The organism is Pseudoalteromonas sp. RB2-MNA-CIBAN-0110, assembly GCF_040309305.1.
Taxonomy (GTDB): Bacteria; Pseudomonadota; Gammaproteobacteria; order Enterobacterales; family Alteromonadaceae; genus Pseudoalteromonas; species Pseudoalteromonas arctica.
The window spans coordinates 1-41,238 of record NZ_JBEOOQ010000045.1; the positions used below are offsets into that span (position 1 = coordinate 1).

Here is a 41,238-nt window from a genome sequence, read left to right on the forward strand (position 1 = left end):
CAAGTGCACAAAAAAAGCCAGGAGCAAAAGCTACTGGCCTTCAATTAAAACCGTCAACGTATTTTAGGACGGGACACATTGTCTGTGTAGAGTATTTAAAACAACTAAGGGAATTGGGTTATGACGGGTAAAACGCTAATTTTTAACTTTGACGGCACAGGAAACGAGCCCCGTGACGCAGAACAATTTAGCTCAGATCATTTTAAAGAAGACTCTAATATTACCAACATTCTAAAACTGCATTTACTGCTTGGCGGTAAATTAGAAGACTCCCCCATTACTCCTTTTGCTAACCAACTCAGTTTTTATTATCAAGGTATTGGTACTAAAGGCAGCCGCCTTAAACGTATTTTAAACCAAACTCTTGCACCTCGTGGTGACGACGTAGCCAGTATTTTAAATCAAGCATTAAGCGACTTTAAAGCTCACTACCTAATAGGCGATACCATACTGCTAACGGGCTTTAGCCGAGGCGCTGCGCTTGCCAGACGTTTTGCTAAATGTTTAGAGCCCTTAATAAGCAACAACGTGTATGTATGTGTGTTTGATACCGTCGCCTCTATTGGCTTGTCAAAAGTAAGTAAAGCCACACGTGGCGCAGAGCACGTTATTTTTGAAAACCACACCATTGCCAACAACATTACTCACGCGCTGCACTGCGTAGCCCTTGACGAAAAACGCCGCGCCTTTGAACCCACACTCATGAACCATCAAAACAATATTACCGAGCTATGGTTTGCAGGTGCGCATTCAGACATTGGCGGCGGTTACTACCGCGATGGCCTAGCCGATATTAGCTTGCGCTATGCACTTGAGTGGTTAATAGAACAACCGCTTAATATATCGTTACTCACTAGCCACGATATAGATTACGAAACCCTACTCCCCGATAGCAACTTAGTAGCACAAGATGACGTAACCGTAACGCCCGATCCGCTCGCATTAAGTCATCAACAAAATTACTTTTGGTTTAACCCGTTTTTTAAATTAGTAGATAGAGAGTGCTATGTATTAATTGATGACGAAGCCAGCAACCTTGAGCCCTTAGTGCACTTCAGCGTAGCCGAACGCATTAATAAGCTAACCAGTTACCGCCCAGAATCGCTTAAAAAACTGCATTACAAAATTAGCTACAACGACAACACCACGCTTAGCTTTATTGGTTTAAGCCAACATATAGAACTGGCTAATCAAAACATGAGTGTGCTGAGCATTAACCAAAGCCAAGATGTAATGGTATTTGCCTCTGAGCAATACAACGCAACCGGCCTCATGCTAGAGCAAGGTGCTACGTACCGCTTTACCCCATACCCAAATCAATATTGGTTTGACGATGGCATAAAGTGCACGCCATTAGGCTGGAACCGCGACAACGTACAACTTGGCGTAAAAGAAATCCCAATGGCCGTACTCGAACCATTTAGACGATTTCCTCGCGCACAATGGTTTTCACTCATTGGTGCTATTAATAAAAACGACGACCACCTTTTTGAAATAGCCAACGGCGCCGATATTAAAATAGATAAATCAGGCGAGTTTTGCCCATTCGCAAACGACCTAAGCCGCTTTTACGGCGCTAATGCAGGTAAAATAAAAGTGAAAGTAACGCGGCTGGGATAAGAGGTTGCACAGTATTTAAAATTGTAGGCGTGAGTTTATCTCGCGCTTTGGCTTTATAAAAACACCCGCGAGGTATAAAACCTCACCTACAACAATTAAACCACTGCACTGAACAAACCCGTAGGCGGGAGTTTACCTCGCGCTTTGCCCTCTAGTAATTCAGGCTCATAACTCCCAATCAACACTGCAAAGCCCGCCTAAACACCTGTAGGCGCAAAGCTTGCTCGCGCGAAAAGCGAAGCTTTTAAATGGTAGGTGCGATTTTACATCGCGCTTTCGCTTTATAAAAACACCCGCGAGGTATAAAACCTCACCTGTAACAATTTAAAACACCTATTCGCCTCACACAATGAGGCAAACAATATGTGTAATTGCCTCATTAGGCAATTTTGTAACGTGTACTACGCCCACCTGCGGCGGTTTTTGTTAAAAACCCAAGCGTTTGCAAGTCCGATAAATGGCGTGTTGCGGTTGCACGGCTAACCTTAGCCACCTTTTGATACTGACTCGCACTAATACCCTGTTCAAATTGGCCATCAAGTAACTTATTAAGCACTTTTACTTGCTGCTCACCTAACTTTGTTTGATCTTTACTTGCCCAGTAATTGGTTTTAAAAATTGTTTGCTCAATATTATTAAGCGTATGGTGTATCGCATTATTAAGCGTACGTAAAAACCACTTAACCCATTGGGTAATACAAAGATCTCCACGTTGAGTGGCTTCAAGCACCTCGTAATAGCTTTTTCTGTCTTCTAAAATAGCCACCGACATAGCGTAAAACCGAATTGACTCAGCATGTTCTTGCGCTAATGCCTGGTCGGTTATAAGCCGAGTAATACGCCCATTACCATCCTCAAGTGGATGTATTGTTACAAACCATAAGTGTGCGATAGCTGCCCGAATAAAAGGGTCTATTTGAGGATCGTTTTGCGTTTTGTTAAACCAGTTAAAAAATAGCGACAGCTCTTTATTTACTAACTCTTTTGGAGGCGCTGTAAAATGTAATACCGGTTTATCTAAACGCCCCGACACCACTTGCATTGGCTCGTCACCACGCAATTGCCCGCCCTCAATTTTAGTAAATAAGCTTTGCTCACCTGCAAATAATAAGCGATGCCAATTAAGCACTCGCTCTAAATTAAGCGGTGAGTCTGTGTTATTTATTGCATCAAGCATAATCTCTGCAAGATTATCGCTTTGCACTGTTGTTGGGTAAGGTTGCTCATTAATATTGAGCTTTTTAGCAAGAGAAGAACGAACCGAAAATGCATTAAGCTTTTCACCCTCAATCGCACTGGAGTGAATAATATTTGCAAGTAAGGTATCAAGGGCTTGCTGCTTTTGTTGAGCACTTTGCACGCCCATACGCCCTACTAATAAACCTTGATTATATGAAAGATCCCTTAGCAAAGGAGCAAGCGCTGCAGCATCCCACGTAAAGTTTGGCCAGTTTTGCTGTTGCCATATCCACATAGTCTTTAGTCCTAAAGGTAATTAGCTTCAGTCTATGTTATTTATTTGCCTCATGCAATGAGGCGAATAGAAGAGTTAATTGCCTCATTACTTTTAAGCGTTAAACAGAACAATAATTCATTTTTCAATGGTAAAAACAATCCATTTATAAGCGAGGTATAAAACCTCACCTACATCATTGCAAACACCACTCTCAACAAAAGCGTAGATGCAATTTTATATCGCGCTTTGGCTTTTAAATAAGGACAAGTTAAGCACCTGTAGGCGCCCAGCTTGCTCGCGCGAAAAGCGTAGCTTTTAAATTGTAAGCCGGAATTTATCTCACGCTTTTAATTTTAATTTGCAAATATCGCGTTGATGCTGACAACCAAAATATGAATTACTTACTCAAAATGCATGTATTTATTTTCTGAAATTTAAATAAATGCATCCATATTTGGTAGTTGTATTATTTGCTCACTCAGCTTATTTGCAGCTTTATTAATTATTTTTATGCACAAATCAATGTGTGCTAATTCAGCAGTGGACAAGTTATTTTTAACAGCAGAAACTTTAGCCGTATCAATTGCGGCTAATACAGAGTCAACGGTTTGACTCATAAGTAGTTGCATCCGTGGTAGTGAAATAGCAAATTCATCAGCAAAATCAGCTAACATGTAAGCTGTAATCTCATTAGTAAAATTGCCTGCACTTTGCGAATTATGCTCACCCACTGACATAGCATAACACCTTGATATTTTGGGCTGTAGATAGCCCATATCACGGTCAATGCTTCCCTGCTCAATAATAGCCTCTATATTTACCAAGTCGTAAAACGGCGTAAGCTCTAAACCATTTTTACCAACAAAAAAACTAATGTTTTTGCCATGAGCATCGTAATTACGTACTAAAATATTAAATGTCATCCAACGAATAAGCTGAGCCTCATACGCTTGTACATTCGTTGTTTTAACATTAAAGAGTTTTGCAAAAGAAACGCCATCTCGAATATAAATACCATCCCCATCATCACCATGCTGACGCTCATATTTATAAGAAGGAGGTAAATTAGTGGCTTGGCAACCATCAATAATATGACGACGTAATACACGGTTTTGATCTTGTGTAACGCGCCTATCAAAGCGATCTATTACAAATACTCTTATATCTGCGTAAGTGCGCAACTCAACATGGGGAACATTGAGCCCCGACTCTTTTGCCAAAAGCATGGTAAAAAGTTCATTTACTGCAATGAAAGGCGCGGTACCTGTTTCAAATTTAAAAATTTTATTAGAACATAGCTCCCCTTCACCAAATCCTAATTTACTATCGATTTCGAGTAGGTTTAGTTTGTCTTGAACGCTAGCAACAGAGAGCCGAGTTCGGCCATCCCAATGAGTAATTGGCTCTCCAACTTGTACAAAGCGTTTAAGTTTTTGGCTTAGCTCGTCACTAGGGTCTGTTGTTCTTTCAAGGTTAAATTTGCAGCAGCCTGTTTGGTATTTAGGCAAGGCAGAGCCTATGCAGTGTGGTATTCCCCATAAATGGGCGATAACGTAGCATTAATGCCAAACAGGCGCTGCCCAAAGGGTTCTTCCTAGGAGCTATTTACTCTTTGTTGCTCGGTTTTTACTTAGCCCACTAGGTTGCAAATCTCGCGCCGCGATTAAATAGCTCCTAGTTTGGACAAATTTTAATCCGCAAAGATCAACAGACCCTAGTTACTTCACGAAAAGATGTTTGCTTTAAAGTACTGTTACTTGCTCTAAACGACAAAGCGCCTGACGTTTCCTCGCCAATTACTTTAATCAAACCAAACGTATTATTTTTAGAGATAGTAGTACTACTTATAATCTCATCAAGACCTTTGCCCTCGGGTAATAAGTTTTGTAAATAATTACGCACATCACGCGAGTCAAAATCACCATTGAGCGGTAAGTGTGGTGAAATAGCAAAACCCTTATTAATCCACTCAGGCTCATAGGTAAATGTAATTTCATTTTCAGAGCCTATATCAAGGGCTATCGCACCTATCTTCTGCGTATGCCCAATAAATACATCTAAGCTATTTTTTTTAATACCACTGCTCATCGCTCACCTCATCCTTGTTATTGTGGTGCGACTCGTCATCACTGACAAGGCTAAACGACAACCCCAAGTATTCCATCACTTTGAGTACATTAAAAAACTGCACATTAACATCACCTTTTTCTATTTTTATCAGCGTAGGCTTCGAAATATTAAGAGCTTGCGATACATTAACCAGCGTAAGCTTCATGCCTGTTCGCTTTGAAGTAATCGCTTTAGCGAGTCGCACCGACGAAAACGGCTTTGATAAATCAGGCATCTCAGTGCGTTTAACAACTCTTCCAAGTGTTTTTTTTGCTGGTAATTCACTCATTAAAGGTCAACTATAGTTTACTTATACAATTTATTTTAGAGTAGCCTACCCAAAAGTCAAATATAACTTACTTTTAAGTTTGAACGTATATTTACTGCCTATAAGTAAACCTTACTTTACTTATAGGCAGTAAAATAAAACACAACCCCATAAGTAAAGCATAAGTTACTTATGGAAAGTTAATGACATTTTGAGCTTAATAGACAAGCTAAACACCTGTAGGCGCCCAGCTTGCTCGCGCGAAAAGCGAAGCTTTTAAACTTTTACCTTATTTAAAATATATGCGCTTTCAAAAGTTTTTTTAACCTCTGAGAATATTCACGATTAAGATTAGGAAATTGCTTATACATCATCGTTTTTAATTGCTTTTCAGATAGCTTATTACAGAGAAATTCTTGCTCAGCAAGCATTATATTCTTAAGTAACGATCGCCCTGCTTGAGTATCCATTAAAAAGTAAATTGCAGCCCAACTGCTTGCATACAACTTACTGGTATCACCTTTTTTCCACGAGTCATCCAAACCCACTAACGAATCAATCGAAAATACACTTTTAGTAATATTGTTATTTTTCGTCCATGAACTATTCGGCTCAACAATAGCTGTTTGCATATTATTTTTAGTAAACTCAAAGTATTCAGCAAATCCCTCATTAAACCATCTCGGGGTGTAGCCTAAGACCGCTTTATTAATGGCGTGCACTGCTTCATGTACCGCAGTTCGCATTGCACTGTGTGCATTATCATAATGAATAAAAGCAGAATTACTCGCGTGAAAATACATACCCGCAGTGTTTGTAGAGTCACCACCGCGTTGCTTAATTGCGGCCTCATAAGTACCGCGCGTAGGCAATACCGTTAAATTAAGCTTTACCTTTTTAAGTGCATGCACGCCAATAATCTGCCCGTATACTTTAAATACAGTATTGAGTTTTATGCGTAACTCTTGGTTAAATGACGAAGGTAAATTAGGCGTATTTAAAGTTAGGTCAAAGTAATCTAACGGTTCAATAAAACCTGTATCGTAAGTTGCTACTGCAAAATCCGGTTTTTTATCACTAAAATGCGGCACACCGTCACTGTCTGTCCATGTAAATATATCGCCATTGCGTTTATATTTAACCTTACCCAACGACACATCCACGCAGCGAGTATTGTTAGCTTGCGATAAATGATTATCGGCAGGTACTGATACATTTTGTAAAGTTGCCGAGCTTACATTTTTGAGCTGTTTAGTTGCTAACGGTTCAGTAGCTACCTGCGACGATAAACTACTATAAATTCGTTTAACCTCGCCTATAGGATCGTGATAATTAAATACCCGCCCAGTAAAATGATTAGCAATGAGCGCCGATGCAATTAGTAGCACAAAAAATACAAACACCACACGTAATTTTGTTTTGAACATATTTATGGGCGCCCTTGCCACTGTGCTTCAAACAACTCTTTTTGCTTACCCCGATACTCGCTACACCATACAAAGTCGGCCGACTCCATCCCTTTCTTACGGCAACGTTTAGGCAATTTATAAAATTTTGACCAAGCATCAAGCTTAGCGGCATCTTTATAGCTATCGCTATGCAAAGACATGTTTGATACTTTATGATTGAGTAACCAATTGCTATTAGGCGTACGAGTTGGGGTAGAAGAAGTAGCCTGATAAGCGCTGCCACTCTTTTTAGGCTTACTGCAGTGATTAGCAAGTAAAGTAAATAGCGCTTTATCGCGCGCAGTTAAACGCTCACCTTCTTTATTACTGTAGCCACTTCTAAATTGAGACCAAATAGCTTCGCGCTGCTTTTTAATGCTATCGCATTGGGCTTGTGTGTAAGCCTCACCAGCTTGAGGAAAAGTTGTAAATACGCTAATAAATACCAGTAAAATCCATTTAATCATTATTCATTCCCTGAATTAAAGCTTTAAAATAGTGTACCTATAAATGTGAAAAAACACATCAACATTACTAATCCAAAAAGCAAATATTAAAGCTATGGGTGGGAGTGCACCTTGTGTCTTGGTTTTTATAAAGCACCCGCGAGGTATAAAACCTCACCTACAATAATTAAACCACCGCACTCAACAAAAGCGTAGGTGCGATTTTACATCGCGCTTTCTCTTTAGTAACTAGCTCATTACCCCAATCAACGCTACAAAGCCCGCCTAAACACCTGTAGGCGCCCAGTTTGCTCGCGCGAAAAGCGAAGCTTTTAAAATAATTTACTTATATCGCGTTGGCGATGGCAACCAAAGGGCGGATACCGCCGACCGCCCCTTGGAACCCCACGGCGCCCCTCAATTTCACTTATCTTTAAACAAATAATTAATATGAACGTAAACGCGATGAAAGCACATCCATGTGCAAGCATCGCTTTCCTCGAATCCATGCGAGGTAATTACTCATTAATTATGTGTTTGCAGGTGAAGTTGAAGGGGATAATTTCTTAACATCGTCCTTTAATTGCCCTATCGGCTAATACTTAACTCACACGTTTGTACTTAATTACTAGTAACTTAGTCGATTAATACTTGTAGCTGTACCGCATTTAAGTAAACTAACCACTCGCAAATAGGGAGTGGTTTTAATGCAGCAAATTGGTATTTACGAGCAGTTAATTACGCAAGTAATTGAGCAAAACTTAAATCGTGATCAATTTTATGTGGGCGAGCGTCAGCTTGAAACGGCCGAAGCCGCAACATGGCTTTCACGCTTTTTAAGTAAACTTGTAACGCATGCAATCGATGCCATTCCCAACTCGAACGAGCGCCTACAAGAACAAATTAGCCTAGCTAATAGCCTTGTACTTTGGCTTAAAGATCATATTCGTGATGACGAGCTAATAAACGAAAACCTTATCGACAGCCAAGGCCGAATACTTACCGCGCTGTTTAATACCCAAAACCCTATTGCGGCCAACCTTAAAGATTATTCAAGCGATATATTTCCACTCACAGGGCTCACACAAAGCGAGTTATTTAGCGGTGCTAATGCAGGTATATCGCTCGAAACCGAGCTAAAGCGCGAGATTAAATCGTCCGACACTATTTACTGGCTTGTCTCATTTATAAAATGGACGGGGCTGCGCATTTTTAAAAATGAGCTTGAAGCGTTTACCAAAAGCGGTAATAAACTCAAAGTTATTACAACTTCGTACATGGGCGCAACGGATGCTAAAGCCGTTGAGTTTTTAGCAAACCTACCAAATACCGAAGTAAAGCTAAGTTATAATAATCAGCAAGAACGCCTACACGCAAAGTCATATTTATTTATGCGCAATACAGGTTTTCATACAGGGTATATTGGCTCGTCTAACTTATCGCATTCGGCGCTTACCAGCGGCCTTGAATGGAACTTAAAAATTACCGCGCAAGAAATCCCGCACATAATAGCTAAAACCAAAAGCACCTTTGAAACCTACTGGGAATCAAAAGACTTCGAGCTATTTACAAGCGCTGTTGAGTGTAAAGAAAAGCTCATTAATTCACTTAACGAGCAACGCGGTGTAGGGCAATCAAGCAGCCAGTTTTATTTTGATATAACACCAAAAACGCATCAGCTCGCTATTTTAGAAAAGCTAAGTGCTGAGCGCAGCGTACATAATCGTTTTAAAAACTTAGTAGTTGCTGCAACCGGCACAGGTAAAACAATAATATCGGCGTTCGACTTTAAAACCGTTTACGATAAAAACCCAAATGCACACTTTTTATTTGTGGCCCACCGTGAAGAAATACTAAAACAAGCGCAAAGCGCTTACCGTGGTGTGCTTAAAAATAACGACTTTGGTGAGCTGTGGGTAGGTAACTACAAACCACAGCGCTACAATCAATTATTTGCGTCAATCCAAACATTAAACAGCCAAATTAAATCGCTCAATTTAACCAGTGATTACTACGACTACATAGTGATAGACGAAGTACATCACGTAAGCGCTGCCAGTTATCGCACTATTTTAAGTTACTTTACGCCCACAATATTACTTGGCTTAACCGCTACACCAGAGCGACAAGATGGCGCAAATATACTCGATGATTTTTGCGGAGTAATAGCCGCTGAAATTCGCTTACCAGAGGCAATAAATCAACGCCATTTATGCCCGTTTCAATACTTTGGATTGGATGACGATACCGACCTAAGCCAAATAACATGGCGAGGCGGCCGTTACGATATAAGCGAGCTAAGTAACCTTTATACAGGGGAGAACAGCCGCGCTAACAAAATTATATCGAGCCTTGCTGATATAGTTACCAATGTTCACGCTATTAAAGCACTCGCGTTTTGCGTAAGCCAAAAACACGCAGAATTTATGGCTAAAAAGTTTAACTTAGCGGGTATAAACGCCGATGTACTCACCAGCAAAAACACTAATGAGCGCGCGACCAAACAGCAAGCACTACGCCAAGGCGAAATACAAATACTTTGCGTGGTTGATATTTTTAACGAAGGTGTCGATATCCCAGAGGTCGATACTCTACTGTTTTTACGCCCAACTGAAAGCCTAACGCTGTTTTTGCAGCAACTAGGCCGTGGTTTGCGCCTGCCCGACAACAGCCAAAAGCAATGCTGTACCGTGCTCGACTTTGTAGGTAATGCCCGCCCAGAGTACGACTTTGCCAGTAAGTTCCGCGCGCTTATTGGTAAAAGTAATCAGCCAATAAAAACCGAGATTGAAAACAACTTCCCGCATTTACCACTAGGTTGCCGTATAGAGCTACAAAAACGCACACAACAAACAATATTAAAAAATATTCAGCAAGCTATAAACTCTAAACGCCGTTTACAGCAGCTTATAAATAGCTATCCACAACATACTAATGACGCGCTTACGCTAAGCAATTTTTTACGTATAAACCCACAAGTCACGCTTGAAGATATATACAAACCAAAAGATAAAAAACTCGGCGGCTGGCACTGGCTTAAAGACGATGAAATACCCGCAGAGCAAGCCGACATTTACGCCGCGTATTACCGCGCAATCAACACCCAATTACTCGGCTGCGACTCAATCAGTTACTTATGCTTTTTACGTGATTTATGTAATAACAACTTTAGCTTTACCCCAACAGCGCAAAACCAACAGTACGCGCTTATGGCGCATTACAACTTTTGGGATAACACAGGCACAAGTTTAGGATATAAATCACTTGAACAAAGCTTACAAGTACTTAAACACAAAGAGCTACAGCACGAACTTGCACAAGTAATTACGCTATTAATAAACCGTATTCACCAGCAAGAAAGCGATTTAGCGTGCCTACCTAATCACGCCATAAAATTACACAGTCGCTACACACGCCAACAAATACTCGCAGCATTTGGGGCGCACTCGTTTGATAAAAAATCGACCGCCCGCGAAGGCGTTCTAGAATTTAAAAATCAAAACCTAGAGCTGTTATTTGTAACGCTCAACAAGTGCGAAAAAACATACTCACCCACCACGCTGTATCACGACTACGCAATCAGCCCTACTTTGTTCCATTGGCAAACGCAAAACAGCGCCCGCCCAGAACACGGCCGTGGCCTTAGTTATATTCAGCACCAAAAAACAGGCAAAACCATCCTGTTATTTGTGCGCGAACAAGGCAAAGATGAAAACGGCAGAACTATGGGATTTGTAAACTACGGCGAGGTTAAATACCAACACCACAACGGTAGCCAGCCAATGAATATAACGTGGGAGTTAACCAACCCCATGCCAAGTGAAATGTGGCATGAGGCTGGGAAGTTAGCGGTTGGATGATAAATAAAGCAGACAAAAAATGACTGCTATATTTTAAGTATAAACATCACTCAATATCGGTTAAAAGTTTTGGGGTACCAAATTGCTTTAGCGAGCCACCTGCCTGCTCAATAACTTTCAACCAAAACAATTTAAGTGAATTAAGGTCTGCTTGAGAAGAATATGCTCGCCCACCGTTTGCGTAGCCGCCACCTATAACAAATACATCTACTTGAGCTAGCGCAGTTGGAGAAACAACTGCTGAATACTTTGCAAATTCATCATCCGCATTAATGGCTCTAATACTGCCTGAAGCATAAAAACTAGAAATATCAGAATTTTCCAACATATCAGATACAAGAATCATTATTCTACGTTGAGTATTATTTTTAATATAAATAGCTGAAGATACATCCAGTATTGATCCCACAAGCTCAGTTTTAGGATAACTTTGATCGCTATCGTGGAATGAAGCTTTCAGTTTTTCATGAACCAGAACAATAGCTTTATTGCTTTGCATCTCCATACATTTATCAAATTTCCCTAATTTTATACGGTTCATTGCATTGCGCTGTTCCTCCTTGAGAGGCTGGTCAAATTCTCCTTCAAATGCAATGTCGGTATAGTGACCTTGTGCATTTGCTGAAAAGGAAACTATTCGAATGCGATCACCAGGACCTAAAAGTTGCTGCACTTGTTTATGGACACTTTTTTTAAGATTTGTATCTAAATTCACTGTCTGATCGACTAAAACAACAACATCTCTAATTGAGGTAGCTGGTTTTAATTCAGTCATATCAGCGTAAGTATAACAAGAAATAATGTCATCTCTATCCGTCTCAGCAAAGGCTAAAGAGCTAGTCATTACTGCTAGCAACATCAATTGCTTAATCATAATTTACCTTCTGCTTTTAATTTTTCAAGAACACGAGCTCTCTGCTCTTCTGGAGTTTCTTGTTTCTTAGCCTGTGCTTCGGCAAGAATCTGCTTTTCTAGTTCTTCATCACTTAACGATTGCTCTTTTGTTTCGGTAAGAATCTGGCTCTCAATCTCTTCATCTGTAGGTTGTTCAATCCGAGAATTAGAGCTCACAGCTTTAAATTCATCCGCCGTAACTTGGCTAGCAGACTTAGAAATAATATCTGAGTGCTCACGCTCTCTCTCAAGCATAGTTTGTGTTTGTCGATTTCGACTTGATAAAGACTGTTCTGACTCTTGCTCTACATACCTAAGGAAAGTTCGGTCAGATGCCTTCTTAAGTAAATCTGATACACTGCTATTCATAGTGCTATCTATAAGCACTTTGGCCATACGAGATTGCAAGTCTCCAAGTGTTTTTTGAGCACGTTGTGATATTCTCTTGCTCTTTGCATCCATTGCAGCTTCATATTGATTTTTTGTGTTGAACTTGTGTGTATTCTTCCAAGCCGACTTTGAATGTTTGCCTACAAAACCAAACTTAAAAGAAACCCAAGTAGCGAATGCTTGTAAAACAATAAATAAAATAGCAAGCATACCAAATGTAGCCCAGCTACCTTCTTTTGTTGCCTGACAGATCTCACTTTCACCTTTTCCTACAGCTTCTGCTGAAACTTTCTGAGACTCAAGCGGAGGTGGTGGTGTTGAACTATATAGGTCATCCAAGCTTGTTAAAGCTGCATTTGATGTTGCTGAACTAGGTTGGCACATTGCATCTTGTGTTTGTGCAACTTCGAGTGTTTTAACTCGAACAAAAGTAATGATGATACCTATAGCAATAATTGCGACTAAAGCACCTATTGTAAATGTATGTTTCTTCCTTGGAGAATTAACATCTAACCGATTAAGCCGTTGCTTATATTTTGGTCCATTTTCATCAGTAAAATTGTCAATTTCGTAGTCAAAATCGATATCATCTAAAGTTCTAGGTCTACTTTCTGTATCATCAACTTGCCAGTTATTACGTATACGACCAAGAATGCCGTTACGATAAAGCTCATGACCCATCATATGAGTCAAAAATGCAAGAATAACTGCAAAAGCAATTGCCACAATCCAAGTCATTGTAACTCGTGTATTTTCAGATGCGCTTAAGTCAATGAAACCAGCCATTGTGTAGCTAAAACCCCAAGCTTCTAAAACGAGAACTGCAAACAAGCCAAGCATCAATAATGTACCTAAGGGCTTCCTCCCTGATTCACCTACAATTGATAAATATTTTTTACTAGATTCGTAATAATCTCCATCTTTATGAATTTGAGAGTACAATTCACCATAGTCTTGACAGACAACTGTTTCTGAATGAAACCAGCGTCCGGCAGTATCTGGGTTTTTAGCCAGTGAACGTAATTTACTAAATAAAAAGTTATGATATTTAAATCCTTTCCACCACAAACTAACAGCATCCCAGTTGGTGTATGCAATGTACGCCAAAATAGAAAGCGTAGCAGCGATAACAATAAGAATATCGCGATAAGTTTGTAATACACTGAATAAGTCCATCGTTTTATCCTTTTACTAAATTCATGTTGAATGCTTTTGCCATTAATTCATTATTTTCTTGATAAATAACAGCACTAGCTTGTGTCTGAGTAGAACCATTGGTACTAAATACCACATCACTACAGCGCATTAGTGCATTATCATCCTGAGCAAACATACGAACTAAAACAGTTCCGTCTCCACGGTATGTTTCTACACTTACAGGGTATTTAAGATCAGCCTTAGTTGCGCTGCCATCATATTGTTTATAGAAACTGAAATATGGTTTATGCGTAGGGTTAAGATTATTCTTTTCTATACCGATAGGACCAAGTGTTATTGCTGTAGAACCAGCCATACCGTACCATGCAGTTCCAAAAAGATTACTAATACTGTCTGCAACTTTAGCTTTCTGAATAGGCCTTCCGTTATATGGTTTAAGTGAAGATTGAACAACTGGTGCCGCATAGGCACAACTTCCCATAAATTCGGAATCGTCAGCATTTGCAGCTGTAAAAAAAGTCATAAACGACTCTTCTTCTCTTTCACCCAAAGCTGTTATCACATAACTCTTATCAAACTCTTCAAGTTTAACTCCCTGTAACCCAAGGCTTATAGAGTGCTGATTATTACTTACAGACACGGTGGGGGTAGGTAGTGATTTTTTAGTTTTAACTATAACAGGAAGGTCATTTATTACATTTTCAATACGTGTTTTCTTTGCACTTGCAACTTGGATAACCTGCTCATCTGATACAGTATTCGCTTGAGCCGACTCGCCGGTTGTATCCATGAGCACGTCTATTATTTCAAAGCGACGATTTTTGCTTTTTCCTTCATTCGTTAAGTTACTCGCTACAGGTTGTGACTCGCCCACACCTTCAAAAAACAGACGGTTCTCATTTATGCCAGCATTTACAAGTTCATTAGCAATAAATTTTGCGCGCTTTTCTGATAAGCGTTGGTTAAACGCTGCAGACCCTGAACTGTCTGTATGCCCAACAACATATAGTTTTGAAGCTGGATCAAGTGATTTTACATAACCTTTGAGAAATTTTTGTAAGTTTGCAAGTTGTTCAGAATCTGTTATTTGGGCTTTTCCTGAGTCGAACATTGGCTTTTCGGTGGATAATGAAAGCTGAGACGCTATCACGTTTTCAGTGGCGTTTTCTGAAAAGCTAGCCCCATTAGCTTCGTTATTAGAGATACGCTCAAATTCTGGTTTTAATGAGCTTTCCTCTGCAAGTTTGGCTAACTCCTCTTCTCTTTTATCTAAATAGTAGCCTGCGCCACATCCAGCAATAAAACCTACCCCTGCGCCCATGACTGCTTTTTTTGGATCGCCTGTTACCAAAAAAGTACCTAACGCACCAACTACAGCCCCACCAACACACCCTATAGTTGTGTTAGATATATTATTTGTAGCAGCACAACCGCTTAGTACTAACGGAGCTGCAAGCACTAAGGCAGCAGTTCTATGGATTTTTTTACATTTCATTTTTTATTTTCCTTTTTGAAATGATTACTTTTAATTTATACAACGCAAAAATAAACTGCAATTTAAAGCTTTGCCTGGAAGCTGCGCACCTAAAAATGATCAAATTACTCTGGTACTATTTGTTTAAACCGTGCGAACGTTCGCATGTTTTCATCAGCAATCATTACTTCATAATCTGGGTTTTGAGCGATTAGCTCATATTGCCCGTTTGGTAATTTATTAACTTTACGCAGTAAATATTGCCCTTCTCCAGTTATATCATCTCGCTCTATCGCGACAATTTGGCCGCGTAGCGATCCGGCTTTATCAGAGGTTATAAGCTCAAGTAGCAGTAAGTCGCCATCGTAAATTGGGGCTTTACCGCCGTTCATAGAGTTACCCGATGCACGTGCTAAAAAATGTACGTTTGGATCAAGCTTGCCTGCACCAAAAGGTGCGTCCATTAATTCCATATCGCTTTCATCCCCTGTTTTAAAATGCCCGCAGGCAATTTTAATATTAGGGAAGTACGGCAGTTTTAATGCGTTATCTTGCGCGTTTGCTGTATCGGCAAGATCTTTAAACGCTAGCTGGGTTACATTGTCAGCTTTTTGCTCTGTATTTTGTTCCGTGGTTGGCGTTTTTACTTTTAGTCGCTGGCTGTATTTAGCTAAGGTGTATTCAACCAGTTCTAACACGGCGCCGTTTAGTAATTCGCATTTTTCTGCGGGTACGTCAAACGTGGCTTTTACGGTGTTATTTTGTAAGGTAAACCATTGTGTGCCGTCTTTATTTTTATTGGTGTAGGCTTTAATTGGATTTTTACGCCAGTAGCTTTGCCATGTTTGCGAATCTGCAGCTGCTTGCTGTTCTTTAATAGGTAAATCGTGTTGCTTTAAATTTGGATGGCGCGCGAGTACCTTTGCACTCATTACAGCAAGTTCTGCAACTGTTGGGGGGTTAGCAAAGCCATTTAAAGCAACATAAGCCTCAAGCAAAATAGCTTTGAAGCATTTGGTCATACTGGTTGTTTGTATGCCTTTATGTAAAAACTCGTAAAACGGTGCTAATTGCTTGGCACTTTGCTGTGCTTCGTCATCAATATTTTGTGTTTTAGCAATTAGATCAAACCAACTAGTGTAGTTGCTGTTTACCTTTTTTATATCGCCGTAGTGGTAGTAAAACTCACTTAATGTAGGTAAATGCCCTAGTTGCTCGGCAAGTTGTGTTATATCTTCTAACGCTGTGGTGCGCTGTATTTTGGCTAGCTGCTGCCAAAAGTTGGTAACTTTTAAGTCAATATTTATAAAACAGCCATCAGCAAGGTTTGGTTTTTTAAGCTTTTTAACTACACCAGTTGGCGTGGTTTCATGAAGTAGCGCATAAGGTTTATTTAAAAAGCTGTGGTGGTTACCAATAAAATCGAGCACCACTAAATGTGTTTTACCTTCGAGGGTGCGTAAACCCCGCCCTAATTGCTGTAAAAAGAGTATTTTAGAGTCGCTTGGGCGCAACATTAATATGGTATCAATGCTTGGTAAATCAGTCCCCTCGTTAAACAAATCAACGGTAAATAATACTTCAACTTGACGCTGTTCTAATTGTTTTAGTGCATCATTACGGCGTACTTTTGACTGGTTATGTACAGATAGCGCTTTTACACCCGCGTTATTAAATGCAGCCGCCATATAATCAGCATGTTTAGTAGATATACAAAAACCTAATGTGCGCTGCTGTTTGTATTGCTGCCACTGTAAAAGTGCGTGGTCTGCCCGTTTTTCGGTTGCAAATTTGTTTTCAAGTGCTGTTGGATCAAATCGGCCATTACGCCACGGAATAGCTTGGTAGTTTACGTTTTCATCCCAAATACCGTAGTAATGAAATGGAACTAACGTTTTTTGGTCTATCCCCTGCGTTAAGTTACGCTCAAATACTAGGTTGTTGTCGCATAACCCTAAAATATCAGCTTGGTCGGTACGCTCTGGTGTAGCTGTTAAACCCAGTAAAAACTTGGGTTCAAAGTAGTTTAAAAGCTGGCGATATACGCGCGCACTTGCATGATGAAATTCGTCAACAATAATGTAATCAAATGCTGTTGGTGCAAACTGCTTTAAGTGATTACTTCGGCCAATGGTTTGAATAGAGGCAAATAAACACTCAGCGTTTTTGTCTCGCTGTTTACCGTTATAAAACCCAGTAGATAAAGTAAGTAATTCAGAAAAAGTACGCTGTGCTTGCAAAAGTATTTCTTCGCGATGCGCTACAAATAAAACGCGTTTAGCTTTGAATTGTTTTACATCAAATGCACTTAACCATGTTTTACCCATGCCCGTTGCTAATACCACTAAACCACGTTTAAAACCCTCTGTACGGGTTTGCGCTAGGGCATTAAGCGCTTCAATTTGAGCTGGCCTTGGTGTTTTAGCTTCATTCTTTTCAATAACTTGCTCAGCTGTATCAGCGTGGTTTACCGATACAAACTGCTGTGTTTTACGCCTAGTAATGTAGCTATTTATCCATTCATGGCTTAAATGGGTAACAAATTCGTGATTAAAAATATTTTCAAAAGCTGTGCGAATACTTAAAAACTGCTTTGCTGCTTGGCTTGTTTTTGGTTGTGTATAATCGTGTCTAAAATTCCACTCATGACCTTTGGTTAATGCGCTGGCACTAATATTACTTGAGCCAATAAAGGCACAGCCATCAGTAATCTCTTTTTGGTCGTTTGTTTTTATAAAAATATACGACTTCATATGAAAACTTTGATTACTGTGCGTTTGGTAAATACGCACATCGGCTCCACGATCTACTAATGCCATAAGTTCTCTCAACGCATTAGGGTGAGTAATATCAAGGTAGTCTGAGGTAAGTAGTTTGAGCGTTGCGCCGCTTTGTAAAGCTTCGCTTAGGGGGTCGAACAACAGTGCTAAGCCACTTGGCTGAATAAATGAAACTGTAATTTCAATCTCAGTGGCATTGTTTATGGCATGTACAAGGTTGGGTAATAACGGATCATTATCACCCGTAATAAGCTGTCGGTTATTATTCTGCAGGTGTTGATGTTCGCTAAAACTATTCACTTATAATTTCGCTTTGCTATGCGTTAACAAGGCATTTAACCATACTTCGCTTTCGCGCCCTGGGCGCTGATCAACACTTTGCCAGTGCTTCATTATGCTCAATTGCGTGTGCTGATTGATTAAATTACTTAATAATTGCTCGGTTAAATCGGTAAATTCACGACCATTATGCACACGTTCTGTATCGCCATATTTAAACGATATATACAAAACGCCATTCGGTTTAAGCGCATTTTGTAGGTTTAAAAACACCTGCGGTAACTCAGCCTTTGGAACGTGCAATAAACTAGCGCAGCACCAAATCCCGTCGTATTGATTTACACTATTTAGCTCTTGGAATGTTTTAACCGCCACAGGTTGCTGTAAGTAACTGCTTGCCAACTCTGCCAGCTCTGGGCTTGCATCAAACGCACTTACAGTGAAACCCTGCGCTTTAAAAAATGCGGCATCGCGCGCACTGCCACAACCGGCATCTAAAATACTCCCGCGTTGTGCAACGTGCGGTAAAAACTCAGCATAAAGCGCCGACATATCAACGTTAAGTGTTGAGTCGCTAAAAGCTTTGGCGTTTTGGTTGTAATAAGTAAGTGTGGTGTTTGACACGAGACTCACCGCTCCTTGGCTAATCGTTTAACAGCTAAGGCGCTGTTAATACTGCATTCATTATTCGTTTAATCTACAGGAACAGCCGCATTAAATATAGGCTTAATAAGTAGAAATTTTTAAATTCATACGCCATTGTCATTAAGCACTGATGTTAAATGGCACACGCGGTATAAAAAAACCGGGTGCAAATAACTAAATACCGAAAAAGTAATCATTAAAGCCTTAATGACTGATTAGGTACTCATTAGTGAATTAGTCGCTGGTGTAGGTGGCTACAATACACGGCAACGTAAAACCAATAAAGCGCAGGTTATTAACGATGATTTTTGAATGTTATGTGTTTATTGACGGGCTTGAAATTTATTATTTCAAGTATGGCGCTTTGCGAACATAAGCGACACTGATGTTGCACGCTTAACAAGCGTGATTTCTACTATTGAATAAAAACTTAAAAAGCGGTTATGCACTTCAAAATTGAATCTGCGGTATGTATAGCGCGACATAAATCACGCTTAGCACTTTTTACGCGTTTAGTTATTACTTTTTTCTTAGCCAAAAAAGACTCGCGGGAACCGAAATCCATGCTTGTTTACCTAACGAATCAAGATAAACAGCGACTTCTTCTTTACTGCCTGGGCTGAAGTATGGTGGCTGTTGTTCTTTTAGTTTTTCTTGGCCGGTGAGTATTTTGCTAAAGTGTTTATTTTGCTGCTGGAGCATTTTTTTGTAATCGTTAGCGGGTTTTGAATCACCATGCTTTACAAAAGCACTTAGCGCACGGCTTGCTGTTGCATGTAGTTCTTGAAAATCAAAGTCGGCCAATAGAGCATCCAACTTGTCCCATTGTTTATCAATGATTAGGCAATTCATTAATAAAAAGCGGTTTGCTTGATTATCGTTTGGGTTTAGCTTTAATAACGCTTCGAGTTCTGACTGTGCTTTTTGGGTATAACCATGCAGTGCATGTATTTTTGCTCGATGCGCGCGAAGCATCATATAAGGGCGGGTTTCGTGCAAGCCCCAAAAGTGCCCAGTATTGTCTTTAATAAATTGCTTTGTTACGAGCCCACTTTCCATTATGTCTAGCAACATTTGTATTGGCTCAAGTGCTTTTAGCTCGGTGTCGGCAAGTACCAGTTCAAGTAATTCATCAAGCTCATCTAATTCATTTGGCTCTTCGTCTAAAAAGCTGTTGTTAAATTCGGCCTCATCTTCATCACTTAAAGTTAGGTCGTTACTAAATCGAAGTTCAAAAATAGCGTCGGCCATAAAATACACATAATTACGTTTATATTCTTGGGCGTTGTATTGGGCAAATTCACCAAATTCTTTGGCTGCTGCTTTTTCATTAGAAAATGCTTTTAAAACACTGCTTAAGTTATTAAGTGCCTGTTTTTGCCCTGCATCAAGCATACGTTTATTTATATTTTTAAGCGCCTGTAAAACCCCTTTACAGTAACTTGGTAGGGGCATGTTCGGCTTTAACGAATCCCGATAGTCTTGCTTGGATAGGCTGCATTTTGCTGGCATTTTTAATTCGTTTTGAATTACTTTATCCATGCTTTGGTTATACAGAGCCATTAAGCTTTCGAGGTATTTTAGCTCGCTTTCTTTTTGAAAGTTAATATCTCCAAATAAATCAGGTTGCCACTCACTCGGGGTGAGCATTTGAGGTAATGCACCTAACCCCATTAAATAACCTTGTATAAAATAGTAGTTTGGTTGTTTAGTGCTTAATTCACTGAGTTTTATAACATTGTTGCGAATTTTAGTTGGCGACATAACGTGCCCTGCTATGTATAAATTTATTATTAGTGTACCCATAGATAAGGTTACCAACAACGCTAGTTTGGTTGTTTTATCCTAAAATGAATTTTTAACGAAATATTTACAAATTTAAACAAACCCACGCCGCTAAAATACAAAAGCTGGTTTATACTGTTGTAATAATGAGCAAAAATAATAACTATGAGGCGTAATGAATAAATTAATTACCGTATTTTTATGTTTGCTGTTTACGGCTCCATTTAATGTATTTGCTTGTGAAAGAACCTTTAGCGTGGCATCGCACGATGCTTTTTGGCCGCCTTATGTAATGGGCATTAACGGTAAGCTGCAAGGCTCGGAGGTTGATGCACTTAACATTATATTTGCTGACTCCCCTTTTTGTTTTGAAGTTAAGTTACTACCAAATTCTAAGCGGGCTTTTATTGAGCTTAAATACGGCCGTATTGATTTAGAGTGGGCTGCAAGTTATACAGATGAGCGCGCTAAATATGTGCACTTTAGTGATAACTACCGAACTGAAGTTATGCGTTTATACGAAAACAAAAATAATCAGCATAGCGTTAAAAACCTCGAAGACATTTTTAAACAAGGCTTTATTGTTGGCGCTAACTTTGGAAGCTACTACGGCGAGGAATTTGAGCAATATAAAACTAAATATAAAAAGCAGATTGAATACACCAGTGCAACCAGTAAACGCTTTGAAATGCTTAATAAACAACGTATTGATTTTGCTATTGAAGACGAGTTAGTGGGTGCTTATTTTGGCCAAAAGGGCTCAAATATAAAATTAGTAACCAACATTGAGTATGTAAATAAAGACGATATTTATTTAATGTTTAGCAAAAAAACGGTGTCGGTTACTGAGCTTGCAGTAATTAATGAGCATATAAACAAAAACAAAACAGCACTTAAAGCGCTGTTTAAATACTAGGAGTGTAATGAAAACTTTATTTTTAACATTTACTACACTGCTATTTACTCACTTTAATGCCCTTGCGTGTTCAAAAACATTAGTGATGGGCACTAACGAAACTAATTGGCCGCCTTACCTTGTTAAGCAAGGTGATACATTTTTAGGCACAGAAGTGGATGCTGTAAACGCTATTTTTAAAGATTCAAAATTTTGTATTAAATGGACTTATTTTCCGAGTTTTTCGCGTGTTCAGGCTGAGCTTAAAAATGGCCGAGTAGATATAACCTACGCGGCAAGTTACACAAAAAAACGTGCTCAATATGCGCACTTTAGTTTGCCCTACCGCGCAGAAGTTATGCATCTTTATAAACATAAAGACTCGCCTGATGTAGCAAGTTTACCTGAGCTTTTTAGTAAGGAGTTTACAGCTGGTATTAACCGAGGAAGCTTTTTTGGTAACGAGCTTGAACAACTAAAAACTAAGTATTCAACACAGGTCGTGCTTACTGCTCAAGCAAATAATCGATTTAGTATGCTAGATAAAAAACGAATTGACTATGTTATTGAAGACTCAGTGGTTGCGCAGTACTTTGTAAAAAAACACCCCTCAATTACGCAGGTAAAGTCTATTACACCGATTAACGTTAACAATGTGCACTTTATGCTAAGTAAGGAGTCGCTAACACTTGATGACGTGGCGACCGTTAATCAATTAATTACTAAAAATGCAGCTGCTATAAAGTTAATTTATCAACCTGTGCATTAAAGCATGGGCAATAACTTAGCTCTTTGGCTGCGCCCTCTTTAATATTGTTTGGCATTAGTAATTATTTACATTGTGGCTGTAAGCACATTCAACACTACATACGCTAAAAATAGTGGCTTAAAAACGAGAATTGCCGTTATTTTCGCTTGGTTATAAATTAGCTGCCTTTTATCTTTCATTCGTTGTGGCTGATCTGTATAATTCGCCAGCTAATTTACCCTATTGTCTGGTTCTTGTTTGTGGCGTGTTGCTGCAGCGTACTCCTGTCAGTACTAATCTAGGATTACCCTTTTTGATCTCCACCGCAAATATTACGATGCAGTTTGGCGCAGAGCCGTTGTTTGAAAACATTTCAGCTAAATTTGGTAACGGTAACCGTTACGGTTTAATTGGCGCTAACGGCTGCGGCAAGTCGACTTTCATGAAAATTTTAAGCGGTGCGCTTGTTCCAAGTGCGGGTAATGTATCTATTACTCCAGGGTTGAAATTAGGTAACCTAAGCCAAGACCAGTTTGCTTTTGAGCAATACAGCGTTGTAGACGCGGTAATTATGGGCGACGTGGAGCTTTGGAAAGTAAAGCAAGAGCGCGAACGTATTTACTCGTTACCAGAAATGAGCGAAGACGACGGCATGAAAGTAGCCGATCTTGAAAGTGTATTTGCTGAAATGGACGGTTACACGGCAGAAAGCCGCGCTGAAGAAATTTTGCTTGAAGCGGGTATCGATAAAGAATTTCATTACGGGTTAATGGCAAACGTTGCCCCAGGTTGGAAACTACGTGTGCTTTTAGCTCAGGCGTTATTTGCAAATCCTGACATTTTGCTACTGGATGAGCCTACCAATAACTTGGATATTCATACAATTACGTGGCTTGCTAACGAGCTTAACAAACGTAAATGTACGATGATTATTATTTCGCATGACCGTCACTTTTTAAACTCGGTATGTACACACATGGCCGACATTGATTACGGTGAGCTGCGTATTTACCCTGGTAACTACGAGAAGTTTTTAGATGCTGCGGGCCTACAGCGTGAGCAACTTTTAGCTGAAAACGCTAAAAAGAGCGCTGAGATTGACGAGCTACAAGACTTTGTTAACCGTTTTGGTGCTAACGCTTCAAAAGCTAAACAAGCGAGTTCGCGCGCTAAAAAAATGGATAAAATTAAGCTTGATGAAGTTAAATCTTCAAGCCGTATGAGCCCATCACTTTCGTTTGACGAAGGTAAAAAAATGTATCGTCAAGCGCTTGAAGTTAATAAGCTTGGCCATGGTTTTGATGGCGAAACGTTATTTACTGGTGGCGACTTACTACTAGAAGCTGGCGCTAAGCTTGCTGTAATTGGCGAAAATGGTGTGGGTAAAACTACATTTTTACGCTGTTTAGTAGATGAGCTTAAAAGTAATGAAGGCGAAATTAAATGGTCTGAAAATGCGACCTTTGGTTATTGCCCGCAAGACAGCACTAAAGATTTTGAAAACGATTTAACGTTGTTTGATTGGATGTCGCAATGGCGTACAGCTAAGCACAACGATTTAATGGTTCGTGGCATGTTAGGCCGTTTGTTGTTTACAGCAGACGATTCAAACAAAAAAGCGCGTAACTGTTCTGGTGGTGAAAAAAACCGCCTGTTATTTGGTAAGTTAATGATGCAAGACGTTAACGTTCTTGTAATGGACGAACCAACTAACCACATGGATATGGAAGCCATTGAAGCGCTTAACAATGCGCTTAAAGACTTTGAAGGTACGCTTATTTTTGTAAGCCATGACCGTGAGTTTGTATCGTCATTAGCTACGCGTATCATTGATATTAAAGATAAAAAAGTAATCGACTTCCAAGGTACGTTTGACGAATACCTAGCAAGTTGTGAAGAGAAGAAAGCGTAAACTTTTTCTAATTGCTTATAAAAACGGTGCTAAATTTAGCACCGTTTTTTTATGTGTGGAATTTGAGTTTAACTATAAAATTAATTAATAAAGGCTTAAATAAATAATTCACTAAGAGGTTAAGAGACGCTACGCTTTTAGAGTCAGTGATAAAATACTCGTTTCTGGCTTGGTTCTTCTCATTTACTCCTCTTTGGCTTCTCCTAGTGCAATAGTTTTTCAAGTAAATAATTCACTAATGGTGATATAAGACGCAGCGCTTTTAAAGTGAGTGATAAAATAAAAAAGCACTGTTTTTTTGACTTTATTTTTCTTAGTTACTGCTGCTTCGCTTTTCCTTATGCAATTAATGGCTCTTATCGCAGAGCTAATTATTCACATTATTTTTATTGGTAAATACTGCATACATCACTGCTTTAAATCTAGTCATATTCTCCTGTAAGTCTTTGTCACTTAATGCTAATGTTTATGGAGTGAGTTATTTAAAATTCTAATGGCTAAACCAAGAGGTAACTATGTCTAATTGGGTTGAAGCAACAGTAAAAAGCGTAACATGGTGGAGCGAAACGCTCTTTAGCTTAACCGTTAATGCTAATGTAGAGCCGTTTAAAGCAGGGCAATTTACAAAGCTTTCTATTATGGATGGCGACAAGCGTATTGCTCGGGCTTATTCATATGTGAATGCCCCTGAAAATCCCGATCTTGAATTTTACCTTATTAACGTTATTGACGGTTTGCTTTCTCCTCGTTTAGCTACATTACAACCTGGCGAAACCGTATTAATAGAACAACACGCAACTGGCTTTTTTACCCTTGATGAAATACCACAAAGCGATCAGCTTTGGATGTTAGGTACTGGCACTGCCATAGGGCCTTTTTTATCAATATTGCAACAGCCCGATGTGTGGAAAAAATACAAAAGCATAAACTTAGTGCATGGTGTACGTTTTAATAACGATTTAAGCTATCAGGCACTTATTAACGAGTTATTAAGAGTGTACCCAGAACAACTCAACTATATTCCGGTTGTAAGTAGAGAGGAGCCATTACAAGGCTTAAGTGGCCGGATTACTAACGCTATTGAGAGCAACGGCTTGTTTGAACATGTAAAATTAAATCCTGAGCCTAGTAACGCGCAATTTATGATTTGCGGAAACCCACAAATGGTAAAAGACACAACCGCGCTACTTCTCGATAAAAACTTTACGCGTAACCGCCGCAAAGCACCCGGTAACATTACTGTAGAGCAGTACTGGTAGGCTACAGTGGTGGTATTAACTACCCGATAACGTTAAAATTTGCTATGTTGCACCCTTATACCAATATTAGCAAAAATATGATCATTCTATCGCATTAAATAACTCACTAACTGCGTTAAAAATTATTCATATAGAACAACTATATGTCACAATTTTCGCCTTGTTATTGTGCTATTTTCTTGACGCTATAATAGATCGCTTATTTAATGTAATTGGTATTACACGTGTTTAGTGTTCATTTTAGGAAAGTTATGAAACCGTTATCTATTATTTTTGCCTCGTTAATTACCACCGTTGCGCTTATTACTTACGCCGCAGAACAAAGCGAGCCTGAGCAAAAAGAGCAGCAAGTTGAAGCTCAAGCAAACGTTGAAAAACCAAAAGTTGAAGATGAGCAATCAGTAACTCAAGTCAAAGCTGACGACAAAGTAAATACGCTTGAATACAAAGCACCTGAGCTTAAAAAGCCAACAATTGATGCGACTAAACCAGACGATTCAAAGGTATTGGGTAACGAGCAGATTAAACCTACTGAAAAGCCGAAAAATAAAATAGAAAAAGCAGTGGCTGTAGCCGAAGCTGAAAAAGCAGTTACGCAAGCAAAAGAAGCGCTGACAGTTAAGCAACAAACTAAAGCTAAGCAATCGCGCGAATCACTTGCGGTAGTAGAGCAGTTAGTTAAAGCGTATAACGCGCGTAACATTGAAGAGTTTCTTCGTGTGTATGCCGAAGATGTTGAGTTTTATATTTTCCCTAATGAGCTATTATTTAAAGGTAAAGAAAAACTAATAGAACGTTATGGGCTAATGTTTAAAAAGTTAAAGTGTATTCACTCATCACCAATTAAGCGCATAGTGCACGGTGATATAGTGATTGATCACGAACTATCAGAAACCTGCTCAACTGACGAAAAGGTAGTTGATAAACGCTCAGAACTTATTTCGAGTTACCAAATTAAAGATGGAAAAATAGTACGCGTACTGTTTTTTAGATAAAGGCTTTATATGCAAATAAATGACGACAAAAAAATTCGCTTAATGTATCGCATCGAGCCCGGTTGCCTTGGCCCTAAGGGTGCTGAGCATGTTGAAGATTTTTGTCGTTTTGCAAATAAACATATTAAGTCACCATTTTATGGCCAATTTGTATTTTTACCTCGTTACGATAAAACCATAGACGAGCGACAATATAGCGTTAACAGCCGTAATTTATCCCTTGTGCAGGCTCGAGCTTACTTAAAGCACTTTGATATTAATATTGAAGAATTTGAAGAGCAACTCGACGAGCTCCTCACTAAAGCGATTGATTTATACTTTAAGCGATAGCGTTTAATTGCTGTTGCTTAGGTATTCTCCCCCTCCACAATACGTTTTTATTTTAATTATTATTAAAAGTATAAGTAATTTCTTTCACAAAGATAAAGTAATCAGTAATAACTGAGAAAAACCAGATCGGCCAATATGTATCACTTACTTTAAAAGCGCAGCGCCTCTTAACCTCTTTGTGGATAATTCGCCCTTTAAAAGCTTCTATTTGCACAATGAGAAGTAAAAGAGGAGTAAATGAGAAAGCCAAAAACAGTATTTTTATGTTTTATCACTACTCTAAAAGCGCAGCGCCTCTTAACCTCTTTGTGAATTAATTAGCTTTTTAAAAGCTTTTATTTGCACAATGAGAAGTAAAAGAGGAGTAAATGAGAAAAGCTAAAAACAAAAAAGCGGTGTTAATTTTAACACCGCTTAATGCGAAATATGTTTAGCTATGTGCTTTAGTAAGCTTGGGTTACAACATAGGTTTTATAACATCAAACACAGCTTCTATATGGTCGTCTCTGTCGTTTAATGCAGCTATGTAACGGTACTTTTTGCCACCTGCGTTTTCGAATATTTCACGATTTTCGCCTTCTAGCTCTTCAAGTGTTTCTAGGCAGTCGGCGCTAAAAGCAGGGCTGATAATGGCTACATCGGTAATACCCTCATCAGGCAGGGCTTCAAGCGTTGCATCGGTATATGGCTTTAACCACTCGGCTTTACCAAATCGACTTTGAAAAGTACTAATTACTTTGTCTTTATCAAGACCTAGTTTTTCGACAACTAAGCGTGTGGTTTGTAAACATAGGCAATGGTACGGATCGCCGCGCTCTAAAAATAGTTTAGGCATACCGTGATACGAAAAAACAATTTTTTGTGGCATACCATTCGCTTCAAAATCCTCACTAATACTATTAGCAAGTGACTCAATATAACGGGTGTTTTTATGATAGCCATTAATAAAATGCAGCTCTGGCACCCAGCGCCATTTGCGCAGTACGCTCGATACAGCATCGAACGTTGAACCCGTGGTTGGGCTAGAATATTGCGGATACATTGGCAATATAATAATACGCGTTAAGCCTTTATCACGAAGCTCCTCAAGGCCGGCCTCTATTGAGGGATTACCATAGCGCATTGCCATTACCACTTCAGTATTGGTATAACCTTGTTCTTTTAATAAGGTATTTAGCTTTACGCTTTGTTGGCGAGTAATGTGGGTAAGTGGTGAGCCATTTTCGGTCCATATACTTTCGTATAATTTAGCCGAACGCTTAGGGCGCACACGCAAAATAATGCCATGTAAAATTATCATCCATACTAGGCGTGGTATTTCTACAATGCGTGGATCTGATAAAAACTCACGTAAGTATATACGAAGCGCAGCAGCTGTTGGTGCATCAGGGCTACCTAGGTTAGTAAGCAGTATTCCCGTTTTTTGGTTAAAACGCCCATCATGGGGATTGTCAGTAACCGCAGAAAATCGCGACACAGAGTGCTCCTTCAAGCAAATTCAATAATGTATTTTATGCACATTGTAACGAAAAAAACTGCCGTTTAGATCAATCATTTAGCAGTTTTAACCATAATTCTAAATGGGGCTGGTTTTTTAGATTCTAGTTGCTGCAGTTTTTCTATTGATTTGCGGCTAAATACATGACCTTTAAGCAGCAACATTATACCCGAATGGCTGTGCAGAGCATGGCCGAGTATCATTTGCTCTTTAAGCTCATGGGCATTACAAATTAGTACTGATCCTGCTGAACTTTTTTGTTCGTGTAGTTTTGCATGGCTTGCTTCAAGCGCACGAACTATTTTAGGGTGGTAGAACGAACCACTATAAAGTTTTACACTTTCGAGTGCGTCCTCGTGGCGCTGCTTTTCATCGCTTGCATTGCTCTGCTCAAACGCATCCCAGTAGTCGCGCGCTAAACCTAATACCATAGCCCCTATCGGTATGTCGTTTCCAGCAAGGCCTTTGGGCATTCCATTTCCGTTAAAACGTTCAAACTGATAATAAATAGCATCCGACAAATCGTGTAAATGTATTGCTGGCATTAGCATTAATTGTGCAGTACTTGGGTGAGTATAAAAGGTCTTACGTTGTTGCTCATTTAACCGATTTAGCGGTTTTTTATAAAGTTCAGGATCCATAGCAAGTAAACCTATTTGTGCTAAATAACCAGCCATTGGGGCAAGATCAATGCTTTTTTGCGACAGGTTTAAGTAAAGCGCTATTTGTGTGCAGGTATTTGCAATATTTTGTGCTTTGTTGCCATCAAGGTAAGGATTCGCGTTTACAAAATTATATAGCAGCTCAACGGTTGATTTGTGCTCTTGTTTTTCGCGCTCGTTGGCGTCTTCTAGCTTTTTTAAAACTTGTTTAATTTGTAAGGTGCGTTTTTCTACTCGTTGCTCTAACGTGTTGTTTAGCTCAAGTAGTTCTTGGTTTTGTGCCTTAACTTGTGTTTCTAATTTTTTGTTTTGCTTTTTTAGCGCAAATTTTTCTAGGCTATCTTTAATGCTTCGAAGTAATAAGTCGTTTTGCCATGGTTTTTGAATATAACCATTTATTTGCCCTTGATTAACAGCCGCTAGGGTTGTTTGTATATCGGCGTAACCGGTTAATAAAATGCGTTGAGTGTCGGGTGCCAGCGCACGCGCTTTTTCTAAAAACTCGGCACCGTTCATTACTGGCATCCGCATGTCGCTAATAATTAAACCAAATTCATGATTTTTAAAAAGTGTTAATGCGTTTTGCGGATTATCGCAAACAATAACCGTTAAGCCATTTACTTCAAGTAGTCGTGTTAACGTACGTAGTACTATTTCGTCATCATCAATACAAAGTACATCAACCTGATTCATTGGTGTGTTTGGTGTTGCTTGAGTCATTGCGCCGCCTTTAAATTACTTCTGGCTAAATAATAGCTTAAAAAAACATCCGTGACCTGTTTATGCTTACCTTTTATATAGAGTAGGAGTCACCTAATGTGGTTATTATCTATAAGTAGATAAATGCTCACACTAAAGTTGCAAATTCGCATGTAGACGACTAAACGTTAAGTATAAAGTTATCTATATGGATGAAAGGAATGAATGGATCAGATGGTAATTTTGAACGTGCTTTTTTAAACGAACAAAAGCTGCGCTTGGCCGCAGAACAATTACTCAAAGATAAAAGCACCGTTTTAGTTGCCATAAATAATGAATTACAAAAAAAAGTAGCCGATTTAGAACACCAGCAAATGCTGTTTGTGCAAACCGAAAAAATGGCAACCTTAGGAACGCTTTGTGCAGGCGTAGCCCATGAAATAAATACCCCGCTTGCCTATGCAATGAGTAATATAGAAAGCTTACAAAATTCTACTCCTTTGCTCATCACGTTGCTAAAGCTTAACGAGCAATACTTAAACAATGAAATTAAAGAAAGCCGTTTTAAACACGAAATAGACATACTCAATTTACAGTATCCGTATGCGTGGCTTTATAACAATTTGCAGGGACAAGTTAACGACAGCGTTGAAGGACTCAAACGAATAAAACAAATTGTGCATGACTTATTAAACTTTGCCCACCCCTCCTCCTCGCAAGATAAGCAACTAACCGATGTAACAACGGGTGCTAATAATGCTTTAAGATTATTAAGTAACAAACTCAAACTATGCGAGATAAAAACGCGGTTTGAACCAATACCACTTATTTGGTGCAATTTATCATCAATTAATCAAATTTTTGTAAATCTATTAATGAATGCTTGGCAAGCATGCGAGCTTGATTTAGAAAAAGGCTGCATTATTGAGGTCAATATTTTTGAACTAGACACAAATATCTGTATTGAGGTAAAAGATAATGGCTGTGGAATGAGTGAAGACACAATAGCGCATATGTTTGACCCTTTTTACACAACAAAAGAAGTTGGAGAAGGTACCGGTATGGGTATGACACTTGTATACGCTATGGTGAGCGATCATGGCGGAAAAATAGAAGTTAACAGCATATTAGGGACAGGTACGACCATCCGCTGCCTATTACCTTTAAAAGCGTAAACTAACGGACAAAATCACAATGCAAATAAAAAGTTAACAGATCCATTTTTGAAGTTTAATGCTCTTGTAGCGTGTATTTTAATCGATTAAACGTGGTTTTTTCTTATCTTGAAATTTATTTGCATACTTAGACCAAATATTTAGTTTTTTTCATTTCTTTTTGTTTGCATATGTTGCTAGGATGTTTGCAACAGGTTATGAGCACCATAACCACACACATATTATAAGAACACAAAAAAACAGGGTCGTCACTATGCCAACATACCGTTTAAACACACTTGCTGTAGCCGTTGCTTTCGCGTTTAGCGCACCAAGCATTGTTAACGCAGAAGAAGCACCAGTGCAAGCTGCTAAAAACATTGAGCAAATATCTGTATTAGGATCGCGTGTATCTAACCGTACTTCTACTGAGTCTTCTTCTCCTATTGATTTAATTGACGCAGATGATTTAACCAAAGGTGGTTTTACCGAGCTTGGCCAAAGCCTGCAAGCCACAGCGCCTTCATTTAACTTTTCGCGTACACAAGTATCTGACGGTTCTGATTTATTTAGACCCGCAACACTTCGTGGCCTACAGCCAGATCAAACTCTTGTATTAGTAAATGGTAAACGTCGCCATAACCAATCAATTTTTGGCCTTAACGGTACAGTAGGCGCAGGCGCTGCGGGTACTGATATGAATGCCATTCCGCTAACGGCGCTTAAAGGCGTTGAAGTATTACGCGACGGCGCTGCAGCGCAGTATGGCTCTGACGCTATTGCAGGTGTTATTAACTTGTCTCTTAATAACTCAACCGGTATTACAACGGGTTTTGTACAATACGGCGGCACAAGTGAAGGTGACGGCGACACTATTTCAGCAGGTTTAAACCGTGGTTTTGAATTAGGTAACGAAGGCGGCTTTATTAACCTATCGCTTGAGTACCGTGATGCCGATGGCACTAACCGCGCCGAGCGTGATACGGGGGGTTCGCTTAATGTTGAACCAGGTACGTTAAGTGAAGATGTACGCTGGGGCCAAGGTAACTCAGAAAGTGAATTTACATCGTTATTTTACAACATGGCTTTACCAATGGGCGACGGCGAGCTTTACTCGTTTGGTGGCTACTCAGAGCGCACGGCGCTGGGTAATGGTTTTTACCGTAACTTTAACGAAGCCTCTAAAAACGTAACACAAGTATACAGCGATGGTTTTTTACCGCGCATATATAACGAAGCACAAGATATTTCAGTCGCGCTTGGTTTTAAAGGCGATATAAACACAGATTGGAATTACGATGTATCGGCCGTTTACGGTGAAAACCAATACGACTTTACATCACGCAATACATTAAACGCTTCTTACGCTGCTGAGTATTTATTTAACAACCCAAGTGCAAGCGATGCCGATATTGCAGCAAATTCAGGCCCTAGTGGCGGTTACTCAGGTGGTTTTAGATTTGATCAAACAACGCTTAACCTTGATGTGAACGGTATTGTAGATATTGGCCGTGGTGAACCTTTATATGTAACAGTAGGCGCTGAATACCGCAAAGAAAACTACGAAATAGTGCCTGGCGATGAAGCATCATACGCCTGTGGACTAGCAAATATGGATACCTCGTACCCATCAGTAAACGATCCGGACCAATTTGCACAGTGTGGTTTTCAGGCTTATAACGGCCTACGCCCTGAAGCGGCTAACGACAGCGACCGTAACAGCTACGCAGTTTATGTAGACGTAGAAACTATGATCACCGATGCATGGAACGTCAGTGGTGCGCTACGTTATGAAGATTTCTCAGATGCTGGGGATGATTTAATTGGTAAATTAGCAACACGTTATGAATTTTCAGATGACTTTGCTGTACGTGGTGCGGTATCTACTGGTTTTAGAGCACCATCACTTCAACAAAGTGGTTATACAGCCTTTACAACTAACTTAGGCTCAGACGGTACATTAACGCAGTCGTTCACTGCAAACACAGGGACCGCTTTCCCAAGCGCGTTAGGCGTAGATAGCTTAGAGCTTGAAACATCAACAAACTACAGCGCAGGTTTTGTTTACGATGTAACAAGCGAGCTTTCACTAACGGTTGATTTTTACCGCGTAGAAATTGAAGACCGTATTACGCTTGGCAGCTTACTTACGGCTGACGACGTATCGTTTAGCTCAGAAGCAGTTGCAGCGCTACAAGCAACAGGAGCAGTGCAAGCTAACTACTTCTCAAACTCGGTTGATTCTACTACGCAAGGTGTTGATATTATTGCATCGTACCGCACTGAAGTTGAAGGCGGCAATTTAGGAGTAACCTTTGCAGGTAACCTAAACGATACTAAAATTGACGGCGTAAATGCTCAAGACGGTATTCCTGAAGCGGTTGCTTTTGATGATTTACAACGTAGCTTTTTTACCGACGGACAACCTAGTGAACGTGCAACGCTTACGTTTGACTACGAGCGCGATGCCTACACATCAACCATTCGCTTTAACTACTTTGGCGAAACAGATGTAAAATACTTTGGTAACGACCATATAGAGCTTGCAACAGATGGCTCGTTTAAAGCGACAAGTACGGTTGAATCTGCTGTGTTAGTTGACTTAAATGTGAGCTACCAAATTAACGACATGTTTGCACTTTCGGTAGGTGCCGATAATGTATTTGATGAAACTCCTGATGAACTAGGTGATGATGAGGTGCTTAATGCCATTACTAATGGTGCATTTAAATATCCAGTACGTGCATTACCTTACGGCTTTGACGGCAGAACGTACTATGCAAAAGTAAGCTTTAGTTTTTAATTTATAAAGCAAACTAAAGTAATATTAAGCGCAGTTATTAACTGCGCTTTTTTTATACTTTTTTATTATTAAAAAAGTATCTGTTGGGCATTAAAAATACTTGCGCGGTTGAAAATTAAGCCTACAATCGCCATCTCTTAAATAGGCTAATATAAAAGCCTTTTTATTATTTAACTTAAAATAACCATTAGTTGATAGGAAATATATGACTAAAAAATCTAAAGCAAAAACCGCAAGCAACAGCGCGGTAGACACAGGACGAGGCGTTATAAACCACAATGCACTAGCGGCGATGGTCACCTCTAAATTATTTAAACCACAAGTAGTTAAAGCTAAAAAAGGCAAAGGTTCGTTTAAACGCAACAACAAGCATTCAGGACAAGAGTCCTATTTAATCGCGGCTTAAATAGCACCGATCAAATAGGGCTTTTGAATATAGTAGGTGAGGTTTTATACCTCGCTTTTACTTTTAAAGCATTTAAGCCACGTTACATGAGCGCGAAGTAAATTCGCACCTACGGGTTTGGTGTTTGCACGATGTAGGTGAGGTTTTATACCTCGCGTTCACTTTTAGAGCATTAAAGCCATGTTACATGAGCGCGAAATAAATTCGCACCTACGGGTTTGGTGTTTGCACGATGTAGGTGAGGTTTTATACCTCGCTTTCACTTTTAGAGCATTAAAGCCATGTTACATGAGCGCGAAATAAATTCGCACCTACGGGTTTGGTGTTTGCAAGATGCAGGTGAGGTTTTATACCTCGCGTTCACTTTTAGAGCATTTAAGCCATGTTACATAAGCGCGAAATAAATTCGCACCTACGGGTTTAGTGTTTGCACGATGTAGGTGAGGTTTTATACTTCACTTTCAGTTCTTTATTATTTTAACTCCCAAGCTACCCTCTAAAAGCGCAGCGCCTCTAAACCTCTTTGTGGATAACAGCCCTTAAAATATGAATGCACAAAGAGAAGAAAAAGAGGAGTAAATAAGCAGACAAAGTCCATTTTTTTAAGTTATATGATATTTCACCACCGAGGCGCTGTGCGCTACACAGAGAAAGCACGAGTAATGGTTAGTCACTGCTCCTTGTTTTCTCCTTCACTTCTCGGTGGTGATTTAATTACTTGTTTACTAATGCATCCGACTAAATGTAAAAGCGGTGCTTCTAAACGCCAGCAAGCTGCGCGTCTACAGGTGCTTATACTCAAGTTAGAGTATCGTCTGTAGAAGAAATTTGCTCACGTTAGAAGTGTAGTTTCTAACCTTTAAAACTATTATTTTTAATTGTTTGTGATGGGTTTTCACCAAATAGTTGCGTGTAATCTTTAGCAAATTGTCCCGCATGCCAAAATCCCCAATTGGCTGCTATTACTGAAATTGGCTTATCTTGGTTTAATTTTTTTAGTTCCCGCCTTACATTATTTAAGCGTGTTAAACGTAAAAACCGCAAAGGGTTAATTCCTAAAATACTCTCAAAACTATACTGAAGTGTGCGCCTACTTACAAAAGCAAGCTCGCACAGCTCGGTTATGGTTATTGGGTTTTGTGGATTTGTGGCCACGTAATCTTTTACTTTATCTACTACGGCTTTTCGATGTTTATAACTTGGCGCAATATTTTGTTGTGGATTATCTGCCTGTAATAAGTGTAGTGCCAACATGTTTAGCATATCTTGTTGCGATTCGGTTTTAAGTCCAAAGCCCTTGCCTACAACCATGCTATTAATTATTTGCCTTGCCGTTTGCAATGATGAGTTGCTTACCGATAAGCGAGCTGATTGTGCAGATGACAGGTTTTTCAATGTTACGCCTTGTAGCTGCGCCATATATTCAATTGAATTCCAATCGATTACCAAACCATAAATATTAAATTGCTCAGGGGTTATCAGCTCAAAGTCATTATCACTTGTGCGGCACATAAATTGATTACTTGCCACACTTAGACCATTAATCTTACTTTGCTGCGACTGACAAGGAATGCCAAGCCAAACCGAATTGGGGGCGATGTTACATTGCTGACGAAGCGCTCGCTCGGTGTATTCTTTAAACACATGAATATTGGCGTAATCTGTTTCTTCAATAAAACCATAAAAGCTGCCGTCGCTCATTTGATCGTACTTTTGTTGCCATTGAGTAAGGCTATGCGCTTGCTCGTCTATATCGTGTGTTTGCACCTTGCTCTTTAGTGGTGCGTTGTAGCTACTTTGCTGCGCCATATAGGGGATGCTCTTTTTCGTTACACTTTTATTATGGTTAAGTTAACACCGCTTTGCGTATGTAACCAATTGAATTGGATTAATAAATAATCTTTTGCCGAAATTCGATAGTTACTTGGTACAAAATAAGCTGTCTTGTAACTATTGAAAATTGATTTATAGCTAAAGATGCAGCAAAACCTATACCAAGGTTTATCATATTAGTTATGTGGAGTAAATCATGGGGCAAGCGTACAGTTACACTTTAGGTACACACACTTATAAATTCAAGAACTTAGCCCAGTTAATGGCTAAAGCAACGCCGCAACGTTCGGGTGATCGCTTAGCGGGCGTCATTGCACAATCAGCACAAGAACGTGCTGTGGCTCAAATGACATTGGCCGATGTACCTCTTAAAACATTTTTAAATGAGGTACTTATTCCCTACGAAGATGACGAAATTACACGCTTAATTATTGACGAGCACGATGCCAATGCCTTTATGGCTATTGCACATTTAACTGTAGGCGATTTTCGTAATTGGCTTTTAAGCGACTTTGCAACACCCGCTGTACTTGCAAGTATAAGGCAAGGAATTACGCCTGAAATGGCTGCTGCAGTTAGCAAAATAATGCGCAATCAAGATCTCATATTAATTGCTAAAAAGTGCCATGTTACAAGTGCTTTTAGAAACACTATTGGCCTCCCTGGGCATTTATCTACACGTTTACAACCAAATCATCCAACTGACGATATTAACGGTATTGCTGCATGCATGCTTGATGGGCTGCTATACGGTAATGGCGATGCCGTAATAGGTATAAACCCAGCAACCGACAACGTTGCCCAGGCCATTAAATTAATGACATTAATGGATGATGTTATTCAAAAATACGCCATACCGACGCAAAGCTGTGTACTAACCCATGTTACTAACACTATTGAATGTATAGAAGCTGGCGCACCGGTTGATTTGGTATTTCAGTCGATTGGCGGCACGGAGGCTACTAACTCAAGTTTTGGTTTTAATTTAAATACCTTAGCTGAAGCGCAAGATGCCGCTTTGAGTTTAAAGCGCGGCACTGTTGGCAATAATGTGATGTATTTTGAAACTGGGCAAGGCAGTTCGCTTTCAGCAAATGCGCATCATGGGCTTGATCAGCAAACGTGTGAAGCTCGCGCTTATGCAGTTGCTCGTAAGTTTGATCCGTTACTGGTTAATACCGTGGTGGGGTTTATTGGCCCTGAATATTTGTTTGATGGTAAAGAAATTACCCGAGCAGGACTTGAGGATCACTTTTGCGCTAAGTTACTAGGCATACCGATGGGGTGCGACGTGTGTTACACCAATCATGCAGAGGCCGATCAAAACGATATGGATAATTTGCTAACGCTATTAGGTGTTGCAGGTTGCTCGTTTGTAATGGGAATACCTGGCTCTGACGATATTATGCTTAACTACCAAACTACGTCGTTTCATGATGCATTATATGTGCGTCGAGTTCTTGGCTCTAGACCCGCCCCTGAGTTTGAAGCATGGCTAAGCAAAATGAAAATTATGCAAAGCACTACCGACATCACACTTTCAGATACCTTGCCTCCCGCTTTTGCTAAACCTCTGGGTGCAATTGCTGGAGGTGGCTCATGAAATCACGTTCAAAACCGACCACTCCATTAGATAACTCAGTAAATGAGCATAAAAATAACGGTAATGTAGTGCACAACCCTTGGAGTGATTTACGGCGTTTTACCGACGCCCGTATTGGGCTTGGTCGCGCTGGTATAAGTTTGCCAACCTCAGAAATGCTGGCTTTTCAGCTATCTCATGCACAAGCGCGTGATGCGGTGAGTTTTCCGCTTGATATTAACGAAATGACTGAGCAACTAGGCAGTATTAGTGCTCTAAAAGAGGTTGCCCCTCCCCTGCATTTACACAGCCAAGCCGTTGACAGGGTTACTTACCTTCAGCGACCCGATTTAGGCCGCAAACTTGATGAAAATGGTAGGCAAGTACTTCTCAGCTATATGAATAAACAAAAACACACTACGCAGGTTAAATACGATTTAGCGATTGTAGTGGTTGATGGACTTTCGTCGTTGGCGGTACAAAAAAATGCATACCCATTTATAACAGAGCTATTAACGCACCTTACAACAGACAAGCAATTTAAAATTGCTCCCATTACTTTGGTTGAGCAAGGGCGAGTAGCGATTGGCGACGATATAGGTGAGTTGCTAAATGCGCAGGTGGTTATGGTGTTAATAGGAGAGCGCCCAGGACTTAGTTCGCCAGATAGCCTTGGCTTGTATTTAACATGGGAGCCCAAAACAGGACTTAACGATGCATGTCGTAATTGCATATCGAATATTCGCCCTGCAGGCCTACCTTATACAGAAGCGGCGAGACGCGCACTGTACTTATTACGTGAAGCTAAAAAACTGAAACTAACTGGGGTTAATTTAAAAGACCGCACACAAGATGATGTAATTGAGCATCAGGCTTCAACCACTAACTTTTTAATTGCTGAGTAATTTTAATTAAAAACACATGAAATAAAAAAATAAAAACTAAACATCAACGGAGAAAGGTTATGTCTACTAATAATAATACAGAGTACCTTGCTAAAAGACAGTTAAAACGGGGTACTGCGGGGTGGTTATTGCTCGCAGGTTTGGGTGTGTCGTATGTAATATCGGGTGACTTTGCAGGCTGGAACTTTGGTATCGCCGAAGCCGGTTGGGGTGGTTTTGCCATTGCTGCAGTATTAATGGCGGTTATGTATTTAGCGCTTGTACTATCGCTTGCTGAAATGTCAGCTGCAATACCTGCTGCAGGCGGTGGTTATAGTTTTGCGCGTCAAGCTATGGGGCCAGCGGGAGGCTATTTAACTGGGCTTGCCGTATTAATTGAATACGCTTTAGCGCCCGCTGCTATTGTTATTTTTATAGGCTCGGCAGTTGAAGCCCTCACCGGGTTTAATGGTCCATGGGTATATGCATTATTTTACTTACTATTTGTAGGAATTCATTTAGCGGGCGTAGGAGAAGCGCTTAAAGTAATGATGGTAATAAGTGGTTTAGCGGTATTAGCTATTATTGCAACGGCTTTTGTTTTAATCACAAATTTTGATGCATCACGCTTATTTGACGTCCCCGTAACCGATGCAGTGGGAGCCAGTGAGTTTTTACCTTTAGGTTGGTACGGGGTTTGGGCTGCATTACCGTTTGCTATGTGGTTATTTTTAGCGGTTGAAGGTGTACCGCTTGCTGCAGAAGAAGCAAAAGATCCCGCTAAAGATGTGCCAAAAGGCATTATTGGTGCAATGATCTTTTTGTTATTTACTGCTTTTTTAGTTGTTGTTTTAGTACCTGGTGCTGGCGGTGCTGCTGCAATGGGGGCAAGTGCTGTACCTTTAGTTGATGCATTAAATGCATCGGGTAGTGAGGGCTTAGCAACCGTTGTAAATATATTAGGGCTTGCGGGTTTAGTTGCTTCGTTTTTCTCTATTATTTATGGTTATAGTCGCTTAGTGTTTGCTTTATCTAGAGCCGGTTATTTACCACGTTCGTTGTCGATTACGACTAATCGCAAAGTGCCAGCACGTGCGTTGATTGTACCGGCAGTATTTGGCTTTTTAGTATCACTCAGTGGTGAAGGTGACTTAATACTTGCAATGGCAGTAGTAGGTGCAACGCTCTCGTATGCATTAATGGCGCTGAGCCATATTTTACTTCGCGTTAAACAACCTGATTTACCTCGCCCGTACAAAACTCCAGGTGGCGTAGTTACGTCAAGTATTGCTTTAGTACTTTCGCTTATAGCATTAACGGGTGTGTATGCGTTTGACCCTCGTGCATTTTTATACACTATGGTGCTGTTTATTGTGGGCGCCGCATATTACTTTGGCTATAGCTCAAAACACTTAGTTGCTAAAAGCGCTGATGAAGAGTTTGCAATGTTGGCAAATGCAGAATCTGATTTAGAAATGGCTAAGTAGGTATTAATAGTTATTAAATATAAGTGAGGCTCCCCCCTCACTTATATTTTTATACGTACAATACGATGTAAAAATGGTGCCTGCATGTAGGCATCAAGTCCCTTATCTACTTTATTAATACCGTTTAAAACTAAAACTTTATGTTGCCGCGTAGCGCTTTGTTTTGCCCGTGTTTGGTTTTTTTGTCCATGCGCTTTCGCTGTGAATTACGGCTGGGCTTGGTGGCACGACGCGCTTTATTAACAACGGTAGCACTAAGTATTAAATCTTTTAAGCGCTTAAGGGCATCTTCTCGGTTTAGCTCTTGAGTACGATGGCTTTGCGCTTTAATTATTAAAACGCCTTCTTTGGTAATTCTTGTATCATTTAAGGCAAGTAAGCGTTCTTTGTAGAAGTCAGGTAATTTAGAGCGGTTAATATCAAAGCGTAAATGAATTGCACTTGCGACTTTGTTAACATTTTGACCACCGGCACCTTGCGAACGAATAGCCGTTAGCTCTAGTTCCCATTCATCGATAGTGACAGTATTTGAAATTGTTAACATTGTGTTCAGCTCTATTTGTCAAAAATGTATTATATCATCAGTACATTAGCTTGTGGTGAATGAACTAAATTCTTAGAACTTAAATAAATTCTCATAAATTGTACTATAAAATCAGCCAATATATTCTTTTGTGTTGGCAAGTGTTGCTTATTAGTTTCTAATTGGCACAACTTTAATACTAGGAAATGCTCAATGAAAAAAATACTTGTATCACTTAGCTTATTAGCAATGAGTTTCTCAAGCCTTGCAGTAGATATTAACGAAGGTCAACTTCAAAGCTATATGAAAGCACTGCCAGCTGTAACGAGCTGGGCAAGCAGCCAAGAGTCTTTAAAAGACTTAGACTTAGCAAGTATGTTAGGTGGTTCTGCAGATCAAAGTGTTGACGAGCAAAGCTCTTTAGCTAATAGCGCACTAAGCATGATTAAAGAGCAAGACCTATACAAAAGCTTCGCGGGTGTTACAGGCCGCTACGGCTTTACACCAGAGCAGCTAGTAACTGTAGGTTCTGAAGTATCAATGGCTTATATCGAAAATCTTAAGTCGGGTCTTTCGGCTGATAACCAAGAAACTGCCAATAAAGTAATGGGCGGTTTTCAAAGCATGAAAAGTGCTAAAGATAAAGGCGCTAGTTCGTTAATGGGTTCGTTTGGTAAATCGTCAAGCGCAGCTGAGGAGTCTACAGAGTCTTTAGTAAGCGAAAGTAACCTTGAACTTGTGAGCGAATACATGCCACAACTACAAAAGCTTTTTGCACTTCTATAAGTTTTATTGTTTTATTGTTTTATTGTTTTATTGTTTTATTGTTTTATAAGAAGGTGGCTTTTGCCGCCTTTTTTAATGCCTAATTTTTATATGATGTCTCGTCCTGAAATGTGTTTACACATTTAGGATTTATTATGACCAAGTCAAATAATACACCGATCAAACGAACA

General features: G+C 39.8%; 31 protein-coding genes. 15 read left to right on the forward strand and 16 right to left on the reverse strand.

Annotated features, from left to right (window positions below):
• The first annotated feature begins 120 nt into the window (after nt 1-120).
• Nucleotides 121-1,620: a phospholipase effector Tle1 domain-containing protein gene (locus AAEY68_RS17910; protein WP_350586600.1), complete on the forward strand. Its 1,500-nt coding sequence runs from the start codon at nt 121-123 to the stop codon at nt 1,618-1,620.
• 379 nt (nt 1,621-1,999) lie between these two features.
• On the opposite strand, the gene AAEY68_RS17915 is transcribed toward AAEY68_RS17910, so the two are convergent.
• The 6 genes from AAEY68_RS17915 to AAEY68_RS17940 form a co-directional block, all read right to left on the reverse strand.
• The gene (locus tag AAEY68_RS17915) at nt 2,000-3,094 is read right to left on the reverse strand and encodes a Fic family protein (protein WP_024593195.1); all 1,095 of its coding nucleotides are present in this window, start codon (nt 3,092-3,094) and stop codon (nt 2,000-2,002) included.
• Nucleotides 3,095-3,510: 416 nt separating this feature from the next.
• Complete coding sequence (locus AAEY68_RS17920; RefSeq protein ID WP_350586601.1) at nt 3,511-4,584, reverse strand: HipA domain-containing protein; 1,074 nt, start codon at nt 4,582-4,584, stop codon at nt 3,511-3,513.
• A gap of 196 nt (nt 4,585-4,780) precedes the next feature.
• Nucleotides 4,781-5,164 (reverse strand): HipA N-terminal domain-containing protein, encoded by a 384-nt coding sequence (locus AAEY68_RS17925; protein ID WP_350586603.1) that lies wholly within the window; start codon nt 5,162-5,164, stop codon nt 4,781-4,783.
• On the reverse strand, nt 5,148-5,474 hold the full coding sequence (locus AAEY68_RS17930; RefSeq protein ID WP_029751221.1) for a helix-turn-helix domain-containing protein: 327 nt from the start codon (nt 5,472-5,474) through the stop codon (nt 5,148-5,150). Before AAEY68_RS17930 ends, AAEY68_RS17925 begins: the two co-directional genes overlap by 17 nt.
• 272 nt (nt 5,475-5,746) lie before the next feature.
• Nucleotides 5,747-6,880, reverse strand: a complete 1,134-nt coding sequence (locus AAEY68_RS17935) for a DUF1570 domain-containing protein (protein WP_350586604.1) — start codon at nt 6,878-6,880, stop codon at nt 5,747-5,749.
• Nucleotides 6,881-6,882: 2 nt separating this feature from the next.
• On the reverse strand, nt 6,883-7,368 hold the full coding sequence (locus tag AAEY68_RS17940; protein ID WP_350586605.1) for a hypothetical protein: 486 nt from the start codon (nt 7,366-7,368) through the stop codon (nt 6,883-6,885).
• A gap of 686 nt (nt 7,369-8,054) precedes the next feature.
• Between AAEY68_RS17940 and AAEY68_RS17945 the strand changes: the two genes are divergently transcribed.
• The gene (locus AAEY68_RS17945) at nt 8,055-11,207 is read left to right on the forward strand and encodes a DEAD/DEAH box helicase (RefSeq protein ID WP_165726385.1); all 3,153 of its coding nucleotides are present in this window, start codon (nt 8,055-8,057) and stop codon (nt 11,205-11,207) included.
• A 46-nt stretch (nt 11,208-11,253) separates the two neighbouring features.
• On the opposite strand, the gene AAEY68_RS17950 is transcribed toward AAEY68_RS17945, so the two are convergent.
• From AAEY68_RS17950 to AAEY68_RS17975, 6 genes are all read right to left on the reverse strand, one after another.
• Nucleotides 11,254-12,081, reverse strand: coding sequence for a hypothetical protein (locus AAEY68_RS17950; RefSeq protein WP_165726386.1), 828 nt, complete (start codon nt 12,079-12,081; stop codon nt 11,254-11,256).
• Nucleotides 12,078-13,667: a hypothetical protein gene (locus tag AAEY68_RS17955; protein ID WP_165726387.1), complete on the reverse strand. Its 1,590-nt coding sequence runs from the start codon at nt 13,665-13,667 to the stop codon at nt 12,078-12,080. The genes AAEY68_RS17950 and AAEY68_RS17955 overlap by 4 nt, the downstream gene beginning before the upstream one ends.
• A 4-nt stretch (nt 13,668-13,671) precedes the next feature.
• Nucleotides 13,672-15,144 (reverse strand): OmpA family protein, encoded by a 1,473-nt coding sequence (locus AAEY68_RS17960; RefSeq protein WP_350586606.1) that lies wholly within the window; start codon nt 15,142-15,144, stop codon nt 13,672-13,674.
• A 104-nt stretch (nt 15,145-15,248) separates the two neighbouring features.
• Nucleotides 15,249-18,203, reverse strand: a complete 2,955-nt coding sequence (locus AAEY68_RS17965) for a DEAD/DEAH box helicase family protein (protein WP_165726389.1) — start codon at nt 18,201-18,203, stop codon at nt 15,249-15,251.
• Nucleotides 18,204-18,806, reverse strand: a complete 603-nt coding sequence (locus AAEY68_RS17970) for a class I SAM-dependent methyltransferase (RefSeq protein WP_350586607.1) — start codon at nt 18,804-18,806, stop codon at nt 18,204-18,206.
• A gap of 540 nt (nt 18,807-19,346) precedes the next feature.
• Nucleotides 19,347-20,591 (reverse strand): UPF0149 family protein, encoded by a 1,245-nt coding sequence (locus AAEY68_RS17975; protein WP_350586608.1) that lies wholly within the window; start codon nt 20,589-20,591, stop codon nt 19,347-19,349.
• A gap of 196 nt (nt 20,592-20,787) precedes the next feature.
• On the opposite strand from AAEY68_RS17975, the gene AAEY68_RS17980 reads away from it, so the two are divergent.
• The 6 genes from AAEY68_RS17980 to AAEY68_RS18005 all read left to right on the forward strand — a co-directional run bounded on the left by AAEY68_RS17980 (nt 20,788) and on the right by AAEY68_RS18005 (nt 26,751).
• A complete protein-coding gene (locus AAEY68_RS17980; RefSeq protein ID WP_350586609.1) occupies nt 20,788-21,528 on the forward strand; it encodes a substrate-binding periplasmic protein in 741 nt (246 codons plus the stop codon).
• Nucleotides 21,529-21,535: 7 nt separating this feature from the next.
• Nucleotides 21,536-22,276: a substrate-binding periplasmic protein gene (locus AAEY68_RS17985; protein ID WP_350586610.1), complete on the forward strand. Its 741-nt coding sequence runs from the start codon at nt 21,536-21,538 to the stop codon at nt 22,274-22,276.
• A 292-nt stretch (nt 22,277-22,568) separates the two neighbouring features.
• Complete coding sequence (locus AAEY68_RS17990) at nt 22,569-24,167, forward strand: ABC-F family ATPase (protein WP_010555514.1); 1,599 nt, start codon at nt 22,569-22,571, stop codon at nt 24,165-24,167.
• Between the two features lie 515 nt (nt 24,168-24,682).
• Nucleotides 24,683-25,426 (forward strand): ferredoxin--NADP reductase, encoded by a 744-nt coding sequence (locus tag AAEY68_RS17995; RefSeq protein WP_101164395.1) that lies wholly within the window; start codon nt 24,683-24,685, stop codon nt 25,424-25,426.
• Between the two features lie 251 nt (nt 25,427-25,677).
• Nucleotides 25,678-26,421, forward strand: coding sequence for a nuclear transport factor 2 family protein (locus AAEY68_RS18000; RefSeq protein ID WP_165728790.1), 744 nt, complete (start codon nt 25,678-25,680; stop codon nt 26,419-26,421).
• A 9-nt stretch (nt 26,422-26,430) separates the two neighbouring features.
• The gene (locus AAEY68_RS18005; protein WP_007583509.1) at nt 26,431-26,751 is read left to right on the forward strand and encodes a hypothetical protein; all 321 of its coding nucleotides are present in this window, start codon (nt 26,431-26,433) and stop codon (nt 26,749-26,751) included.
• A 457-nt stretch (nt 26,752-27,208) separates the two neighbouring features.
• Here AAEY68_RS18005 and hemH read toward each other — a convergent pair whose 3' ends face one another.
• Nucleotides 27,209-28,228, reverse strand: a complete 1,020-nt coding sequence (gene hemH / locus AAEY68_RS18010) for a ferrochelatase (protein ID WP_350586611.1) — start codon at nt 28,226-28,228, stop codon at nt 27,209-27,211.
• Between the two features lie 74 nt (nt 28,229-28,302).
• Nucleotides 28,303-29,631, reverse strand: coding sequence for a response regulator c-di-GMP phosphodiesterase, NosR family (gene nosR, locus AAEY68_RS18015; protein ID WP_350586612.1), 1,329 nt, complete (start codon nt 29,629-29,631; stop codon nt 28,303-28,305).
• Between the two features lie 200 nt (nt 29,632-29,831).
• Here nosR and AAEY68_RS18020 point away from each other — a divergent pair, with 200 nt between their 5' ends.
• The 3 genes from AAEY68_RS18020 to arfA all read left to right on the forward strand — a co-directional run bounded on the left by AAEY68_RS18020 (nt 29,832) and on the right by arfA (nt 33,973).
• Entirely contained in the window at nt 29,832-30,785 is a 954-nt protein-coding gene (locus AAEY68_RS18020) for a sensor histidine kinase (RefSeq protein WP_024593209.1), read from the forward strand.
• A 253-nt stretch (nt 30,786-31,038) separates the two neighbouring features.
• Nucleotides 31,039-33,567, forward strand: coding sequence for a TonB-dependent receptor plug domain-containing protein (locus tag AAEY68_RS18025; RefSeq protein WP_024593210.1), 2,529 nt, complete (start codon nt 31,039-31,041; stop codon nt 33,565-33,567).
• A 205-nt stretch (nt 33,568-33,772) separates the two neighbouring features.
• Nucleotides 33,773-33,973 carry a ribosome alternative rescue factor ArfA gene (arfA, locus tag AAEY68_RS18030; RefSeq protein ID WP_024593211.1) on the forward strand — a complete coding sequence of 67 codons (201 nt, stop codon included), beginning with the start codon at nt 33,773-33,775 and terminating at the stop codon, nt 33,971-33,973.
• Between the two features lie 852 nt (nt 33,974-34,825).
• Here the strand turns inward: arfA and AAEY68_RS18035 are convergent.
• On the reverse strand, nt 34,826-35,782 hold the full coding sequence (locus tag AAEY68_RS18035; RefSeq protein WP_024594013.1) for a helix-turn-helix domain-containing protein: 957 nt from the start codon (nt 35,780-35,782) through the stop codon (nt 34,826-34,828).
• Nucleotides 35,783-36,002: 220 nt separating this feature from the next.
• Between AAEY68_RS18035 and AAEY68_RS18040 the strand changes: the two genes are divergently transcribed.
• Genes AAEY68_RS18040 through eat form a run of 3 tightly spaced genes read left to right on the forward strand, consistent with a single transcriptional unit; the run spans nt 36,003 to nt 39,759 of the window.
• The gene (locus AAEY68_RS18040; RefSeq protein WP_024594012.1) at nt 36,003-37,409 is read left to right on the forward strand and encodes an ethanolamine ammonia-lyase subunit EutB; all 1,407 of its coding nucleotides are present in this window, start codon (nt 36,003-36,005) and stop codon (nt 37,407-37,409) included.
• On the forward strand, nt 37,406-38,293 hold the full coding sequence (gene eutC, locus AAEY68_RS18045; RefSeq protein ID WP_024594011.1) for an ethanolamine ammonia-lyase subunit EutC: 888 nt from the start codon (nt 37,406-37,408) through the stop codon (nt 38,291-38,293). The genes AAEY68_RS18040 and eutC overlap by 4 nt, the downstream gene beginning before the upstream one ends.
• Before the next feature lie 59 nt (nt 38,294-38,352).
• A complete protein-coding gene (gene eat, locus AAEY68_RS18050) occupies nt 38,353-39,759 on the forward strand; it encodes an ethanolamine permease (protein WP_024594010.1) in 1,407 nt (468 codons plus the stop codon).
• A 130-nt stretch (nt 39,760-39,889) separates the two neighbouring features.
• Here the strand turns inward: eat and arfB are convergent, their stop codons facing one another.
• Complete coding sequence (arfB, locus tag AAEY68_RS18055; protein ID WP_007583522.1) at nt 39,890-40,303, reverse strand: alternative ribosome rescue aminoacyl-tRNA hydrolase ArfB; 414 nt, start codon at nt 40,301-40,303, stop codon at nt 39,890-39,892.
• Between the two features lie 192 nt (nt 40,304-40,495).
• On the opposite strand from arfB, the gene AAEY68_RS18060 reads away from it, so the two are divergent.
• A complete protein-coding gene (locus AAEY68_RS18060) occupies nt 40,496-41,068 on the forward strand; it encodes a hypothetical protein (RefSeq protein WP_010555231.1) in 573 nt (190 codons plus the stop codon).
• The last annotated feature ends 170 nt before the right edge of the window (nt 41,069-41,238 follow it).

What these genes read in the sequence shown, in the direction of transcription:
- AAEY68_RS17910 (WP_350586600.1), top strand. Translation starts at nt 121, where the DNA reads ATGACGGGTAAAACGCTAATTTTTAACTTTGACGGCACAGGAAACGAG.
- AAEY68_RS17915 (WP_024593195.1), bottom strand. Translation starts at nt 3,094, where the DNA reads ATGTGGATATGGCAACAGCAAAACTGGCCAAACTTTACGTGGGATGCT.
- AAEY68_RS17925 (WP_350586603.1), bottom strand. Translation starts at nt 5,164, where the DNA reads ATGAGCAGTGGTATTAAAAAAAATAGCTTAGATGTATTTATTGGGCAT.
- AAEY68_RS17930 (WP_029751221.1), bottom strand. Translation starts at nt 5,474, where the DNA reads ATGAGTGAATTACCAGCAAAAAAAACACTTGGAAGAGTTGTTAAACGC.
- AAEY68_RS17935 (WP_350586604.1), bottom strand. Translation starts at nt 6,880, where the DNA reads ATGTTCAAAACAAAATTACGTGTGGTGTTTGTATTTTTTGTGCTACTA.
- AAEY68_RS17940 (WP_350586605.1), bottom strand. Translation starts at nt 7,368, where the DNA reads ATGATTAAATGGATTTTACTGGTATTTATTAGCGTATTTACAACTTTT.
- AAEY68_RS17945 (WP_165726385.1), top strand. Translation starts at nt 8,055, where the DNA reads ATGCAGCAAATTGGTATTTACGAGCAGTTAATTACGCAAGTAATTGAG.
- AAEY68_RS17950 (WP_165726386.1), bottom strand. Translation starts at nt 12,081, where the DNA reads ATGATTAAGCAATTGATGTTGCTAGCAGTAATGACTAGCTCTTTAGCC.
- AAEY68_RS17955 (WP_165726387.1), bottom strand. Translation starts at nt 13,667, where the DNA reads ATGGACTTATTCAGTGTATTACAAACTTATCGCGATATTCTTATTGTT.
- AAEY68_RS17960 (WP_350586606.1), bottom strand. Translation starts at nt 15,144, where the DNA reads ATGAAATGTAAAAAAATCCATAGAACTGCTGCCTTAGTGCTTGCAGCT.
- AAEY68_RS17975 (WP_350586608.1), bottom strand. Translation starts at nt 20,591, where the DNA reads ATGTCGCCAACTAAAATTCGCAACAATGTTATAAAACTCAGTGAATTA.
- AAEY68_RS17980 (WP_350586609.1), top strand. Translation starts at nt 20,788, where the DNA reads ATGAATAAATTAATTACCGTATTTTTATGTTTGCTGTTTACGGCTCCA.
- AAEY68_RS17985 (WP_350586610.1), top strand. Translation starts at nt 21,536, where the DNA reads ATGAAAACTTTATTTTTAACATTTACTACACTGCTATTTACTCACTTT.
- AAEY68_RS17995 (WP_101164395.1), top strand. Translation starts at nt 24,683, where the DNA reads ATGTCTAATTGGGTTGAAGCAACAGTAAAAAGCGTAACATGGTGGAGC.
- AAEY68_RS18000 (WP_165728790.1), top strand. Translation starts at nt 25,678, where the DNA reads ATGAAACCGTTATCTATTATTTTTGCCTCGTTAATTACCACCGTTGCG.
- AAEY68_RS18005 (WP_007583509.1), top strand. Translation starts at nt 26,431, where the DNA reads ATGCAAATAAATGACGACAAAAAAATTCGCTTAATGTATCGCATCGAG.
- nosR (WP_350586612.1), bottom strand. Translation starts at nt 29,631, where the DNA reads ATGACTCAAGCAACACCAAACACACCAATGAATCAGGTTGATGTACTT.
- AAEY68_RS18020 (WP_024593209.1), top strand. Translation starts at nt 29,832, where the DNA reads ATGAATGGATCAGATGGTAATTTTGAACGTGCTTTTTTAAACGAACAA.
- AAEY68_RS18025 (WP_024593210.1), top strand. Translation starts at nt 31,039, where the DNA reads ATGCCAACATACCGTTTAAACACACTTGCTGTAGCCGTTGCTTTCGCG.
- arfA (WP_024593211.1), top strand. Translation starts at nt 33,773, where the DNA reads ATGACTAAAAAATCTAAAGCAAAAACCGCAAGCAACAGCGCGGTAGAC.
- AAEY68_RS18035 (WP_024594013.1), bottom strand. Translation starts at nt 35,782, where the DNA reads ATGGCGCAGCAAAGTAGCTACAACGCACCACTAAAGAGCAAGGTGCAA.
- AAEY68_RS18040 (WP_024594012.1), top strand. Translation starts at nt 36,003, where the DNA reads ATGGGGCAAGCGTACAGTTACACTTTAGGTACACACACTTATAAATTC.
- eutC (WP_024594011.1), top strand. Translation starts at nt 37,406, where the DNA reads ATGAAATCACGTTCAAAACCGACCACTCCATTAGATAACTCAGTAAAT.
- eat (WP_024594010.1), top strand. Translation starts at nt 38,353, where the DNA reads ATGTCTACTAATAATAATACAGAGTACCTTGCTAAAAGACAGTTAAAA.
- arfB (WP_007583522.1), bottom strand. Translation starts at nt 40,303, where the DNA reads ATGTTAACAATTTCAAATACTGTCACTATCGATGAATGGGAACTAGAG.
- AAEY68_RS18060 (WP_010555231.1), top strand. Translation starts at nt 40,496, where the DNA reads ATGAAAAAAATACTTGTATCACTTAGCTTATTAGCAATGAGTTTCTCA.